Genomic DNA, 46,953 nt, shown 5'->3' on the forward strand with positions numbered 1-46,953 from the left:
TTATGAGGAATCTGTAAACTGGAACGGGTATACCCCGCATCCTCTATTGCCATCCAAACGTGTTGTAAAAACAATCGCTCCTGCGGATCAATATTGGAAGCTTCTCTCGGTGATATGTTAAAAAATCTTGGATCAAACTCATCTACTCCTGCTATAAATCCTCCCCATTTACTATAATGACGGCCTGCTTCTGTGCGATCATCACTATAGTAATCACGCCAATCCCATCGATCTTTTGGTACTTCTGTAATACAATCCTTTCCTTCACGAAGGTTATTCCAGTACGCATCAATATTTTCTGACTTAGGGTAACGACCACTTAACCCCACTATCGCAATCGGATCTGATGCTATTGATTTACTAGTTTCTTTTGGAATTACAATTCTACGTTTGCGATTTAATCGTATTTTACGATCACTTCTTATCTCTTGTTTAGATGCTTCTTTTACTACTTTTTCCTCAATTTTCTTTTCCGGTATAATAAGCTTTGATAATTGGGAAGTGTGAAACTTTAAAAAGTATTCTGCTAACTCCTGAATATTTTGATACTCAAAAAATAGCGTTTTAGGTAAAGAACCAAAGGTCTTTTCCAATTGATCAGTCAAACTCATGGCTAAAATGGAGTCTATACCATATTTCTCCAATGGTGCATCAGGATCTATTCTATGGGAAGCTAGTTTTAATGAAACTGCAAATTGATCGCACAAGTATTTTTCTGTTTTTTCTTGAAGACTTTCTGTATTTATTGTCTTAACCACCTGTTGCTCAGCACTAGTGAATTCTGATATAGGTTTTGCTGCTTTTTCTTGATTTTCGAGAAATGCTTTCTTTATTTGGGTTAAATTACCTCCTACCACCAAAGCTTGTCCATAACCTAACTCCAAAATTTTATAAAATGCATCTATTCCTGAATTTGCAGGCATAGGATACATTCCAAATTTTCTACGTAATGACTCCTGATTCTCTTCATCTATTTGCATTCCTCCTTCTTCCCATAATGGCCAGCTAATGGATACAGTATGTCCCTTGCGGTATCCTTTTGTAACCTGTTGATTACGATATATGGCAAACTCATCCATAAAACCATTTGCAGCTGCATAGTCCGATTGTCCAACATTTCCTAATTGGGAAGCTACCGAAGAGAATAATACCATAAAATCCAAATCTATATCCTTACTGGATTGATCCAAATTATACGTACCAATTACTTTGGGTGTCAATACACTCGAAAATTCCTCTACTGTCTTTTTTATAATAAAATTATCAGAGGTCATCCCTGCACAATGTAGAATACCTTGTAATCCTCCTTTTTCTTTAACTATACCGGAGATAACCTTAGTAACTTCTTTTACATTGTCAAGTTCTAATTGTTGGTATTCTACTTTGTTTTCACGAACAGGAAGTTTTTCCAAAAGTGCCTTCTTTTCCCGAGTCAATGCGGATCGACCTGTCAATATGATTTGGGAACGAGTAGTTTGCTTAAGAATTTCTTTGGTAAACAAAAGCCCAAGACCTCCCAAACCACCCGTGATCAGATAAACACCTTGATCTTTGAAAACTATTTTAGGATATACTTGTGTAGCCTCTATTTCTTCTCTTTTTAGAACATAACGGATACCTTGATCATACTTTATTATTTCGTCATTTGGATTCGATTGGTTATCCTTCAATTGTACTACAAGATCATTAGCAGCAACTTTTGGATCAACTAATATAACCTGAGGAACCAGTAACGGGTTTTCTAAAGCTGCTGTTTTTAACAACCCGGAAAGCCCTGCTAAAATTATACTTTCCTCTTCATTAGGTACTACCAACTGGATCAGTACTTTTCCTTCTGGTTTATCGGTAAGTATATTCTGAATCTGTTCAAAACAGGACAAAGCATATGCCTGAAATCTATCTGAAATGTGTTGCTTTTGATCTACCAGTAGCTTCCAAACTTTACTTGTTGAGCGTGATCTATTTATATGTTTTTCTGTTAATTGTGATATCTCACACAAAAGCAAATGATATTGTTCATACTCTATTTTATCACCAGAAGAAACATTCAATACTTTTGGCACCCAATCGGATTTTGCCAACAGTATACCTTCGGTTTCTCTCAGATCCTGCTGTTTTACAGTTTTGATTTTTTCTAATGCTTCTTTTTGTGTCAGCTTCCCACTGGAAACATCCTTATATATGTTTAATAATTCAAAGTTCACTCGTCTAAATTTTATTAATTAATTAGAAATAAGAACATTACAAAACAGAAATCATTACTACTGTTTCGCTCTCGCATTACATGTTATTAATTGTTCTTTTTGAGGTGAAGTAACTCTAAAAAATTCCTCTGCACTTGTGTATTATCTCCAAGATCAATTTAGCTTTGTAGCTTCTTCTATTGAGATTTCATTATTCAAAACTTTCTCAATTACATCGTTATAAAAATTATCATCAAAGTATTGACTTTGTATAGTATCCTGAGAAGTACTCTCTATTTTTTCTTCCAAAATTCTGGATGAGAATCCAAGCATTTGTACACATACATTCCCTTCTTGATCGCACAGATCCAAATCTAATTTAATAACTCTATCTCCCAGTTTACAATCCTGAGCATAACGTACCCAAACATACATCTCGGAAGTACACTTAGAAATTATACGTACGGATTCCAAAGCAAAAGGCAGTAATGGTCTGACCGGTAAGTTGTTTATATCAATCATTAAACCAATACATGCCTGAAGCGCACTATCCATTATACCCGGATGTAATATAAATTGATTAGAGCCATCTTTTGTTTCTATTGGTAATGTAAGTTTTGCCAAAAGTTGCTCATCTCCCATATAAATAATAGATACCCCCTGATGGGAAAGACCGTAATCCATTCCTATTTGTTTAAAGCTAGAATAAATCGTATGATACTCAATACTATCACCTTGCATTTGTGTTTTGAGTTGATTTATATCTCGCTTAATTGAAGTTTCATTATATATTAAAACTGCTTGTCCCTGGCAATATATCTCCTCTTGTTGATTTTGTATTTTAGTATCAATACTATAAATTTCAAAATCGATTTTTTCTTCTGCATTATTTCTTTCTTCACTAGTAAACAAGCTAATAGAAGTTTGTTTATTCGTATTAACATACATTGGTTTTAGCCAGACTACATTTTGTAGTTCTACAATACATTTTTCCTCATAAATTGCTAAGGCATTATAAAATGCTGCTCTTGCCATTTCCAGATACGCTACTGCGGGTAATACTTTATATCCATTAACCTTATGATCTTTTAAGAAGAACTCCTGACCATTAAAAGTGGTAATATAGCATTGCTGGTTTAAATCAGAAGTATTTTGATGTAATAAAGGGTGTATCCTTGAAACCATTCCTTCTTCTGAGACCTTTGCACTTTCTTTATTTTCTAAAGTATTTAACCAATACCTTTCTTTAGCAAAAGGGTATGAAGGCAAAGGGATTCGATTGACTTTTTCTCCTTTATATAATCTATACCAATCCAGTTTCAGACCTTTAACCCATAGCTCTATTAAGCCTGACAACTTATTTTCAATAATCCATTTATCGATAATTTGTTGTAGATCTGCATCAACGCCAAACAGGTTTTGAATATCATTATCTTGTTTAACTCTTCCGATCCAGGTATTCGTAATGGTACGTTCTCCATTGATAAAGGCCTCCAGCTTTTTAACTAATTCTTCTATAGAATCTACAATGAATCCTAAACGTTCTTCCATTGCTTCCCTACCTACCTGTAGAGTATATGCTAATTCAGCTAGATTTATAATTTCGGTTGTCTGGTTCTTTTCTTTTTGATAACTAATAAACTTTAACAAGTCGGTAGTTCTTTGCAATAATTGCTCATGGGTTCTGGCAGAAATTGGAATAATAACAGGATTATTCTTTCTGATTATTTTTTGCTCTTCAGGATACATATATTCCTTTACTACGATATGTGCATTGGTTCCACTATGCCCAAAAGAATTTATAGCTGCCATCCGAGGTGTTCCTTCCAATGGCCTCCAATCAAGAACTTCTGTATTGATATAAAAAGGTGAATCTGTAAATTCAATCAGGGGATTTATAGTATTAAAATTCAACAACTTAGGAATCTTATTCTTTTGTAAGGACAACAAAACCTTTATTAAACCAATAACACCTGCCGCCGCCGCCGCGTGACCAACATAAGATTTGGCACTACCAACAGCACAAAATTCTTTTTTCTCCGTAAAGTTCCTAAAGGCTCTTACCAAAGCATTTGTTTCTATAGGATCTCCCAGCTTAGTTCCGGTACCATGTGCTTCTACATAATTGATTTTTTCCGGATCGATATTAAATTTGTTATAAACATCTACGATAAGTTTTTCCTGCGCAGCTCCATTAGGTGCTGTTATACCATTACTTGCTCCATCCTGATTAATTCCTGACCCTGAAATAATTCCATAAATTTTATCTCCAGATTTCACTGCATCTTCCAGACGTTTCAATACAACAATACCAACTCCTTCAGACATAATAGTACCATCGGCAGTCTGATCAAAGGTAAAACATCGACCTTTTGGTGATAGCATCTCTATTTTATCAAGTCGGATTAATACGTTCTGATCCAAACAAGCATTTACTCCTCCTGCCAATGCCAAATCCGTTTCCCTATTTCTTAAGCTTTCGCATGCCAAATGCAAGGCTACTGCAGAAGATGAACAACCAGTATTAACAACAAAAGAAGGACCATTCAGATTTAAAATATAGGATAATCGAGAAGCTATAATAGCATCAGAATATCCTGTAAAAGTATCTCCCGTATATCCAGTGGGTTCAGCACCTATATATATTCCTGTTTGAGTTTCTGAAAAATCCCGAGGATTGTACCCTGCATTTTCAATTGCTTTCCAGCTTTCTTGCAGAACCAATCGTTGATGAGGATTCATAGATTCTGCTTCTTTAGGAGAAATATTGAAAAACAACGGATCAAAACAATCTCTTTCTCCTAAGATTCCTCCCCATTTACATCGAGTTTTACCTGGCTGTTTTGTGGTACTAAAATAATTACTTTGATCCAGATAAAAATCCGGAAGCTCACTCACACCATCAATTCCATTCTCCAAATTGTGCCAAAATTCCTCAATGTTATCTGCTTTAGGAAACATTCCGGAGATTCCTACCACTGCAATCTCAGATAAGTTTGATGTTGTTTGTCCCAAAGATAATTCTGAAAAAGAGTTTTTATTAATTTGGAATCTATTTCCTGTCAAATTAAAAGGTATAATATTTTCCTTATTATTATGAATTTTTGATAGTTCTTCCGAATCTTCTATGGCTAAAACATCTTGTTGTTCTGCCACAGGTAATTTTATTTTTTGCTTATATGTATTGACAATATGTTTCTCTAAGCGGTTTACCGAAGAGTGCTCAAAGATGATTGCTGTATTTAAGGTAATAGCAAGAGTTTTATTAATTTGATTGATAAAACTTACTCCAAGTATTGAATCTATTCCATAGTCTGAAAAAGCTATATTGTGATCGATACTTGTTAGAGAAATTTTCAAAGTTTTTGACAGACTATCCAAAATTACCCCTCGAGTATATTCTGAAATATTTTGTGAAGGTTTTGAATTTAAACTAGAGCTTTTTAAAGATCTTGATATCTTCTTTTCAGGTTTTTCCGATTTGTTTTTTCTCGAAACAGGTATATGAGAAAGTTCTTTCTGTTTTTGTATTTTGAGTGTTTTACGTCTTACTACACCATTACTTTGAGCCAAAACTATCTGTTGCCCCAGATGATGTGCTTCCTCGACTGGAAAAATAACCTTTTGGAAACCTTCTTCTTCCAAAATTTTCTGCCATCCTTCAGGTGTTACTCCAGGGCTTCCTTCCATCCTTACCTCAGCATCTTTGAAAAGCCACCATCCATCCAATAATCCGAAAGTAAGATGATTAAAAAGTGCCGGAGTACTTAATTCATTCATAAATAAATATCCATCAGAATTCAGTATAGCTTTTGCATTACATAAGGTTTGTCGGATGTCACTTGTTGCATGCAACACATTAGTTGCTATTACAAGGTCATATGAACCTGCTTCAATTCCTTGATCTTCTATTGATTGTTCTATATCTAATCGCTGACAACGTATGTAAGGATTGTCTGGTATATATTTTTCTTCTGCATGAAAAAAGAAAACCTTTGAAAGATCTGTATAGCAATATTCATCTATAGAAGTTTTGAAGGGCTTTAATTTTGAAAAAACTACCGATGATGTTCCTCCCGTTCCAGCTCCAATCTCCAGTATTTTTATTTTTGCTTCTGGATCAAATTCTAATTTTTGTTGTACATACGTAGCAACTGCATTAGCTATTATTTCATTAAAGGTATCTGATTTTAAGTTGTTTTTATATACTCCTTCAACTTTTTCCATAGAAGCATTTGGAAATATTATATCTGTCGCTAAAACTTTACCAGTTAAAATCTCTGGTAATCCTTCCAGACAATTATCAACAAGTGTTATCCATGCTCTCTGATCAGGGTTTTGTAAGTACTTTTCTTTTTCTTCTTCCCACTTATTCGATACTTCCTCTACATTCGTCTTTTTCAGATCACTGATAGTTCCATTTTTAAACTTAACATATCCGTTTTGATTAAACCTCTTAAAGCAGTTATCCCACCAAAAAGCATACTTATCTATAATTCCACATTTTTTCCTTACATCAGAAATTTTAAAGTTTTTTTCCTGATTATTTGATTCTATCAACTGTTCTATTTGACAATATAACATTTGAAGTAACCTATCTTCGAGTTCGCTTTTTTCTTCAGTCGCTTTTAATTGATTTATTTTTTCTTGTGGAATTTCAATGTCATGTGTAGACAGTTTTATTGAAGGTACTTCTGATTTTTCTTCATAAGAAATGAACTCTTTTTGATTGCAATTCATTAATTCCTTAATAGGTTCTGATGCTTTCATGCATAAAACCTGGTGAATTCTTCCATTACACAGTTCCGTGATAAATTGTTCGAAACATGTGAAACCTTCATCGTCTTCAAGAGTTTTAAAATTATCTGTCAAAATTTCCTCATTACCTTCTTTCATTGTATCCAATGAGGATTTCCAGAATCCCCAGTTTATAATTCCTATCGGAAATTTTGACTCTTTTCTTACTGATTGCACCAGACTATCGGCATATGTTATTCCACTAGCATAAGCAGACAGTTTGGATGCTCCTGAAAAAGAATAGGCTTGTCCTGATGAAAAATAACACATAAAATCCAGTGCCTCTTTTTTCAAGACTGTATAGAAAACCCAACTCCCCTGAGCTTTCAGATCAAAAATGGAACTAAATTCTTTTTCTGTAGTTTGATCCAAGGAATTTTCAAAATTGAAAACCATTCCTGAAAAAATAGCTCCATTAATAGTAGTGTATTTTTGTTTTATGGAGGACACGACTTCCTTCATAGCTTCTAGGTTTGTTACATCTGCTTGCAAGTATTCTAAATTACCTTTGTATTCATCGAAGGATTGCATAGCAGTTTTCACCTTTTCGGAAGTTATTTCGCTTCTTCCTATCCATACTACAGAAGCTTCATATTTTTCTATCAATTGATGAGTAAGAATCTTTCCTACAGTACCACTCCCTCCAATAATCAGATAGACACCATTTTGACGAATTGCAGTTATATCCTGTTTATTCCAGTTTAACTTATATAGTTTCTGTTGGTATCTTTTTCCAGATCTGATCTTAAATACTTCTCCTCTATCCGAAGGAGGTTCTTGTAGAATCATTTGCAATAATTGAGCCTGATCTTTTGCTGTCTCTAAATCTTTTGTTGATACATCTAAGTTTCTAATACGGAATTGATAACTCCCTTGTGCAAGAGAATAGGCTAAACCTGTAATTCCTGCCCCAGTAAATTGATTTACCTCTGTATGATGGATCTTATGTGTATCTAATGTTAACACATAGGTTTCAATTTTTTCGTTAATGCTATTTTCCTGTTTAAGGAATTTGATAAGGCGTAAAAACTGGATCTCTTGTGCTTCGTAATTTTGCCTTAATTCTGTTTGATTAATTGGTTCAGAAAATTTCTTTTCAAGAGAAAGGAAATACAAAGTATCAATCACCCCCATATTTTGTAAACAGATTTGAAAACCTTTAGGATCATGTATTCCACATTGCCATTCTTTATCTGACACCTGTACTGTTTTATCTGAAATCCTAATAACAAAAACTTCGCTTCCCTTCTTCTGGCTATAATATTTTTGTATTTCTTCTTCAAATCCTGAGGTCTTCCCACTATATACAACCAATATATTTTTATGAGTTGTTTCAATTTTTGATGGTTCAATAGGTTGTTCTTCCCATTGCGGTTCATAACTAAGACCATCCCAATTCAGGCCATCTGCTATCATACATGTCTTGTTATAAAGAGATAAAAACTCAGCAGTTTTTATCAACTCTAAACCTCTCATAATAACAATAGCATTACCGTTTGCATCACATAGATCAATATCTAGTTTTATAAAATTGTTTTGGGACTCTTCTTTTGAGGCTATTCTAATCCAGGCAAATATTTCCTCTGTATAAGGAGCTATCACCATCAGAGTTTCCAGGGTTAGAGGCATGAATGCTTTTGTTCCTGAAGATAGCATTGTACTCGCTTGTAAAACACCTTCAATTATCCTCGGGTGTAAGACATATTTTTTATGTTCTGTAAATGGTAATACAAGTTTTGTCAATATTTGTCCATCCTCAAAGTAAATTTCATCAAGAACTTGAAAAGATTTCTCATAATTTACTTCATCCTTTTTTAAAGCATTATATATACTGGAAATTTCTATCTCTTCTGTTTTGATTTGTTTTTTAAGTTCAGAAATATTCAATTTTGGGATTTCAGGTTTTGTTATTACTGTTGCATTTCCAACACAATAAGTTTCCTGAGTTTCTTTCTCTTGATTTTTTATTTCATATAGAATTCTGTTATCATTGGTTACCGATAATGAAATCCCTATATTTTTATCTTTATCAATCAGACACGGCACTCCCCATTCTATATTATTTAATTCTATAACCATAGAGTTTTCTATAGAAGGTACAGCCTCTTCGACCGCTGTTCTTGCCATTTCCAGGTATACTCCTGCTGTAATTATTGTATTCTCTTGATATCGATACCCTGCAATAATCGGTTGTTCTACACTAAAAGTTGAACTATAACTTTGTTCAATAAAATTCGAGGTATTATGATGTATTAATGGATGGATACTATTACCAGCTATTTTCGAATACTTTTGAGAAATATCCGTCCAATAACGATCTTGTGCAAAAGGGTAAGCTGGTAAAGCAATACGCTTGGGTAGGTTTTCTCCATAGAATTTTTTCCAATCGATACTCAAACCTTTCACCCATAACTCCATCAGTTTGTACAATTTTCTTCTGACTATCCATTTTTCAATTGCCTCTTTCATATCATCATCTCCATTGATGATATTCATATCTTCTTGATCATGTTTTACTTTACTGAAAAAGACTCCTTCTATTATTTGCGAATCTTCTAAGTATGCTTCAAGTTTTTCGATTAATTGATGTTTAGTATTTACCAAAATCCCAAGTCTTACATCAAACTCTTCTTTACAAACCTGGAGACTATATGCTAAATCTGGTAATTCAAAAGTGTCTGTAGATATTAAGATCATATCTAGCAAATCCCGAGTTTTTTGATGCAACTGCTCTTCTGTTCTTGCAGAGAGTAGAATCATTACTTTTTCGTCATTTATCTCTGTAGGAGAAGTGTATTTACTCTCTTCAGAAACCAAAAATTCTTCTATTACCACATGCGCATTGGTACCACTTCTTCCAAATGAACTGACAGCTCCCATATAAGGATTACTTCGATCTCTGTTCCATTCTCTTGTCTCTTTGTTGATAAAGAACGGGCTATCTTTCCAGTTTATATAATCGTTTTCTTCTGTACAGTTGAGACTTGCAGGTATTTGACGATGTTGCATTGCTTTCAATAAGTTAACTACACTCACCAATCCCGATGCTGCCAATGTATGCCCTATGTTACTTTTGCAACTAGTTAAGGCACAACACTCTGGTTTTGTAATGGTTTTTTGGTTTGCTTTTAGTTTTTTGAAAGCTTTGGTCAATGCGTTTATTTCAACTGGATCACCTAACTTAGTTCCAGTACCGTGAGTAACAATGTATGAGAGATCATTTATGTTGATTTGATGATCTGTATAGATTTTTTCAATTAATGCCGCTTGTCTATCTCCATTTGGAGCCGTAACCCCATTTGTCTTTCCATCAAAGTTAACTCCACTAGCTTTGATAGTACCATAAATCGTATCATTTTCTGTAATAGCAGCGGATAGTGGTTTCAGCATTAGAACTACCACAGATTCTCCTACTCCAATACCTTTGGCATTTTTTGAAAACGTATGACAACGTCCATCTTCCGAGAGCATACCCGCTTCACTCATCATTACATAACTTTCTGGAGAAAGTAATAATGAAACTCCGGCAACAATAGCTGCTTTACATTCTCCTAAACGTAAACTGGAAACTGCCTGATGGAGTGCTACTAATCCTGAAGAGCAAGCTGTATTTGTAGCTATGGTAGGCCCTTGAAGATCCAAAAAGTAAGAAAGTCTTGAGCTAATCATTGCATTACCGGTAGTAGTTATTCCCTGCTTCCCGGTAATTTGATCGTATTGTCCCTCTTCCATTCCTACAAAAACTCCTATTTTTTCTCCTTTAATATTTTTTGGGGATATTCTAGCATCTTCAATAGCTTTGTAGGTTTCTATCAGTAACAAACGTTCTGCCGGATCCATATACTCAGCTTCACGAGGTGAAATTCCAAAAAACAAAGGATCAAACTCATCAACTCCTGGAATAAAACCTCCTTTATTAGTTGTTATCTTATTATTTTTATTTCCCTTAGCTATGTAATAATCACTCCAATCCCATCTGTTTGCAGGTATTTCTGTAATCGCATCTTTACCTTCTACAAGTATTGACCATAGTTGATCTACCGTTTGTGCTTGTGGAAAACGTCCTGACATTCCCACTACGGCAATAGGTTCGCTATCAGATATAACTGAGTGTTTAGGATAAAAATTCGAAGAAAATGACTCATCAATTGTCTGTTTAATACTTTTTAACCTTGTTGCGTCAATTGTTTTATTAATTTCCTTTTCATCCTTGGTAGTAGATTCAGTACTATAGAAGTTGTTAATCTCAGTAGAATACTCCTCCAAAATATAGTTTGTTAATTTTTGAATCGTAGTTGCACTAAAGAACACTGCTGGTGTTATTTCTACTCCAAAATAAGTAGTTAATCCGGAAGCAAGTCTACCTAAGCTAATGGAATCGAAACCATAGTCGGTAAGATTTTTATCTACTTTTAATTGACCTAGGTTAATTTTAGTGAGATTTGCTATTTGTTGTTTTAGATCATTGGTTACATACTCTTTTATAGAAGTTCTATGATCGTAAAATTTCTTTTTATTTTCTCTAAAGTCGTTTGTGTTATCCAATACATTTTCTCTACTGTGTAGTTGCTCTGTATCATACAAACGCTTTAAAACTTGTTCTATCCTTGATGGTTTACCTAACATAACCAAGGTTTGCAGTCTATCTGTTTTTAAAAGTTCCTGCCATAAAGCTATTCCCTGAGATGTTTTTAAAGATTCCTGTCCACTACTTTTTAAATAAAAAGACGCCTGTTCTACATCACTGGTTCCCATTCCTCCTTCTTCCCATAATGGCCAATTGATCACCATGGTCTTACTTCTTATTCCTTCTTTTTGCTCTCTATAAAAACTATACGCCATTTGGAAACGACTTGCAATAGAATAATCACAAGATCCAAAATCTCCTAAGAAAGCTGATACAGAAGAAAAATAACAGATAAAATCCAAAGAAGATTGATCTAATATCTCATCGAGTATAATAGTTCCTAAGGTTTTAGGATAAAGTATAGTTTTAATATCTTCTATTGATCTCTGATTAAACGGTTGGGAAGAAGCTACTCCTGCCGCATGAATAATCCCTGAAATCTTAAAAGGTAATTGTGATCGCAATGTTAACATTGCTTCTTCATTACTTACGTCAACCGAACGATAATATACCTGTCCTGCTCCCGCATTTTTTATTATTTTCATTTGCTCTTCAATTACTGAAGATATTGGAGATCTACCAATCAACAGTAAATTTGCTTGGTAATTTTCTGCCAAAAAATGAGCGAATTGTAAACCTAGTTTTCCACATCCTCCAGTAATTAAATAATTTCCTTTTTGTTTAAGAACTGATTCGTTGGTTATTTTGCCAGGTTCGAAAGATCGTAAAGACAACCTATGTCTTTGATTATTTTTATACCATACTATCCCATCACTCTGTAATGCTTCAGTCATTAATTCAAATGGATCAATTGGTGAATTGATATAAAACAGTGATAATTCAGTATTTGGTAAAAGGAATTTTAAGGATCTTTCAAATCCAATCCAAGAATAATCCCAACAGGTACTTATTTCCTGTGTATCATAATGTCCAACAAGTGTTATTTTATCAACCGGTAAAGCAGATGATTTGATTATTTTAAACAGATCAAATAATCTATAAACACCTTCTTCTCCCATGTCTTTTGCCCATAAATAAAGAATGTGTATTGACTTGTGCTCCTGATGGTTTATAACAGTAAGTATTTTTTCTATATCTGTTGTATTCTCTGGGCTACATTTATATAATTGAGGTGAAACGCTTTCATAGCTATTAGACTGTTCTACAACTATAACTTCGAATTCGTTTCCTGGTATTTCTTTTACCTGCATTTTGCTGAACTCCTTGTCAGCAAAAATTATAGTTGAGCGATTTTCTTTCTTTAATGGAGCAATTGTATGTTTTTCTTTTTCCCAATATTCATCAAAAAAGAGTGTTTGAGTTATCTCTTTTTCCGTTATTGATTCTATGCTGTTTTTGCTCTCATTCTCCTCAATCCAATATCGTTCTTTGGTAAAAGGGTAGAGTGGTAATTCAATACGCCTGGGTTTAATTTCTTCATATAATTTATTCCAATCCAAGCTATATCCCTGAACCCATAAATTAACCAAATTGGATAACTTTTTCTGTTGTATCCATTTATCTATTGTTTCTTGTAAATCTGTATCTTTTGAAAATAATGAAATTGTATTTTCATTATTTTTTGTTCTTCCTACAAATACATCCAGAACCTGTTTTTTGTCATCAATAAACTCTTTCAGTTTTTCTATCAATTGATCCTTAGTATTTGATATCACTCCCAAACGGTATTCCATTTCCATCCTTCCAACCTGCATCGTATAGGCTATACGATCCAGCTCACAAGATTGATTTTGTTTATTGAGATATTGAAGCATGTCAACAGCTTTTTGTGTTAACTGTTCTTCTGTTTTTGCAGATAACGGAAAAATATAGTTTGTATGACTATTTTTTGAATTTAGTGTATTTGTTTCTCCAGAATTATATTCAGATATAACCATATGAGCATTAGTACCACTAAATCCAAATGAACTAATTGCCGCTTGTCGTTGTTGCTTTTGTTCTATGGACCAATCTTTGAGTTGAGTATTAACATAAAAGGGACTGTTTTCTATATTGATGTGCTCATTCAGGTTTTCAAAATTAATGGTTGGAGGTAACTTTTTATATTTTAATGACATTAAGAGTTTTATTACACCTGCAACTCCTGCAGCCATTAAACAATGACCTATATTACTTTTGACAGAACCAATTGCACAATATTCTCTTTCTAAGGTATAATTCTTAAAAGATTCTACTAAAGCTTCTACTTCAATTGGATCTCCCAGCTTAGTCCCTGTTCCGTGTGCCTCAACTAATTGAATAGAAGATGGGTCTATTTTGTATTTATCGTATACTTCTTGTTGTAATTTAGCCTGAGCTTGAGTATTCGGTGCTGTAATTCCATTAGTTTTACCATCCTGATTAATACCCCAACCTTTGATCACTCCTAGTATATTATCTCCATCTCTTTCTGCATCTTCAAGTCGTTTTAGCATAACAACTCCTACTCCTTCACCTGGAACAAAACCATTAGCTTTTTGATCGAATGTATGGCATTTACCATCTACTGATAACATCCCCATTTGCGAAGTCTTGATATGCATATCTGCTCCTGCCCCAACGTATACTCCTCCTGCCAACATAAGATCACTCTGACCAAGAATTAATGAATCACAAGCATTTGCAATTGCTACCAATGAGGAAGAACACGCTGTATCAATAGTCAAACAAGGCCCTTGTAAGTTTAGAAAATATGATATTCGTGCTGCTAATATTGAATTATCTCCTCCAGTAAAACCGTAAGCACTTGTTCTCATTTTATCGGATAATAAATGATAATCTCCTTGCCCGCAACCTACAAATACACCACATTTGCTTTTTCCTAATGTTTGAGCATTATAACCTGCATTTTCTATAGTATGCCAGCAAGTTTGTAAAAACAGTCTTTGTTGCGGATCCATACACTCCGCTTCAGACGGTGATATATTAAAAAATAAAGGGTCAAAAAGATCATATTCTTCCAGTGCCCCCATCCATTTACTATAGGTTTTTCCAGGAATAGCTTCTCCATCTTGATAATATTTTTCAATATTCCATCGTCGTTGGGAAATTTCACTTATACAATTCTTTCCTTCTGCTATATTACTCCAAAAAGTTTCCACATCATTTGCCATAGGAAACTGACCTGCCATACCTATAATGGCTATGGATTGTAGTTGATCGTAGGATTTTGTTCCTTGTTTTGTTATAGATACTTCTCGTTTTGATGTAATTTCTCTTTGGTTTGATGATAAAACATCTATATCATGAGGTTTTATTAATGTATCAGTAACAGCTATTGCTTCCTTCTGAACAGGCAACAACACCCCTAACTTCTTCATTTCCTCTTTGACAAAACGACTAAATTCTATAAGGTTTGGATAGCTATAAATTTTGGTTGCGTTAATAGAAATTTTAAATTTCTCATTGATCTTTCTAATCCAGGTTACTCCAATGATTGAATCTAAACCAAGATCTACAAACTGACTATCTTCTTCAATCTCGTCTTCTTCCATATGTAGTTCCTGAGCCAACAAGATTTTGAGTTTGGTTTTAATCATTGGTAATACATCAACAGATTGCTGTTGTTTTTCAGCAATCGTTAAAACAGGTTTTTCTTCAAGGGATATATATTCCTGAACATCATCTGATGTATTATTGAAATTGCCCTCAATACGCTCCAAGGTGTCTGATCGTCCAACAAAAGTCTCTTCGTGCATAGACAACTCCCTTGCGTACGTATCTTCCAAGCGTTCCTTGACATAACATGTCATTTGATTCTTGAACGCAATTAAACTATTTCTCGAATTACGTGTTAGCTCTTTTGCCAATGTAAATGCAAACTCAATTATCTCTTTACGTGATACTACAGGTAAGGGTATTCCTTTTTCTTTTAATATCTGACCAGAGTATTCTATACCTGTAAGCAAGGTATCTCGAGTAAGGTCATAGCCTATACGACTAGGAAAAATCAATGTCGAACCTGCTCCAGGAGTAAATCCATATATCATATATGGGCTCACATAATGACTTTCTTTGCTTAAAATTGGGAAATCACTAAACATTCCCATAGACCATCCTGCTCCAATCCCATGACCTTGCATCGCAGCAATTACAGGAATATCGCAATTCATGGCTAAGTGATATATTTCAGTGTCAGTAAATTTAATTTTACCTTCCTGAATATCTAGTAACATTTCTTTTGTTCCTCCCGAAATAAAATAACTATCATATCCTGTAATTATAACAACCTTATAGATTGAAGAATCTGCTATATGATCAAAAGCCTCTATCATTCCTTCCATAAAAGCATCTGAAAACATATTCCTAGCCTCTCGATCTTCCATCTTGATCATGACAATACCTCCGGGATGTAAAGTCGCTTTTATTACTTCTGATTTTAACTCTATTCTTACTGGTTCATTTGGGAATGTCACGGCTTTTTCATCATTTGCCGACCACAATGGTAATTTGTCTAATAAAGCTCTTAGTTTTATTTCTTGATTTTTTTTCCAGCTCCGTATAACTTTCTTAGGAAGTGATGACCAATATCCTGCCTGATCCAAGGCATCTGTCATTGGATCTGGTGAAATCAATACTGAATTAACATACTCTTGTAAATCCAAGCCACTATACTCCCTAGCTGTAAGTAATATTTCCTGCGTCATATAAAACCCAAAATTCCTAACAAAAAACGGAAGGCATAATCTACCTATCTCTGAAACATCCATAAGACCTGAAGCACAATATATACCTTCGCTATGATAGATACAAACGTCACTACATTGACCAATAAGCCATCCTATATCTTTAGCATTTCTTTCCAAAACTGAAATGATAGGTACTGAAGCATTGATTAATAATCTCTGAAGCGCTCTAATTTCTTCTACTCTACTTGATAAATCAGATACTTTTAAGAACTCTTCATCTGTACTATTAAGAATAATAACTTTATAAGTCGATGTGTTTTTTACCTGCTTTAAAACTTCTTCTATTTCAGAAATTAAAGACTTTAATTTATATTTTTTTGTTCTGATATCTATACTAACAGTTAATACTCCTTCTATAGAACTCTCCAATCTTATGTATTTTGATTGAACAAACAACTCTTTATCGGCACCTATTAATTCATCTTCTATAATAAAAGCTTTCGTCTGTTTTAATCCTTCCACTCGCTTTGCTATATCTCGACCAAGATGTTGTTTTAATAATCGAAGTGAAGTCTGTGGTTTTTCACTTAAAGATCGTATAAGATTTTCTGTATAGGAATTTACTTTATCAAAAGTAACTATCGGAGTACTCCACCCTCTCTCTTTCAAAGCATTACCTCTCGATACTCCAAAACGGTATAAAAAATCTCGGGATAATACAACTCCAAAACGTTCTTCAAATAGAGATTCTTCTTCTGTAGTAGGAAATAAACCTCCTTTTACATCTGTATAGCCATATCTAGATTCCTCACTTAAAACCATAAAATCACATAAAGCCCCTAATAAAAAACCTGAGCCTATTGCTTCTCCCTCCATTTCTGCAATTACTGGATAAGGAAAAGATGTTATCGATTGATATAGTCCTTGGATCAAACACTCATTATAAGAATTACGATCTCCTTGAAGAAAGGTTTTATTTGTTCCTCTTATTATTAAAATTTTTAATCCTGAAAAATCTTTTAGATAGTTAAGGCTCTGTATTAAAGTCTCAATCAAATCTCTTGAAAGAAAATTATTATGTTCTGTAGCTATCTCAAGACTGTAAACACCTTGTCCTCTATCTAATAATCTTATATCGGAGTCTTTCTTTGATTTATTAAGAGATCTTGCTCCTGTTGTAGCCAAACTAAACTGGACTTTAGGTTCTAACCTATTTTGTATTACATTTTCTTGTATTTTATTTAAACTTTGTAATGAAATATTGGCAGGTTTTGGCAATAATACTTTATCAAAATCTTTATTTGTTGAAATAACATTATTATCTCTTGTATTAAAAAATTGTATAGGAATCGGAATTTCTAAAGTATTATCTTTTTCTTGAAGTTTTAAAGGAGTTATTTTAGAATACTTTATTTCAAAATCTTGTTGCTTTTTATAAGTAGCCCAATATCCTTTTTTGTGATCAAAAGGATATGTTGGAACCTCTAGAGTTTTGATTCTTAAAGGATATAACTTTATCCAATCTATATTTTTACCCAAACACCATTGCTCTGCTATATACTTTAAATCAAAACTATCAATACTAACTTTATTATTTTCTAGTTCATCGAGTTTTGATTTTTTAATATGTCCTAAATAAATATTAGATTGAGAAGTTCCTTCCAAAAAGTTTTTCAAGCATCTTTTGATATCTTCCAGGGTATGATATGGAAAAGCCAATCTATGTCCCATTTCCTCTTTGGTAGTATGTAAAGTATATGCTAATTGATATGGAGCTATAGCTGGGTTCTGTATCACATAATCTAATATGTTTTTTGCATAAACCTTCAGTATTTCTTCACGTCTTGCCGATAATAAGAATAAATGTGGACCATCAATTACTTTGGTATTCTCTTTCTCAATATTTTCATACGACTCAACAACTACATGTGCATTTGCTCCACCAATACCAAAACTACTTACTCCTGCAATTACAGTTGTTTCATTTTCATTAGGTAACCATTCCATCCCTTTTTCTAGGATATGAAAAGGCTTTTTCTCTATTTCAATTTTGTTATTTATGTTTTTAAAATTCTGGGTTGCTGGCAAATAATTATGTCTCATTGCCATAACTACCTTGAGTAGTCCAGCAATTCCAGATGCTGCTTCTAAATGACCTATATTGGTTTTTATAGATCCTATTCCACACCAAGGTATATCTTCTTTATCTTTTTGATCTTGTAATGATTGAAAAGCTTTAGTCAACCCTAAAATTTCTATAGGATCTCCCAAACTAGTTCCTGTACCATGTGCTTCTATATATGATACGTTTTTTATATCTATTTTTGCTTTTCTGTAAGCTTCTTCAATGAGTTGTTTTTGTTTATTTGGATTAGGAACTGTTACTCCTCCAGAATAACCTCCGTGATTAACCGCTGTACTTTTAATTAATCCTAGTACATTATCATTATCGAATATTGCTTTTGATAACGGTTTTAAAAGAAGTAATACTGCTCCTTCACCTCGTACATATCCATTAGCTCTTTCATCAAAAGTATAGCATCTACCATCTACACTAAGCATATTGGATTCTTTGTATGCGATAGACTTTGTTGGTTCACACATAAGATGAATTCCACCAACTATAGCTTGTTCACATTGGTTTTGCTGAATCGCTACTACTGCATTATTAATAGCCACCAAAGATGAAGAACAAGCTGTATCAATAGTTATACTTGGACCATCAAGGTCATAAAAATATGAAATTCTGTTTGAGAGCATTGCCATCGCCGTTCCTGTAGCCGAAAACTCCTTGATTTCAGAATTTTTATGTAATAAAGTTTCATAGTCACTACCGCTAGCACCTATAAAAACACCTGTTTTACTCTTTTTTAGTAATGAAGGTTTATATCCTGAGTTTTCTATTAATTCCCAAGTTAATTCAAGAAGAATTCTTTGCTGAGGATCTATTAATTTTGCTTCACGAGGAGATATTTCGAAAAAAGATGCATCAAATTTATCGATACCTTTTATATATCCTCCATAATTGATTCCTTTATGAATACCATTTATATCAATATTTTCTGGCCAATCCCACCTTTCTTTAGGAGTCTTTGTGATATGTGTATTTCCATTCACCAAATTTTCCCAAAATTCTTCTTTATTATTGGCTCCAGGAACTTTTAATGAAACTCCTATAATAGCTATGTCCTCAGAATTGGAAAAACTTTCTTCTTTTTTTATAATTTTGTTATTTTCTTTTTGATTATGTGAATCATTATCCGAAAGTATATATGACGTAATATCTTCTACCGAAAATAACCCATAAAACATACTTGGGTTCGTTTTTAAATCATATTCCAGATTGAGATACTCCGAAAGTTCTGTATAAACAATTGATTCTACTCCATGTTTTCTAAGATCAGTATGTAACGTTATCTCATTATTTTCTAAAATCTTGGAAAAAAAGTTAATTATACCTTGGCCTAATTGTTCTTTACTAACATTACTTGCAATTATAATATTTTGAGTTGGTATCAGAGAGTTTTCTTGAGGTATAGATACTGTCTTTTCATAAGTAATATTTTTATTAGTAGATTTTATTTCTCCTGACCTTTTTATATCTCTTTCACTTCCTATTATTAATGGTTTTAATACTTTTTTGATTGTAAATATTTTTGCCATCAACATTCCGTCTTTTTCTCGTACTAAGGAAGAACTTAGTTTAACTGTATTCTTATCCAAGAAAGAAAAATGGTCCAGATTATATATTAATTGTTCATCTGCATTTGCATTTGCAAAATAATGTATATCTCTGGCAATGGTAAAACTATCTTTTGCCCAATTATAATTATCTATTTCTCCAATGTATTTTTCATGAATAAAATTCAATTCACATTTATCACTTATTTTAGGGTATGAAGCAAAATATAAAAGTCCAACACCATTAATATCTTCATAAGAATCTATCTGATATCTTTTTTGAAATAAAGGTTTGTCATCCAAAATAATATCAAATGATTCTTTATTTAATGTTATTTTGGATCCTTCTTTATTCTCCTCATTTTTATCAGATTGAAAAAAACAGGATTTTACTTTAAAAAAATCTTTTGCAACTTTAGGAAGTTTATCGTGAACGATGATGTTTTTATGATTTACATTTAGAGGTGCTCCTTTTTCCAATTTTTGGTTATTTCCAGAATTTCTAGAGGAAAAAACAGTCATCAACTCTGTTCTCATTTTTTTATCATCTCCTAACACTTGTCCTTTACTAAAAAACATCTTATTACCATACCTAGATAATTCACTTTCAATCTTTAATTCCTCATTTTCAGTAAATTTACCTAAACAACTATCGGATTCCCATTTTATTCGAACAAAGCTAGCGTATAGTCTATTTCCATTGCTATCAAACAATTGCCCCGATTCTGCACCTAACCCTTTTGATATCATTGTCCAATGTACGTCTCCCAATTCTTTCATTAGCCAGTTTTCGGACAGACCATCCCATAGCATATGTGGTAAGTTTAAGCTATACGTTCGGTTTTCAGATACTTTATTCATTATATTAAAATCATTAAATTTTGGAAAATAAGCTTTCTGGCCTGACCGGAAATAACTTCTGTTAATTGAGTATAACAAAGCGTCTATGGTAGGCTTCAATAATTATTATATTATCTAGGAAACATATTAAGGTATCAATAACCTTAATACCAAACTATCCAGAAAAGGATTATTAGAATTCTTAATGTTAGTCTTATTTAATTTACAGGTTATGTTACTTCTTCTACGCCATTATTTCTGCATGTTCCTCTACTTCAAGAACGTAATCAACCTGGGCATCACGATACTTTTCTTTATTTAATATTTTCGGCATTTTTGCAAACGCATAAGGTAGCATACTTGGGATCAACCAATTGGCTAAAGCATAAGGAAAATAACCTCCTGGATCAACAGCATCGTAAATAAACTCATATTCAACCTCTCCATTTTCCAAAGGTGTATATCTCCATTTGTTATGCATTTTAGTGACTCTATGATAACGTTTGTCAATTGGAAGTTTATCAGGTACACCAACAAAATTAAATTTCATTTCTTTACTTATTGGATCTTGTGAAAACTCGGACCTTACAACAAATTCTCGATGTTTAAAAGGAGGAAATAGCTTTTGCTTGAAAGTATAATAAACCAATTTTGGATCTATACCATCCTTTACTGGATCTGACCCCTCAAGATAATGTGAATCAAACATTCCTACATCTGCAGCAGCATCAGGGTTACGCATAAGTGTTAAAATACTTGCCAATCTAGCACTTAATCTTCCTATAATTTTAATTTTTAACCAAGTCTCTCCAGGTACTTTTAAGGTATACACTTTCATTTGTTTTTTATCTGATTTTAATTTCCATTGACCAGATCCAGATTTTTTCCAAAGAGAATGTATCGAAAGTAAAATAAATATCAGTAAGAATACTTCAGTCAAAACCAAAGTTATAATCCTTGATTGCCCATCTATAAATTTATTCCATATAAAAGGAGCTGCAACTCCAAATGCGATGCCTAAAAGCGTTAATACCAATAAAAAACCATTGGTCTTATTTTTATTAGAATTTTCCATTTTATTTATTTTTTTATGGTATATCTCAAAACTGTTAGTTTTGAGCTTATTTAGTTGTTTTTTTAAGAAGCTATCAAATGCCTAGAAAGATATTTTGCTAGACATACTAAAGTAAGAGTTGGTGTTACCCTATCATTATCAGGTAAAACTGAACCATCGCATACATATAAGTTATTATATTCAGTTTGAAGATTTTCATCTATATGCCTATTGATTTTAATCGTTCCTAAGGCTCCTCCTGATATAAGGCTTGTTTTAAAGATTTTTCTAGCTCCAGTATTCTTTAAAATTTCATTAGCAGTTTCAAGTCCTTTATTCAGTTTCCTATGATCCTCTTCAGTAAGATTTTTAATATACTTTCCATTTTCTGTAAGTTGTCCTCCTACAGGTTCATTAACTTTTACTGTTATACCTATATGTTTTGAGTAAGATGGTATTCGTAAAGGTTTAGCAGAAACCATCATCCCAACATTAAAGAGAAAACGATGGAAATTAGCATCTAACAGTTCTATTTCATCATTTATTTTACTTCCCATGCAACCACAAAAATTTTCTCCTGAGGAAAGTCCTGGAACAGAACCTATCAAACCAATACTAGGATTAATATAAAAACCATGATCTACTACATTTTTGACTCCACTATTCTTCAAAATAATTGGAGTTGCCAAAGAACCTGCTGAAAGAATTATTTTTTCTCCATAGGCTTTATATATTTTCTTTTTTTTACCTAAGGTATATTCTACACCAATAGCCTTGTTACCTTTATAAATAACCTTTTCAACCATTGCTTGATTAGTCAGCTTAGCTCCATTTTTTAGAGCTTCTTCGATATATGATCTAGCTTTCCATTTTACTTCGTAATAATTTTTCTGGTTAAACCTAGATTGATCTATCATCATTAGTTTCTTTTTCCAATCATATCCCAATTGTCTTGCACTTTCTCCAAGCCTTTTTGCCTGCTTTCCTATAAGTCCATCTTTTATCTCAGCAATTGGAATCTCTTTTTGTACCTGTGCAAAATCTTTGGTAAGATTTATCCCCAGATTTTGAAAAGTTTCTAATGGTGGTGGATCAGCTACAGCAAGATACATTGCAGTAGTTCCTCCAGTGGTAAAGGCACGCAAGTCCTTTAGTTTATCCGTTACCTTAATTTCATTAGAAATTTTGGCATACCCCATCAATGATTCTTTGAGAGGTGCGTTTCCTCCTCGTTCAAGAATTAGTACCTTTTTATTTTGAGCACTCAACTCTCTTGCTAGTGTGGCTCCACAAGTCCCAGAACCAACGACAATAGCATCAAACTGCTCCTCATTGTTTGAATATTTCACACGTTTAAATTTTAGTAATTAATAATGAGAGAATTACAAACAAAGAATCAGAGTTTATCCTTTGTTCTTTTCTTAGTTCCGATAATGGAAGTTTATAATAAAAAGCTTAAAATCATAGCGTTATAATCATCTATATAGCGTCTATCCTATACAAAATTTATTTTATGGAACTTGTTTATTACTCTTTCTTCTTGTTGTTTTATAGTATTTGATTATAAAATTGAGTGAACTAGTAGTAATTTTTTGTATACTCTTTTTTATAGCCAAAGTACGCTTACTTTAAATTATTTCTTAATCTTGTTAGGTTGCGCTCCCTAAAAGTATAATCTTCTAAAGTTCTAGGTGTTAAAAATTCATCAGAAACTTCCTGATTAAATGCTACTGATACCATTTTCATAATACTTATTGTTTTAGTATCAAGGTTATTCATAGTTAACTTTCTTGCCACCCAAACATCATCAATTTTTTCAACTTTAGACATTGTTAATTGTTTATAGTGGTCTCCTCTGACATATAAATTTTTCTTTAAACTAATGTATCTCTCTTTATCTATCCAGGATACTGTTTTACTGTATTTTGATTTTTTTGCTCTTTCAGCTGTTGGAATATATTCAATTACCCATGTATCACGCCCTTTATAATTTTCTTCTCCTAAAATCTTGAACGTATATTCATCAATTTTCAGATCTTCCATATCTTCCAGAGAAAATTCAGATCCAAAAAAACTACCACCATTATCATTACTATCTTTATTTGAAGCCAGTCGTTTAACTTTACTCAGCTCGGGTAAATAAATCCAACTGTCATTATCTTTTCCTAACTCTCCATATTCATAAGTTAACATTCCAACTCCTTGCTCTTTTTTGGGATCGATTATAATAGAAACCGAACGACTATCTTGGTCATTATCTCCATAATTTTTAGCAATACTTTCTAATAACTTATTTCTAGCTTCTTCTTTACATACAATTCTTTTATTTGATACTGTATACTTACAAGAGGACAGTTTTATTCTTTGTATAGAAGTACTAAAAGATTCTTTGGCTACCTTTTTCACCTTTACCATAATATCTTTTGCAGATTGAGATAATGATATTTCTGTTGAAAATGAGGATACAAAGACGGTTATAATAACCAATAAAACAATTTGATTTTTTTTCATTATTTATTCGTTTAAGTTGAAACAAATTTATTTTGGATGGAAATTTTGGTTAGTATTAATCAATCTTATACAATTAATCTCAAATAGTTAAATCTAATCTATCAGAGTAAGGCATTGTTATTTTTTTATTCCCTTTGAACAAAAGCCATAAGAAAAAGGAAATTTCTCCAATAAATGATATCAAAAGTAACATCGAGATGATAACAGATAATATCTCATTGTGAATTAAATGGATATTACTAAAACTTTCCATTAAATGACCTACACATCCTATCATTATTAACACTCCGAAAATTTGAGGAACAACTTTTGACTTAAATATTAAGTATCCTAACAGAATCAAGTGGATTCCAAAAAAAATACTCCATATATATTCTCCATGTTTATGTATATCTATAAAGAGCATAATCAATTCACCTAAATAATCTGTACCTAATTTATCCTGATATTGCTCTTTAGTCAACAAGATTAAAATCAAAATGTAGTTTAAAAGGTTAACCGCCATAATGCATGACATCATTATTCTGTATATAGCCATCATCATAGAGAGTACCTGATTTACTTGTCTAAAAAGTTTATATAGAAGTACCGCAAGCCCTGTTTCACATAAAAAAACAATTGTATCGCAAAACAAGCCTACACGGAATAATACATTAAATTCTCTAAGGTTATCAATTATTATTATCGCATTTTGGCTGGTAAAAACTTTAGATGGAACATATAGGATACTGAAAATCCCACAAATAACAATTATAATATATAAAATACCAGCTGTTTTACTTGTTCTTCTGTTTATCAATTGACCAAAATGATTTTCCATTCATACTTACTTAATATGGAATTACACTATTGTAATGTTACGGTATTGAGATGTTGATTATATTACACAGCCATTTTTCTTTGAAGTTTTTCTTTCTTCTGAAATTTTGGTTTGAAAACCAGGATTAATGCTGGTAACAAAAAAAGATCACACATCAAAGCTGAAAAGATTGCTAATGAACCGAATTTCCCTACATTAGCGGTTCCTTCCATTGCAGAAAAGGATAATATTCCGAAGCCAAGTCCCAAAATCAAACTCGTAAATGTGACAGCCTGTCCCACTTCTTTGATGGTATGATATAAAGCCTTTTTTATATCTCCATCTAATCTTACTTTATCACGATAATGACTTATAAAATGTACCGTATCATCTACAGAAATACCCACAACTACTGGAAGTAACAATAAAATATCTATATCTACAGAACGCCCTGTTAAACCTAATAATCCTAAAGTCAACATTGATGGAATAAGATTAGGAATAATTGCTATTAATCCTCCTTGCATAGATCCAAAAACAAAAATTAGTACTATCGTTACTACAATTAAAACCATTATAATATCTTGCAAACCATTACTTGCTATAACCTGTACAAATCTCATATTCATTGGAAGCGCACCTGTTATAGACACTTTTGTATCCGGGTATTCTTGTTTGAGAATTGATACCATCTCATCTATATCTTTTTGCATATTTTCGTAAATCCCTAAGTATTTGAGAGAGCCTACATTATATAATTGTACAGAAATGTGAGATTTGCTATAGTTATCAGAAACTTGTTTTCTACGATCTTCAGGATTTGCAAGATTAAAAAGAAAAAGGGTCTGAGATAAAGCACTCTGACTTTTCGGGATAGTATACATATCCTCTCTCTCTTCATTCAATGTTTTATTAGCTTTTTTCACAACTTCTACTAGAGATGATGTTCTAACTACAACATCTTCATATTTTGTTTCTAACTTCCGTTGTAACTTATCAATCGTATTCAAAACTGATGGATTTTCAAAAGCATTGGTTTTAGATAGATCTAAAAAAATCTCCATATTAAGACTTCCCATTAACTTCTTATCAATAATATTAGCAGATTCTCTATATGGATTACCTTCAACAAATTGATTAGCAATATTAGTATCTACCTTAAGTATCGTTACACCATAAATATTTATTCCTAAGACCAATAGAAATAACATAATAATACTAATAGGATTCTTTTGTACTAATGATAAAACATTACTTAATTTTTTTTGTAGTAAAAGAGAAAAATTAGGTAAATATTTACCTGTAGATAATCTGAACTTCTTTTTTTGTTCAGTATTTTCTCTTCCAGGTGCCCATACATCCAATAATAATGGTAAAAAGAATATGGTAAGAATACAGGCAAAAGCTACTCCTGCTGCTGACATAATACCAAAGACCTGAATACGAGGGATTGGAATTAGGAAACAGGCTAGCATACCAATTATATTGGTAAATGCCGTTAAAACTATAGCTTTATTTGTAGATTTAAACACCTTTTGTATGGATGTTTTTCTATCATTACCTTCATTACGAAAATATACATAACCCGAAAATATATGTGCGGCATCACATACTCCCACAGTTAAAATCAACATAATCGTTAACATTAAAAAGACCGTTACTTCGATTCCCATCCAGCCTGCCAAACCAATAGTCCATACCGCACTTATAATCACAATCAAAAGTGACCATACTACAGCACTGAATGAGCGAATAAAAAACCATAATAAAACAGATATTATCAACAAGAGTCCTATATAAATAGGACCTGCTTCTTTCAAAGCTATTGATTGTTGTTCATAAGCAAGAGGTGCATTTCCTACTGCGTAATATTCGAAATGCTTCTTATATTCAGGTTTATCAAGTATGGTATTGATTTCTTCCATAAAAGGTACCAACTCATTTAGGTTTGCTCTCTTAAAACGAGGTCTTTGCTCATTTTTTTGAATTTCAGTCATATCAACTTCAACCATCTCATCCATATCGATTAAATCTTCAATCTCTTCTTCGTCGATATCTGATTCTTCTTCTAAGGGTTCCGTTCCAAAATCGGTTTGAATGAGTATTCCTCCATATTTCATATCTTTTGAAAAGAAAAGTAACGGAAATGATTTTTGAGATTGTGCTAGCTTACGAATATTTTCAATCTCTTCCTTCGTCGTTGGAATATTATCTCCTACAAGTTTTCTAGAAACCAATACATCTCCTTCTGCTTTTAAAACCGAAGCATTTACAAGTGTATTAACTTTAACAATATGCTTCAATGTAGTAGAATCATTATTGTTTTTTACATCCAGGATATCTTCTCGTATTTTCTTGATTATCTCTAAGGATTTAGCTGAAAACACATCTCCATCTATAGGCTTATATCCTATATAAACTCCTTCATTACTTCCAAATTCGGATTTAAATTCATCCATCGCTACCAATACTGGGTCATCTTCTGGAAACCAACCTTCTATGGTCATATCAAATTTGGTCTTTGATATTCCAAAAAATGTAAATACTGTCATAGCTATAAAAGTTAACCAAACGATCAGTCGTTTTTTTAGAACTAGCTGTGTAACATTACCTAAAAAACCTATTTTAAATTTTGGCTCGTTGTTCATAATTGGGTTTATAACATTTTTAAACAATAAACAATTTCTTAATCCTTTATTTATACCAGTAATAAATTATCATTATAGTATTTATTTTAATATTCACTAGTCCTTTTAAAGTACTTGTAAGCTTTCTAAAGATTCTTTTGGTACTTTCTTATTGATAAAATCATTTATTCTTTTAGCAATTATTTTGCTATTACTTTGATCAATTATTGAGAAATGATCCGCTTTAATCGGATCCGTAAAAACCGGTTTCTGAAGCAATTCATTCCAACCATAATCTTCTGGAGCATTTTTATATTCATCCATATAACCATCTGTTGCTTTAAGAAGTAATACATCTACTTCTTTTGGTAGTTTTTCAGGTTCATATGCTCGACAAAATCTATCATTGGCAATAGTTGTATAAATACTTGTTGCCAGCTGTTCTTTTGGAAAGTTAAACCCTAAATCTTTGATGTTTTCGTATATGTAATCTACAATTTCGTTTTCGGGAACTTCTTTCAATTGGTCAGCATCTAGTATAACATTATCACCAGATGAATTTATAAAGATAGATTTAATCCCTTCTACCAGATCATCAATCATATGTCCATTTTCAACTGTAGGAGCCATACAATCCACGAAGATTAAAGTTTCTAATGTTTCTTTTTTATTCAATAAAATCCTTGCCATTTCATATACAATTGTACCTCCATTAGAAAATCCAAGTAAACGATAAGGTCCTTTGGGCTGTATTTCTTGAATAGCCTCTATATTAGCTTTAGCAATAGCTTCAACACTATCAAAAATGGGATTTTCTCCTACAATCCCAACAGACTCCAGCCCATAAAATGGTTGTGTTTCTCCTAAGGCAGAAATCAAATGCTGCAACGTAATCACATTACCATCTGCTCCAGGGACTGCAAAAATCGGTCTATTTGTTCCTTTTTCTTGCATAGGAACCAATGTTTTACGTTTAAATGCAGTTGTATCTACATTTGTTTTTTTAGAGGTAAGATTTCTTTCTGAAATACTTTTTTCTATGATTTCCTTATCATTAGTCACCCGTATCTTTTCTACCTTTTCTATATGGCTTTCTATTAAAAACTTAGTCAGGGTTTTTACATCAGAATTATTGAATAATATTGCTGGAGAAATATTAATTTCTAATAATGCATTAACCTGTGCGATCATGGTTATCAACCCTATAGAATTCATCCCGAGATCTAAAAAATTAATATTCTCTGATATTTTTTCTATTGGTTTTTTTATTTGCAGAGCTATCTCCTGCTTCAAAAAAAGATTAATGATTTCTGTTGGCTTTAGGGTTTTATTTTTATTTACTTTACTTTCATCTACATAAAAAAACCATTCGACTTGTACATCTTGATCATTTACAGGTTGGTTAATTGCTTTTTCATTATTACCTGATATCTCTTCTGTTTCGGGATTTGATTTTTCTATGGAATTAATATCGACCCAATATCTTTCCTTTGCAAAAGGATAATCTGGTAGAGATATAGGTTTTGTGTTTTTGTTTTTCCAGACTATAGCCCAATCAATCGTAAGGCCACTGATCCACAATTGGGCAAGTTGCTGCCATTGCGAAGCTTCAAGGCTTTGATTGACCATGGTATCTATCATATATTTTGTTAATATCTTAATTATACCGTTTTCTTTATGAAGATTGATGTTTCCATAAAAAATACCTTCTTCTTCTAACCCTGCTTTTTTATCAGAATTTTTGACTACCATCAATTTTTCGAGTAAATCCTGATGAGAGGAAGCTGTTATTGCCAATCTTTCTTCCAGAGCATCGCGACCTACCTGTAACGTATAGATCAAATTTTCAAAAGGTTTATTCGTTTTTTTGTTAGATAGGTAATCTATATAAGTATCAATGTATTCATTCAAACGTTCTTCATCTTTGGCAGAAAGAATAAATAATTGCGTTGCTATTTCTGTTTTGGGTACTTGTTCTTTAACCAGATACTCTTCCAAAACGATATGTAAATTCACCCCACTATCAGCAAAAGAATTAAGTCCTGCTCTGATTGGAGTATCTTTCTGTTTGCGTAATGTGTCAAACGTTAACTCCTTATTAGCAATATATAATGGATGAGAAGGGTTATCGATATCCAGAAAAGTATTTATTTTTTTTCCTGATATGGTCCTCGGAAACTTTTTATGATATAAAGAAAGTGTAAGTTTGATAAAACTAGCCAATCCACTAACAGCCTCCAGGTTTCCGATATTTCCTTTTACACTACCTAAAGCACATTTTTTTTCATTTGATTTATATTCTTTAAATACATTTTTAATTCCTTCGTACTCAAATGAATCCCCCCATTTTGTTGCATATCCATCAACTTCAATATAGTTTATTGATTCTGGATCTATTGAGGCTTTTTGATAACTCTTAGTTATAACATTAGTAATTGCTTCATGTTTTACTTCTGATAAAAATCTGGCATTACCTCTATTACTTTGATGACTCGTCTTAATAACACCATAAATTCTGTTATTATCTCTTTTGGCATCATCCAATCTTTTTAAGACAACTGCTGCAACTCCTTCTCCACGTGTAAAACCATTAGCTTCATCATCAAAAACATCACAAGTTCCTGTTGGTGATAACATACCATATTGTGACAATGAAACGTAATCATCTGCAAATAAATTTAGAGATGCACCTCCTACAACAGCCGTATTACACTCATTGTTAAGTAATGAATAATAGGCTCTATTGATTGCTACTGCAGATCCCGCACAATTTACATTTATGGATTCACTGGGACCATAAAAGTCAAACAAAAATGAGAGTCTGTTTGCCAGATAATACGTAGGGCTTGAAGAACTGAAAATCGGTCCATATTTACCTACAGGTATTTTATTTATGTTTTTTCTTAAGTAATTTTCATATTCTGAATACTCGTATGCAACATACACTGCAGTATCAGATCCAGCCATTTTTTTGGATCCTATACCTGCATCCTGAAATGCTTTATAAACTTCTTGTATTAATAATCTTTCCTGAGGATCAATCAATGCTGCTTCTTCTGGCTCAATGTCAAAAAATCTCGGATCAAAACGATCAATATCATTGATCATTGCTCCCCATTTTGATACTGTTTTTCCAGGAGATACTGACTCCTGATAATAATCTTCCCAGTTCCATCTTGACTTTGAAATTTCTTTAATACTATTTTTCCCATCAACAAGGTTTTTCCAAAATGTTTGAACATTGGGAGCATCTGGGAAATTACAGCTAAGACCTACAATTGCCACATCACAGGATTGAGATGACGGTCTAATTGTATTTTCTTTTTCAAGGATACTACGCTCATTATTTTGATCAACATTATTATAATAATGTATCAAGTCATCAGTATGATCGAATAATAAAACATCAATAATTTCATCAATCGATCTAAACGAACGTTTTGACAGATCTATATTATATTTTTGATCTATAAAATGTAATAACCTATCATAAGATTCTCTGGTAGACCTTCTCCCTTTGGACGTACGTCTTCTAGTAGAATTAACCTGTCTGTTTTTTTCGATTACCTGGTTTTGGATTTTTATTTTTTTCTTCGTTTCTGAAAAATTATTTGTATTCGGTGTATTGTTAATTGTATCCTCCTTAACACTAACCATTTCCTCTTCCAACAAATCGGCTAGTTCTTTTGTTGTATTAACATTGACAAATTTTGAAGGGGATAGCGTAATATTAAATTTTCTGGATATTTTATTTATCAATTCCATTGAAATTATAGAATCAATACCAAAATCCTCAAAATTAGCATTTGGATCTAATTTCCCAGCAGGGAGTCTTAATGTTATTTCAAAGATAGTTATGATCTCTTGTAATACATTTTGAGTTGTTGCTACTGTCATATCGTTACTCCTTTTTCTTGAAAATTATTCAAATCGGCTATAATTAATTCTCTTAATTTTTCTATTTGATCATATTTTTGAAGCTCTTCCTCCTGTTCTTTATCATCGAACTGGTTATCAAATGTTTTTAAAATAATTTCTTCTTCTAATTTATCCTCCTGGCTACTATCATCAACATAAAAGAAGTTTTGCTTTAATAGTGTATCGATGCTTTTCTTTATAATTCTAATTATGGATTTAATATCTTTTTCAGAATGAGCTAATGTTAAAAAACAATTCCCCGAAGGACTGGTTTCAACACCATTCATTCTCATCAAAATAAAAACCAGTTCTCTTACTACTCCGTTTGGATCATCCAAAAATTTGAATCTGAATAATGAGCTGAAATATTCAATAATCAATGGTACATTTTTGGTCTTAAAAAAAGAATTCAGTTCTTCGCACATATGTCTCGTCTTTTCATTCAATTCATGTAAGAAATCTGAATTTGACTCGTCAATTTTATTTTCTGAAGTTGAGTTCCTTTTTTTGAATTCAAGGAGTATTGCTAGTGTTGCTGCCAGTTTGATTGGGTTTCTTGTATGAGTTCCAGCCATAAGTGTCTTTTTAACACTTGGCATCGAATCATCATCATAGTCAAATGCTCCTCCGTCTACATAATTCATATATTTGGTAAACCCTGCAATCATTCCTGAAGGTGTTCCTCCTGCGGGAACTTTTCCATAAGTAGCAAGGTCTCCTTTAATCTTCCATAGCTCCTGTACTCCACCACTTGAAGCCCTAAATCCTGTAATCATTTCATCCATTATCAACAGAATGTTTTTCTCAAGAGTTAACTTACGTACCTCTTTTAGGAATTCAATAGGCTGATTACTTGGATTTCTGGATTGTACGGGTTCCACTAGAATTCCAGCAATTTCGTGCGCTCTATCTTCTATGATATTGAGCGCTTCCATATTACCATAATCCAAAACAATTAACTCTTCAGCAAATTCCTGAACCATTCCCAATCCCATTGCTATACTATTACCAAACTGATCTTTGGCTGCTAATACCGCATCTGATAACCCATGATATGCTCCTTCAAAAATTACTATCTTTTTCTTTTGGGTAGCTGCACGTGCTATCCGTACTGCCCACATAACTGCCTCAGTACCAGATTGGGTAAAAAGAACCCTTTCATGTCCTGTAAGTTCACTAAAAAGTTTGGTCACTTGTGCAAGTTCTTCTGTATAACCTACTAATGGATATCCTTTTTCTAGCCGTTTTGTTATAGCCTCTTTTATGAAGCTTGGTTGATGACCAAATAAGTTAACACCGTTATCACCAGCTATATCAATATATTTATTTCCATCAATATCATAAAGATATGCCCCATCACCTTTACTGTAAGTTAACTGAAATTGTAAACATTTTAACGCTTTTTTCAATCCTCCAGTTCTTCTTTGATCTACAAAATATGTTTGACATTCAGATGCATTTTCTTTGGACTTTGGTGCTAATTTTTCCAGCTTCTGCGCAATCTGATCAATAAAATTTTTATGTTCTTCATTTAACTGAAGTTCGGTCACTGCTTTGAGTACCTTTTCTTTTTTATCAGAAACATTATTATCAAAGGGGTTTACTTTACTTGATAAATGTGCTTTTAGTTTAGAAACCAAATAACTTTTCTCATTTTCGGGTAATTCTTCAAAGAACTTTAAAGCTTCTTTTTTTTCTATTTTCTTCGAAACAATTTTTTCTAATATATTGTCGATTGCTATCATGACTTTATTTTTCCTTTAGTAAACATCCTTTAATAATTGATCAAAACTAATATTAGTATCTTCTATTTCTCTATATACTACCTCGTTTGAATTATTGTTTTGTATAGCGTTTATAAGCATTTCAAAATCCTTATAAGATTCCTTGATTGATTGCTTATGTGCAGTAGTGTTGAATATCAGAGATTTTATTTTAATACATACCTCTCCTGATACTTTGGTAAGATCAATATCTATATTCACTATATCATCTTCTGGTTTGCTTCCTTTTGAATATCGTACCCAGGCATACATTTCTTTTTGACAAGGAGAATATAATTTCAAAGCTCCTAACTGAACCGGTATTATGGGTTCGTTAAGTTGTGGATTCAAATCAGTCAACAAACTTATTGCCAATTGTAATGAGTTTTCCAGAAGACCAGGATGAAGGGTATAATCTTCGATAGTTTCAGGAAAACTTAATTCAGCCAAAATCTGATCGTCTCCTTTATAAAAGTTTTTTATTCCTTTAAGACTGGATCCATAACCCATATCCATGCGTTCCAAAACCTGATAAACCTCTTCTGAATTAATTGGTTCACTTGCAAAATGATTTTTGAGTTGAGCTATATCCATTGTTGTCGAAGTTTGATTTTCTTTTACTGTAACTTCTCCATGGCAATGAATTATTTCTTTTTCTTCTTCTACACTATAAATCTCAAAGTCAACCGCATTATTCTTATTTTCATAGAGAGATATATGGACTTCTTTATCATCTTTTATAGTAAGTAAATGTTCCCAAGAAGTATTTTGTATTTCTAAAGAAGTATTTTCACTAAGTTCCGGCATTGCATTGTTTACTGCTGCATATGCCATTTCTAAATAAGAAGTAAAAGGCATAACATTTTGCTCTTGTATCTTATGATCTTTTACAAAAATTTCCTTATTACTGAAAACAGACGTATAACACTGCTGACTCAATGTCGAAGAATTATAGTGCAACAATGGGTGCAGTTTTTCAAACTCTCCCTGAGATTTTGATTTTTCGCTATCTGCCAAATTAAACCAGTATCTCTCCCTGGCAAAAGGATATGTTGGTAAACTAATTCGTCTTGGGTCTACCTCATGGTAAAGTTGTACCCAATCTATATTGCCACCCACTACCCAAGCTTCTGCCAGCCTACTATAATTCTTATCATTAATGTACTTATCTATTTGTTTTTCTGAGAATTCGATATCCTCTTTAGTATCAACAGCTGCTGCACTATTTTTTTTAACTTTACTATAGAAAACATCTTTTATATTTTCTTTTTGACTCAGGTAATCCGAAAGTTTCTCTTTAAGTTCTTCTCTTGAATTTATTACGAGTCCTAATCGTTCCTCCATCTCATCTCTTCCTACCTGAAGTGTAAAAGCAAGGTCTACAAGATTAACATTATGTTTTTCTATATGGTTATATAATAATTGAGCATAGGCTTTTAGTTGATCTTCCGTTTTTGCTGAAAGTACAATGATATGCGGTTTATCTGATTGAATTTCGGTATGATTTTCTTTTGGAATGTATTCTTCCAAAACGATATGTGAGTTTGCTCCTCCAAAACCAAACGAACTTACTCCCGCTCTTCGTGGCAATGGGTTGTTGTCATTGTCTTTTACAGTCTCCCAATCCTGTGTTTTATCTACAATATATAGAGGACTGTCTTTAAGGTTTATATATGGATTAAGTTCTTTAAAATGAAGTGTTGCTGGTATTTTTTTATGTTTTAGAGATAACAATACTTTGAGCACTCCAGCAATTCCTGCTGCTGTTTCCAGGTGACCAATATTAGTTTTTACAGAGGATAATCCACAATGAGGAATTTTTGCAGGAGTTTTATTATATTTTTTATATAATTCTGAAAACGTTTTGTTCAAAGCTTGAATTTCTATTGGATCTCCTAAACTAGTACCAGTACCATGGCATTCAATATATCCTACAGTTGAAGGGTCAATATGAGCTTTTTGATAAGCCTCTACAAGTAAGTCTGTTTGAGCAACTGGGTTAGGAGCTGTAAGCATGGTAACTTTTCCTCCATGATTTTCTGTAGTAGCTTTAATAACTGCATAAATATGATCTCTATCAGCTTCTGCTTTATCTAGAGGCTTAAGAAATATAGCTCCTGAACCTTCTCCTCTTACATATCCATTTGCATTTTTGTCAAAAGTTTTACATTTACCATCACCACTTAACATACCTGCCATCCCAAATGAAACATATGCTGCGGGTGTAAGCATTAATTGAACTCCTCCAACTATCGCCATATCGCTACTTCCTGTATGTATAGATTCTATTGCTCTATGAATTGCGATTAATGAGCTGGAACATGCTGTATCTAGTGGAGCACTTGGCCCTCTAAGATTTAATAGGAAAGAAACTCGATTAACCAATACAGAATGGGAGTTTCCTGAGGCAGTATATCCATCTAACGGAATTTGATTATCAACTAATGAATCTGCATAATCTCTTGTTGCAACTCCAACAAACAATCCTGTTTTGGTTCCTGATAAATCAGAAATTTTATGTCCTGAATCCTCTATGGTTTTCCATACGGTTTCTAAAAATATTCGCTGCTGAGGATCCATCATTTCAGCTTCTCTTGGTGAAATCCCAAAAAACGAAGGGTCAAATTTATCTATATCGCTCATAAATCCTCCCCACTTAGAATTAGTTTTATTCTTTTCTGTAAAAGGATCTCCATCATAATCTTCCCAATTCCATCGATCTTCAGGAATTACAGTAATTAAGTTCTTTTCATTTTCAAGATTTTCCCAGAATTTTTCCAGATTTTCAGATCCTGGCATCACCCCACTCATCCCGACAATTGCGATGGGTTGATTTATAAAACGGTTTTCTGTTGATAGTTCTACTTTTGATATCTGAGATTGTGAATCTAAGTCGCTTATATTCCACCCTTTATTAATACTATATATATCTTTTTCCGAATCCCTATGTTGCTCTTTTCCTTTTGTAGGTTGACTAACTTCTTTACTTGTTTGGGAAGAAGAATCACTTCCTGAAACTTTATGCGTTCTCTGTACTTCATTTTTATGTTCTCTGGAAAGGAATCCTGCTATTTCTTTAAGAGAGGGATATTCAAAAAATAATACTGGTGTTATATCTAATTCATAAAGTTCATTGATCCGGTTGGCATAAGTTGTCAACCCTATAGAATCAAACCCTAAATCCAATAATATTTTATCATATGAAATATCTTCTGGATCTACTTTCAACAGCTCCATAACGATTTCGGATAGTGCGTTGCGAACTATCGTAAATAATTCTTTATCTGCTTGTTGATCTATTTGATTTTCAGTATTCGATGAGTTTTCGGAGTTGATTGATTCAGATTCCTGATTTTCATTAATCCCCCAGGCTCTTTCTATCTTCTCCTGTATCCCTTCTAATACTACGTATTGAGTTTTTCCTGTATGAAGTCCCTTTTCAAATGCTTCTAGACCTGTTTCTATACTTAAAGGCTTTATCCCTAGATTCTTTTTAAAGAAAATTTCAGTTTGTTCATCCAACTTCATTCCTCCATCTGCCCATAATGACCAATTAAGACTTAACGTTACCCCTGATCTTTCTCCTTTTTCTTGTAATACTTTGCGTTTTTCTGCAAAGGAATCCATAAAGTGATTTGCAAATGAATAATCACACTGACCGGCATTTCCTCCAACTGCTGCGAGAGATGAAAATGTTACAAAAAAGTCCAGTTCCTCATCTTTTGTTAACTTATCCAAGTTAAGTGTTCCATATACTTTAGGAGCAAAAACCGCTTCCATTTCTTCTCGTGTTTTATTCCTTATATATGAATCTCTTAAAACACCTGCACTATGAATAATTCCGTTAATTTTTCCAAACTTTGATTTCGTTTCATTAATCAGATTTTCAACATCCGTTGCTATAGAAACATCTGCAGGGATATACAAAACTTCTGCTCCTTTTCTTGTTAATATATCCAACTTTGCTTTACGGTCATCAGAGAGTTTCGATCTTCCTGTAAGTACCAATCGTGCTTTGCACTGCGTGGCTAAATATTCTGCAAATATCAATCCTAATCCTCCAGCTCCACCGGTAATAATGTAGACTCCCTTTTCTTTTAAACCAAAATTTGTGGTATCAGAATCTTTTGCCTGAAGTAGAGAGAACTCTTTTACTTTTCTGGTATACCGTTCTTCTTCCTGATAACGGACTGTTGCACTGTTGGATATGTTAGCATGTAATTCGGTTAAGGCTACATCCAGAATTTTATCATAAGATTTCTTTGATTGTTGGACTTCCAAAATCTTGCACTGCAATCTTGGATGCTCCATCTGAAGGGTTTTGACAAACCCATTTATAGCTTCATGATGGGGTTGAACTTCATTTATTTGTCCTAAATACAGATATAACAATTGGACATTATCAAGCTTTTGCTCTATTAATGACTGGCATAGGAAAAGGAAAGAATATATGCTATTGGTAAAAGATTTTTCAATAAAATCTTTGTTATAGTCTTCTTCTTTTAACTCAATATTTATTGGCCAGGCGAAACATATTTTTTTAATAGCATCTTTATTCAAAGCATCAAAAAGCTTCTTAAAATCTGCTGGGTTTTGAGGATTGATTTTATAGCTATGGTTTTCAAGTTTCTTATAAGCATCTCCAGGTTCGATCAATATAATATCCTCATCTTTCTTATACCTCTCTTTATAAATCTTTTGGAGTTTTTCATCTTGTCCAAAAAGTAAAATAGGATCAGATCCATTAGACAACATTTTTTCTTGATCTAAAAGAGATTTTTCCCATTCATGTGAGTAGTATAATTTTGAATATTGCTCTTCCTCTTTAATTTGATCTGGTTTTTCGTGTACACTTACCAATGGAACTCCAATGGATTCTCTAATTTTCACGAGTATTAAACCATTTTCATCTACAATAAAGACATTTACTTTAGAAACCTTTGATCCAGGATCGTCTACTTTTTGGATGTAACTAAAACATTTTTGTTTTAGCGGTTGTAAAATCTCAACTTCACCTATAGAATATGGAACAAACATTTCTCCTGATTGTTCTCCCAGTTGCGCGGCCATACCTGCCTGGAAAGAACCATCAACTAGTGAAGGGTGTAGCAAATATTCATTAAAATCATTATTCCTTATATCCGGAATAAGGAGTTCTCCCAATATTTCTTCATCATTTTTAAAAATATCCTGAAGTACCTGAAAGCTAGGCCCTAAATCTAATCCCAATGACTTAAAAAGTGGATAGGCCTCTTTTCCATGTGTTGCTTTTGAACATCTAGTACGAATTTCTTCTAAATCAATATATTCGGCTTCGGCATTTAGCTCTTCCTGTGTTGCATATAAAAGTTTTCCCTGCGAATATACCTGTTTTGCATTATCCTTTTCCAGGCTAAACACTTCAAAATTCACGGATTTCCCGTTTGGTTTCAATTCTATAAAAACTTCCCTGGGATTAGAATCTATTACTGTAAGAGGACTTAACCAAAGGATATTTTTAATCATTTGAACCTTCCTTCCTGCAGCTAGCTCACCTGCTTTTCTGGCGAAATCCAGATAAGCGACTCCTGGTAAAGTTGGAATCTCTGATACCAAATGATCGTATATAAAGAAATCCCTGTCATGAAAAGTTTTCTTAAACACTTGTTTTTCAAATGTAGACTCATTAGAATCAATTAATGGATGGAGTGCTGTAGTAGAATGCATGGTTATATTAGATGATTCTGTCATATCAGATATCCAATGTCTTTTATCTGCAAAAGGGTAAGTCGGTAAAGAAATTTTCACTCCTTTTTCCAATGCTTGTATTCCTTGCCAATCCGCAAGAAAGCCAACACTCCACAATTCGGCTAACTTACTTAAATCACCACTCTGAGATAAAACCTTAACAAACTCTTCTTTTTCTTTACGACTTAATAAACGAGTAATATTTTGGTTATTTTCTACTTCACCAACCAGAATACTATTATCTTTTTTACCTTCAACAAATAGTGTTAGTTTCTGAACCAGTTCTTTTTTAGTTTTTGCAATAATAACCACTCGACGATCAAAGGATCTTCTGCCTATTTGTAGTGTATGTGCTATATCTTTACAACTAAGTCTATCTTCTCCTAACAGATCTTTTTGAATGAACAAGAATAATCTATTCGCTGTTTCACGAAGTTGATTTTCATTTCTTGCTGAAAGGGGAAATATGTATTCTTCAAATTTTTGAGTTTGATCTTTTTGTTGTTCGATTGGAGTAGCGTATTCTTCTATAATTACATGCGCATTAGCTCCTCCTGCTCCAAAAGAACTAATTCCTGCTCTCAGGGGCTGTTGTATACCATCAATTATCTTTGGTTTCCATTCTTTTACTGATTGCTCAACATAAAAAGGAGAGTTTTTAAAATCAATAAAAGGATTTAACTCCGAAGAATGTAATGAAGGAACATGTTTTCTATATTTCATTTGCAACAGTACCTTATGTAATCCTACAATACCTGCTGCAGCTTCAAGATGTCCTATATTAGTTTTTACCGAACCTATCGGACATTCCTGTTTATCTACATTATATTCTTCAAAAGCACTGGTCAAACCAGAAATCTCAATAGGATCACCCAGTTCAGTTCCTGTTCCATGGGCTTCTACATACCCTATACTTCTGGCATCAACTTTTGCATTCTTTAATGCTTCTTTAATTACTTTTGCTTGTGATTTGGGGCTAGGTACCATGAAACCACTGGTTTTTCCTCCGTGATTAATGGCTGTTCCTTTAATTACACCATAAATATTATCTCCGTCATTTACTGCCTTATCAAGAGGTTTTATAAAGACTGCTCCAACACCTTCTCCAGCAACATAACCATTAGCTCCCTTACCAAAAGTACGGCAAACTCCATCTTCTGAAAGTGCTCCACCACCTTTGTTAATATCTATTTTACTTTGATGCACATCAAGGTTAACTCCTCCTACTATTGCCCCGGAACATTCTCCTCTATAGATCGCTTCACAAGCCAGGTGGAGCGCACTTAAACTGGAAGAACACGCAGTATCTATTGGCAAACTGGGTCCGGAAAGATTAAAAGCATATGATACCCGATTGGCAATACCCCATAAATGTGAACTAGGACTTACAAGATTCCCTTTTAATTTTTCTTCTGTACCAAGTACCTGATAAAGCGTCCATACAGCTCCTACATAGACTCCAATATTACGAGGAGTATTTTCTTCTACCAATGTTTCCGGATAATACCCTGCGTCTTCTATAGTTTCCCAGGCTACTTCCAGAAAAAGTCTTTCCTGAGGATCAAGATATTCTGCTTCTCTGGGTGAGATATTAAAAAACAGTGAATCAAACTTGTCAATATCATCTATGAATCCTCCTCTATATTTTTCAGAAAATTTATTCTGAGAACGTTGTCCAAAACGAGTATCTGGTATATCTTCTATACAATCTCTTCCTTGAATCAAGTTACTCCAGAAATCGTCCATATTTTTAGCCTTGGGGTAACGTCCAGCCATACCGACAATAGCGATATCTCGATTTTGTAAAAGTTTAGTACTTTTTACATCGCTACCCACTTCAACTTCGCTTTTCTCTAAGTCAGCATTTATTTCATTAAGTTGTTTATCCGTTATTCCATTATCAGTATTAAGTATTGTTGAAACTACTTTTCTGGAAACATTATGATATTTTTTAAGTTTAAAATTGGTATGTATATTACCAAAGGTTTCCGGTTGATTGTTTTCTGGTAAGATTTCGGAAATATTGCTTTTTTCTTTGAAGGCCTCAACTAATTTATCAGCAATTACTTGTGCTTCTTCGGTTCTTAAACCAACTGGAATGGCCAAACGTACAAGATCATTTATCTCTGTATCCTTTTGCATTCCTACATTATGAGCCCCTGCACGAATACCTGTTGTTAAATACAACCAGGATATAAATGAGGCTACAGAATAATCAAAAGATTTAAATTCTGTAATCTGTTTAACATCAATTAGTATACAATGTCCAACTGCTGGTTCTACAACCGGAATCCCGTGTTGTTTTAGTTTTTTCCAGATGGTTTGTACCGATTGTAATCTCTTACTCACCAAAGTTTGGATCTTGTTTTTATTATAAAGGGATAGCGCTATAATTTTTTTATCTATTACATCCAATCCGAGGCTTTCTTCCTGAATGAAACTTTGAATTTTATTATAAAGTTTAACATCATTCGTACCAATTAGTCCTCCCTTATCTACACAAAAATTCTTAGCAAGACTTGCTATTATTGCATCGGCATAAGAGGTCATTTCTTTAATAACATCCCATACATTTTTTCCAGTAAATTCATTTTCATTTTCCAGAATAAATAAAGCGTTTTCTACGATTCGAGTACTATCAAATACGAGAGGTATTTTATATTCTGAAAGAAAAGTTTTGACTTTCTTAATATGTTCTAAAGAAACAGGAGTTCCTCCACCAGCATTGTTATTAGTTTCAATAAAAACAAAGGCTATGGATGAAGAATCATTTTCTACTTGTGTTTTAAGATTTTCCCAATTTAGATTTCCTTTATATAATTCGGTCGAATCCAATTTGAATACTTCCGGATGTGGTAACTCTATGGGAGTATATTCATTTTCTATCTGATTAAAAATCATAGTAGGAAAAAGTAAATTCTGAAGTACTTTTCCTTTTTTACTCCACGATTTACAAAAAGCACGTTCTGCAGTTCTACCTGCTGTAGTTAGAGAAAAATATGAAAAAGGGAAAATTCTTTTTAATTCTTCATTCAGGTCTACCGCTTGTTGTAATTGAGCATATAAAAAACTTGATTGATTTTGAATAGCAGGCAATTCTAATTGTGCCCAGGAATCCGTTTTCAAATCATAAGTCACATTGTTATTAGGAATATTTAAAGGATTATAACCATGGCGCAATAATGTTTCTGATCTTTCTTTTCCTTCTATTATCCATCCGGATTTGTCTAATCCATGATTTTGGTTAATCAAATTAGATTCTTGATTACTATTTGATATATTCTTTTTGCTCAAGTTTAGTTCTTGAGTAATATCATCAATTAAAGTATGATTCTCTTTATCCGAAGTTTGCATCTTTGTTGGATCTGCAATCATCATTATAATGTCTGTAACATTATCAGGGTTACTTTTTACAGATCTTGAAAGGAACACAGTAATATGTTCTGGCCTAAATTTGTTTTTGAATTGCAAATTTCCTTCATCATTAAAAATATTTTGTTCTCGCAAATAATCCAATGTTTTGTCTAATTCGAGGTCTGCATTTGATGAAGGAGCCAATTTACAACCATAGGTACCTCCTAAACTTAGCGTTTCATGTCCTTCCTCTTTTAAAATTTTGAGAATCTCAACAATTGCAAACTCTAATCCTCCCAAAGGCATTTCTTTTGGGTAGAATTCCAAATCCATTAAATACCCGTTCTCTTCTGATGATAACCTAGAAATAAGAATAACATTCTGAAGAACATCATCAAGGTAGGTTAAAAAAAGTCTATGCTCAGCACTTAAATTGCCTGACAAAATTTCCTCTTTAACCATATAAATTAATGGATTAACCATTGTACGAGGAGCACACCATTCATCAATAATTTTGGCTATATTTTCATCTGTGTTTTGATCTGAACCATTTTGATATTCTTCGGTTCGGCACTTTCCTGTTCTTTCGAATTTTGATACCTGATAACGTAAACGACGCATTTTACTTCCCTGAAGCGTAAAATCTTTTACATTTACTCTGGATAAAACACCAAACGGTGTAGCAGAAAATGGAACTCCTCCAATCGTTTCGATTAGATCAACCGTGAAAAGATTAAGTTCAAAATTACGATCACTACAATATTGATATATCTCTTCTGTGATAACAGGTAAGTAATCTTTGGGTCCCGTATAGCTATATACTAATATGATGTCTTTGCATCTACTATAATTAAAATAACCTTTTTTTTCTGTACCTATAAAGAGATTTGGAGCTATATTTCTAGTTCCTCTTGAAGAAGAACCTTCGTTCTTATACTGGTTAAATAATTCTTTTACTAGTATCTCTAACTCAGGATTTTTATGAATTTCTTTTTCTAATATTAGAATAGGTGTTTTTTGTAAAGCGTCATTTAACTCGTTATTTTCTTTTTTAGAGATTGCTTTGACTGAATGTACTGATTCCTTTCTAGAAACTGTAATTGTATGGCTCTCTTTCTCTTCATTTACTTTCTTAAACTTCTTCCTTAATACCTCTTCATGCTTATCTACGAAATAATAACTCAAATCACCAATATTAAAGTTTTCAAAAAGTAGAGTTTTTGGTAAAGTTCCGAAATCTTCTTCCAACTTTTTGATAATCTGAAGAATACGAAATGAATCAATTCCTAACTCTTGAAATGGAGTAGCCACACAATTATCTCCAATTGGTACTTGACTAAATTGAGATATAAGAGACTTAAGATAAGACTCTGCTGATTCTAATAGTATTTCTTTATCTATCATTTTCTTTACAATTATTATGAAGAAGTATTTAATGATTCACGTTTGGTTGATTTTACAGCATCACACTTATTGAGCATTCAACAAAACTCATTGATATTTCTAATAAAATTTAGTTCTATATATTCCTTAACATTCTATCTTTTATTCATTTTCAAATCATTCAAAACACAAAACAATTAGTTTATTACACTAGTAAAATAACAGGTAAAATGTTTTATCATTTGGAAAGGAATAGGGTTAGTTTTAAACTAAAGAATAAGAAGTATTTACTTTCTGTAAAATACTAGTACAAACATTAACAAACACTGCCTGGTTTATTTCATTAAGGTGAATTCCAAATCTAGTTTTACCTTTTTGTTCTATCAAAATCCCCTCGTGTCCTACTAATGGGCCTTTAATAATTTTGACTCGTTCTCCTTCATAAAAAGTAGTTTCTACCGAAACTTCTTGTTCTAATAATAACATTTTTTTAATTGTTGCAATATCATTTGGTGGAATGACTGAAGGTTTTTGCCCGCATCTAATAAATGTCGCTATTTTAGGAATTCTTGATATATCATAAATTTCATTAAGCCTAGTGTTGACAAAAATATAACTCGGAAAAAGTGGAGATTCTATAATTTTTTTCTGTCTATTTTTCCAAACTTTTAATGTTTTAGTTAATGGTAAAAAAGCATCATAATCTCTAGCCAAAAGATCCTTGTATACTACTTTTTCTGCTCGAGGTGAAGTATAAAAAATATACCAGTTTTTCTCATTCTTTTTTCTTTTTCTCTCCAGTATCACCCCTGGACAAATGTTTTGATTAAGTTTAGTTGTATTCATTTATTTTGGTTAGTGTTTTAAAAGTTGATAAATATCCTTAATCCATAGTCTTAATTAAATAATATAATTTTTAGACAAGTGGTCTTAGATATTAATATTTTACAATTGGGCATAATTGTTGCTAGTCAATTAGCATTTTCTAATTAACCGAATTCATGTTAATTCAAAAAATCAGATTAGTTTTGGCTTATTCATTTGTTAAGCCAGCATTAAAAAAACGATAAATATTCGCTCTATGATCATCTAAAAAATTAAGAAGTAAACTGATCTTAGGTTTTTGATTGGGAATATTTATACTTTAAAATTGGGCATAACCATATCTGGTCAATTAGTTTTTCTCCAATCAACTGTTTTTCAATACTTATAAATCTATTTAGGTTTTATCCGCAGTCATTATTTAAAGTTAGGTTTTAAGAGTTAATAATTGTTTTTAAGCCATTAAGATTATTTACAAGGGATATTTGTATATAGATTAATCTTAGGTTTGCAATTATAAATACATCTTTTGCTATTGGACATGCTCTGAGTTGGTCAATTAGCATATACCAATTAACTAATTTTAATTATTAATAAAGGGACTAACGGTAATATTAGGGGGGTATTATTATAAAGATCCGAATAGCTTCGAAAATACGCCAAAGGTTGGTCAGTTAGCAACAAAATGCTTTTGACCTCATTTCAACTTAAAAAATTTCTTACTCTCAAATTAAAGAAATAAGAAAATATTTGTAAAACTTAACCTTGCTCATTTACAACGTTTGTTTCACCAGTAAAATTATAATGACTTTTTATATATACTCTTAAAATTATGTTAATTTTATTTTAGAATCAATCCAATTATCGAATGACTAAATCCTTAAGAAAAGTAACTCATTATTTATTTGTAATCCCAATAAATACTGGGTATAATCATATAAATTATGATTATATAAAAAAACCGATTGACTTATTTGTTACAAAATCTTTAAGATAATATCAATCCTATTATTCCTTACTTAAAAAAGGTAAAAACACTATATTTATCGAGTAAGATCACTTCAATATAGTACGGTTATCAATTATTCTTTTTTTATAAAAAGTGAACATCCTAAAACTTTTATTAAAATTAAATGCAAAAAGCATTACAATTATTAACTTTATCATAATAATTAATCTTTCCTATAGTGTATTTATAAGAGTTGTGCAAACTGCAAAATAGCAGTAAATTGAAGTAATAACATAACAATTAAAGACACGTAACTTAAATGTATTTTTGAGATAATTTTAAAAGTATTAAAAATAGGGCTACAATCAAGTTATTTAAGACAAATACGTATACCTAAACTTTCTCGACAAAAAGCTCATAACTGTAAAATTTACTGCAGAATATATAGGTACTAATAGCCAATATCAATTCTTTAGAATATTACCTAAATCTATTTTGTCCTTAATAGAGCATAGCGTATATAAAGGAAGCGTAAGTTATTACTTTTATAGTTGATAATATTCCTTTAGAAACAAGTAAACTCTCAACAAGTTTTCACTCAATCTTTTACAAATAACATAGCTATAGTGCTTCTTAAAAAGTTATTGTGCTTCACAAAAGCAACATATTCTGATTATAAATTACATGTCGTATGCTCAATTAAAGGTGTGGTTATTAGTCTTGCATTAATACATGATGTTCATTATTTGAAAGATATTATGGTTCAAAATGAATAACTGTACTTTAACTGCTTACAAAAGATATTTATCAGCTCAAATAGCTGCTTAGTCTATTAAAATATTAAATTAGATACCCTAATGAGAAACAATCAAGAGAGAATATTGAAACATTATTCTCTCTACTATATAATCTGTTTATGATACGACGCAATTATGCTAATCTTTTGATTGATTCAAAACTATAATTATACCTAAAATCACTGTTTTGACTCTTGCTCATTATCTAAACTATTTTATCCTCAAAAGAAATTCGAATAATATTTAAGCTAATTTATCTTTAAATATATTACGAATTTTATAAATATTATTTCTTCTTCTAAATCTCCTTAGCTTTTGGATAAGATTAAGAATAATGAGATAAATTTTATATAAATTAACCCGTGGTGCATTTGAAGAAAGTTGTGCAAACTACTAAATAGCAGTAAATTGAAGTGACGACACTTTAATTTATATGCACAACTTTAGCGCAAATTTCGAGAAAATAATGGGTGTTTTGAAAAAATTGGAGGTA

General features: G+C 32.4%; 11 protein-coding genes and 1 pseudogene. 1 reads left to right on the plus strand and 11 read right to left on the minus strand.

Annotation, left to right across the window (positions count from 1 at the left end):
• The 11 genes from ACYEKI_RS19950 to ACYEKI_RS20000 all read right to left on the minus strand — a co-directional run.
• The coding region (locus tag ACYEKI_RS19950; protein ID WP_459212977.1) for an SDR family NAD(P)-dependent oxidoreductase at positions 1-2,204 on the minus strand (2,204 nt) is incomplete at its 3' end.
• A gap of 153 nt (positions 2,205-2,357) precedes the next feature.
• Positions 2,358-20,777: an SDR family NAD(P)-dependent oxidoreductase gene (locus ACYEKI_RS19955; RefSeq protein ID WP_459212978.1), complete on the minus strand. Its 18,420-nt coding sequence runs from the start codon at positions 20,775-20,777 to the stop codon at positions 2,358-2,360.
• A 223-nt stretch (positions 20,778-21,000) separates the two neighbouring features.
• Complete coding sequence (locus ACYEKI_RS19960; RefSeq protein WP_459212979.1) at positions 21,001-21,831, minus strand: SRPBCC family protein; 831 nt, start codon at positions 21,829-21,831, stop codon at positions 21,001-21,003.
• A 62-nt stretch (positions 21,832-21,893) separates the two neighbouring features.
• Positions 21,894-23,159: a GMC family oxidoreductase N-terminal domain-containing protein gene (locus tag ACYEKI_RS19965; RefSeq protein ID WP_459212980.1), complete on the minus strand. Its 1,266-nt coding sequence runs from the start codon at positions 23,157-23,159 to the stop codon at positions 21,894-21,896.
• 274 nt (positions 23,160-23,433) lie between these two features.
• Positions 23,434-24,321, minus strand: coding sequence for an outer membrane lipoprotein-sorting protein (locus tag ACYEKI_RS19970; protein ID WP_459212981.1), 888 nt, complete (start codon positions 24,319-24,321; stop codon positions 23,434-23,436).
• 79 nt (positions 24,322-24,400) lie between these two features.
• The gene (locus ACYEKI_RS19975; RefSeq protein WP_459212982.1) at positions 24,401-25,141 is read right to left on the minus strand and encodes a DUF4386 domain-containing protein; all 741 of its coding nucleotides are present in this window, start codon (positions 25,139-25,141) and stop codon (positions 24,401-24,403) included.
• A gap of 62 nt (positions 25,142-25,203) precedes the next feature.
• Positions 25,204-27,768, minus strand: coding sequence for an efflux RND transporter permease subunit (locus tag ACYEKI_RS19980; protein WP_459212983.1), 2,565 nt, complete (start codon positions 27,766-27,768; stop codon positions 25,204-25,206).
• A 105-nt stretch (positions 27,769-27,873) separates the two neighbouring features.
• On the minus strand, positions 27,874-31,644 hold the full coding sequence (locus ACYEKI_RS19985; RefSeq protein WP_459212984.1) for a beta-ketoacyl synthase N-terminal-like domain-containing protein: 3,771 nt from the start codon (positions 31,642-31,644) through the stop codon (positions 27,874-27,876).
• Positions 31,641-33,410, minus strand: a complete 1,770-nt coding sequence (locus tag ACYEKI_RS19990) for an aminotransferase class III-fold pyridoxal phosphate-dependent enzyme (protein ID WP_459212985.1) — start codon at positions 33,408-33,410, stop codon at positions 31,641-31,643. Before ACYEKI_RS19990 ends, ACYEKI_RS19985 begins: the two co-directional genes overlap by 4 nt.
• Positions 33,411-33,425: 15 nt before the next feature.
• Positions 33,426-43,913 carry an SDR family NAD(P)-dependent oxidoreductase gene (locus tag ACYEKI_RS19995; protein ID WP_459212986.1) on the minus strand — a complete coding sequence of 3,496 codons (10,488 nt, stop codon included), beginning with the start codon at positions 43,911-43,913 and terminating at the stop codon, positions 33,426-33,428.
• Positions 43,914-44,156: 243 nt separating this feature from the next.
• Positions 44,157-44,738 (minus strand): UpxY family transcription antiterminator, encoded by a 582-nt coding sequence (locus tag ACYEKI_RS20000; RefSeq protein WP_459212987.1) that lies wholly within the window; start codon positions 44,736-44,738, stop codon positions 44,157-44,159.
• Between the two features lie 1,248 nt (positions 44,739-45,986).
• Between ACYEKI_RS20000 and ACYEKI_RS20005 the strand changes: the two are divergent.
• Positions 45,987-46,707: pseudogene (locus ACYEKI_RS20005) on the plus strand (transposase family protein).
• Positions 46,708-46,953 lie beyond the last annotated feature (246 nt).

It is taken from the genome of Aquimarina rhabdastrellae (assembly GCA_947387485.1).
Lineage (GTDB): Bacteria > Bacteroidota > Bacteroidia > Flavobacteriales > Flavobacteriaceae > Aquimarina.

What these genes read in the sequence shown, in the direction of transcription:
- ACYEKI_RS19955 (WP_459212978.1), bottom strand. Translation starts at nt 20,777, where the DNA reads ATGAATAAAGTATCTGAAAACCGAACGTATAGCTTAAACTTACCACAT.
- ACYEKI_RS19960 (WP_459212979.1), bottom strand. Translation starts at nt 21,831, where the DNA reads ATGGAAAATTCTAATAAAAATAAGACCAATGGTTTTTTATTGGTATTA.
- ACYEKI_RS19970 (WP_459212981.1), bottom strand. Translation starts at nt 24,321, where the DNA reads ATGAAAAAAAATCAAATTGTTTTATTGGTTATTATAACCGTCTTTGTA.
- ACYEKI_RS19975 (WP_459212982.1), bottom strand. Translation starts at nt 25,141, where the DNA reads ATGGAAAATCATTTTGGTCAATTGATAAACAGAAGAACAAGTAAAACA.
- ACYEKI_RS19980 (WP_459212983.1), bottom strand. Translation starts at nt 27,768, where the DNA reads ATGAACAACGAGCCAAAATTTAAAATAGGTTTTTTAGGTAATGTTACA.
- ACYEKI_RS19985 (WP_459212984.1), bottom strand. Translation starts at nt 31,644, where the DNA reads ATGACAGTAGCAACAACTCAAAATGTATTACAAGAGATCATAACTATC.
- ACYEKI_RS19990 (WP_459212985.1), bottom strand. Translation starts at nt 33,410, where the DNA reads ATGATAGCAATCGACAATATATTAGAAAAAATTGTTTCGAAGAAAATA.
- ACYEKI_RS19995 (WP_459212986.1), bottom strand. Translation starts at nt 43,913, where the DNA reads ATGATAGATAAAGAAATACTATTAGAATCAGCAGAGTCTTATCTTAAG.
- ACYEKI_RS20000 (WP_459212987.1), bottom strand. Translation starts at nt 44,738, where the DNA reads ATGAATACAACTAAACTTAATCAAAACATTTGTCCAGGGGTGATACTG.